This is a genomic window from Peribacillus sp. Hz7, assembly GCF_042136355.1.
GTDB lineage: Bacteria > Bacillota > Bacilli > Bacillales > DSM-1321 > Peribacillus > Peribacillus asahii_A.
Genome location: NZ_JBHHJV010000010.1, coordinates 1 through 57,671, shown reverse-complemented (window position 1 = coordinate 57,671; position 57,671 = coordinate 1). Strand labels below are relative to the sequence as shown.

At 38.0% G+C, this 57,671-nt stretch carries 56 protein-coding genes and 1 other annotated feature; of the genes, 47 read left to right on the top strand and 9 right to left on the bottom strand.

The features are described 5' to 3' along the window. Positions 1-44 precede the first annotated feature (44 nt). The 9 genes from hemW (at position 45) to deoC (ending at position 10,408) form a co-directional block, all read left to right on the top strand. The gene (gene hemW / locus ACE199_RS14450) at positions 45-1,196 is read left to right on the top strand and encodes a radical SAM family heme chaperone HemW (RefSeq protein WP_375350405.1); all 1,152 of its coding nucleotides are present in this window, start codon (positions 45-47) and stop codon (positions 1,194-1,196) included. A gap of 114 nt (positions 1,197-1,310) precedes the next feature. Next, entirely contained in the window at positions 1,311-2,342 is a 1,032-nt protein-coding gene (gene hrcA, locus ACE199_RS14445; RefSeq protein WP_252290872.1) for a heat-inducible transcriptional repressor HrcA, read from the top strand. Between the two features lie 95 nt (positions 2,343-2,437). Beyond that, positions 2,438-3,019: a nucleotide exchange factor GrpE gene (gene grpE, locus ACE199_RS14440; RefSeq protein WP_375350404.1), complete on the top strand. Its 582-nt coding sequence runs from the start codon at positions 2,438-2,440 to the stop codon at positions 3,017-3,019. A gap of 29 nt (positions 3,020-3,048) precedes the next feature. Then, entirely contained in the window at positions 3,049-4,881 is a 1,833-nt protein-coding gene (gene dnaK / locus ACE199_RS14435; protein WP_375350403.1) for a molecular chaperone DnaK, read from the top strand. A gap of 442 nt (positions 4,882-5,323) precedes the next feature. Beyond that, the gene (dnaJ, locus tag ACE199_RS14430; RefSeq protein ID WP_252286776.1) at positions 5,324-6,451 is read left to right on the top strand and encodes a molecular chaperone DnaJ; all 1,128 of its coding nucleotides are present in this window, start codon (positions 5,324-5,326) and stop codon (positions 6,449-6,451) included. 21 nt (positions 6,452-6,472) lie between these two features. Beyond that, positions 6,473-7,414, top strand: a complete 942-nt coding sequence (gene prmA / locus ACE199_RS14425; RefSeq protein ID WP_127761417.1) for a 50S ribosomal protein L11 methyltransferase — start codon at positions 6,473-6,475, stop codon at positions 7,412-7,414. A gap of 57 nt (positions 7,415-7,471) precedes the next feature. Beyond that, positions 7,472-8,224, top strand: coding sequence for a 16S rRNA (uracil(1498)-N(3))-methyltransferase (locus ACE199_RS14420; RefSeq protein ID WP_375350402.1), 753 nt, complete (start codon positions 7,472-7,474; stop codon positions 8,222-8,224). Positions 8,225-8,229: 5 nt separating this feature from the next. After that, the gene (gene mtaB / locus ACE199_RS14415; RefSeq protein WP_375350401.1) at positions 8,230-9,570 is read left to right on the top strand and encodes a tRNA (N(6)-L-threonylcarbamoyladenosine(37)-C(2))-methylthiotransferase MtaB; all 1,341 of its coding nucleotides are present in this window, start codon (positions 8,230-8,232) and stop codon (positions 9,568-9,570) included. Between the two features lie 166 nt (positions 9,571-9,736). Beyond that, on the top strand, positions 9,737-10,408 hold the full coding sequence (deoC, locus tag ACE199_RS14410) for a deoxyribose-phosphate aldolase (RefSeq protein ID WP_252286772.1): 672 nt from the start codon (positions 9,737-9,739) through the stop codon (positions 10,406-10,408). Between the two features lie 249 nt (positions 10,409-10,657). On the opposite strand, the gene ACE199_RS14405 is transcribed toward deoC, so the two are convergent. Next, a complete protein-coding gene (locus ACE199_RS14405) occupies positions 10,658-12,367 on the bottom strand; it encodes a choice-of-anchor I family protein (RefSeq protein WP_375350400.1) in 1,710 nt (569 codons plus the stop codon). Positions 12,368-12,681: 314 nt separating this feature from the next. Here ACE199_RS14405 and ACE199_RS14400 point away from each other — a divergent pair, with 314 nt between their 5' ends. Beyond that, positions 12,682-14,016 (top strand): RNA-guided endonuclease InsQ/TnpB family protein, encoded by a 1,335-nt coding sequence (locus ACE199_RS14400; protein WP_375350399.1) that lies wholly within the window; start codon positions 12,682-12,684, stop codon positions 14,014-14,016. 154 nt (positions 14,017-14,170) lie between these two features. Here the strand turns inward: ACE199_RS14400 and ACE199_RS14395 are convergent, their stop codons facing one another. Continuing rightward, on the bottom strand, positions 14,171-15,091 hold the full coding sequence (locus ACE199_RS14395) for a Na/Pi symporter (protein WP_252290859.1): 921 nt from the start codon (positions 15,089-15,091) through the stop codon (positions 14,171-14,173). Positions 15,092-15,318: 227 nt separating this feature from the next. Between ACE199_RS14395 and rpsU the strand changes: the two genes are divergently transcribed. The 26 genes from rpsU (at position 15,319) to ACE199_RS14265 (ending at position 39,335) form a co-directional block, all read left to right on the top strand. Beyond that, a complete protein-coding gene (gene rpsU, locus ACE199_RS14390; protein WP_119115575.1) occupies positions 15,319-15,492 on the top strand; it encodes a 30S ribosomal protein S21 in 174 nt (57 codons plus the stop codon). A 14-nt stretch (positions 15,493-15,506) separates the two neighbouring features. Then, positions 15,507-15,950, top strand: coding sequence for a GatB/YqeY domain-containing protein (locus ACE199_RS14385; RefSeq protein ID WP_127762627.1), 444 nt, complete (start codon positions 15,507-15,509; stop codon positions 15,948-15,950). Between the two features lie 206 nt (positions 15,951-16,156). Next, positions 16,157-17,464, top strand: coding sequence for an NfeD family protein (locus tag ACE199_RS14380; RefSeq protein ID WP_375350398.1), 1,308 nt, complete (start codon positions 16,157-16,159; stop codon positions 17,462-17,464). Between the two features lie 41 nt (positions 17,465-17,505). Continuing rightward, a complete protein-coding gene (floA, locus tag ACE199_RS14375) occupies positions 17,506-18,474 on the top strand; it encodes a flotillin-like protein FloA (protein WP_180319852.1) in 969 nt (322 codons plus the stop codon). 22 nt (positions 18,475-18,496) lie between these two features. Next, positions 18,497-18,997, top strand: coding sequence for a hypothetical protein (locus ACE199_RS14370; protein WP_127761411.1), 501 nt, complete (start codon positions 18,497-18,499; stop codon positions 18,995-18,997). Between the two features lie 136 nt (positions 18,998-19,133). Beyond that, positions 19,134-19,418 (top strand): sporulation protein YqfC, encoded by a 285-nt coding sequence (yqfC, locus tag ACE199_RS14365; protein ID WP_127761410.1) that lies wholly within the window; start codon positions 19,134-19,136, stop codon positions 19,416-19,418. A 16-nt stretch (positions 19,419-19,434) separates the two neighbouring features. Then, a complete protein-coding gene (gene yqfD, locus ACE199_RS14360) occupies positions 19,435-20,622 on the top strand; it encodes a sporulation protein YqfD (RefSeq protein ID WP_375350396.1) in 1,188 nt (395 codons plus the stop codon). Positions 20,623-20,625: 3 nt separating this feature from the next. Next, the gene (locus ACE199_RS14355) at positions 20,626-21,588 is read left to right on the top strand and encodes a PhoH family protein (protein WP_375350395.1); all 963 of its coding nucleotides are present in this window, start codon (positions 20,626-20,628) and stop codon (positions 21,586-21,588) included. 146 nt (positions 21,589-21,734) lie between these two features. Beyond that, positions 21,735-23,891, top strand: coding sequence for an HD family phosphohydrolase (locus tag ACE199_RS14350; protein ID WP_375350394.1), 2,157 nt, complete (start codon positions 21,735-21,737; stop codon positions 23,889-23,891). Continuing rightward, positions 23,888-24,364 (top strand): rRNA maturation RNase YbeY, encoded by a 477-nt coding sequence (ybeY, locus tag ACE199_RS14345; RefSeq protein WP_252290853.1) that lies wholly within the window; start codon positions 23,888-23,890, stop codon positions 24,362-24,364. Before ACE199_RS14350 ends, ybeY begins: the two co-directional genes overlap by 4 nt. Continuing rightward, positions 24,336-24,716 (top strand): diacylglycerol kinase family protein, encoded by a 381-nt coding sequence (locus ACE199_RS14340; protein ID WP_252290851.1) that lies wholly within the window; start codon positions 24,336-24,338, stop codon positions 24,714-24,716. The genes ybeY and ACE199_RS14340 overlap by 29 nt, the downstream gene beginning before the upstream one ends. Before the next feature lie 25 nt (positions 24,717-24,741). Then, entirely contained in the window at positions 24,742-25,140 is a 399-nt protein-coding gene (locus ACE199_RS14335; protein WP_119115566.1) for a cytidine deaminase, read from the top strand. Further along, positions 25,133-26,062 (top strand): GTPase Era, encoded by a 930-nt coding sequence (era, locus tag ACE199_RS14330; RefSeq protein WP_252290847.1) that lies wholly within the window; start codon positions 25,133-25,135, stop codon positions 26,060-26,062. The genes ACE199_RS14335 and era overlap by 8 nt, the downstream gene beginning before the upstream one ends. 100 nt (positions 26,063-26,162) lie before the next feature. Continuing rightward, positions 26,163-26,306: a YqzL family protein gene (locus ACE199_RS14325; protein WP_127762624.1), complete on the top strand. Its 144-nt coding sequence runs from the start codon at positions 26,163-26,165 to the stop codon at positions 26,304-26,306. 35 nt (positions 26,307-26,341) lie between these two features. Then, positions 26,342-27,094, top strand: coding sequence for a DNA repair protein RecO (gene recO / locus ACE199_RS14320; RefSeq protein ID WP_252282582.1), 753 nt, complete (start codon positions 26,342-26,344; stop codon positions 27,092-27,094). A gap of 48 nt (positions 27,095-27,142) precedes the next feature. After that, positions 27,143-27,321 (top strand) — a binding site (T-box leader). Between the two features lie 143 nt (positions 27,322-27,464). Beyond that, on the top strand, positions 27,465-28,361 hold the full coding sequence (gene glyQ / locus ACE199_RS14315; RefSeq protein ID WP_252290843.1) for a glycine--tRNA ligase subunit alpha: 897 nt from the start codon (positions 27,465-27,467) through the stop codon (positions 28,359-28,361). Further along, positions 28,348-30,417, top strand: coding sequence for a glycine--tRNA ligase subunit beta (glyS, locus tag ACE199_RS14310; RefSeq protein WP_375350393.1), 2,070 nt, complete (start codon positions 28,348-28,350; stop codon positions 30,415-30,417). Before glyQ ends, glyS begins: the two co-directional genes overlap by 14 nt. Before the next feature lie 282 nt (positions 30,418-30,699). Next, positions 30,700-31,344: a transcriptional regulator CcpN gene (ccpN, locus tag ACE199_RS14305; RefSeq protein WP_286676322.1), complete on the top strand. Its 645-nt coding sequence runs from the start codon at positions 30,700-30,702 to the stop codon at positions 31,342-31,344. Positions 31,345-31,370: 26 nt separating this feature from the next. After that, on the top strand, positions 31,371-32,183 hold the full coding sequence (locus tag ACE199_RS14300) for a pyruvate, water dikinase regulatory protein (protein ID WP_375350472.1): 813 nt from the start codon (positions 31,371-31,373) through the stop codon (positions 32,181-32,183). Between the two features lie 440 nt (positions 32,184-32,623). Next, positions 32,624-33,106, top strand: a complete 483-nt coding sequence (locus ACE199_RS14295) for a YaiI/YqxD family protein (protein ID WP_252282581.1) — start codon at positions 32,624-32,626, stop codon at positions 33,104-33,106. Positions 33,107-33,154: 48 nt separating this feature from the next. Beyond that, positions 33,155-34,963: a DNA primase gene (gene dnaG, locus ACE199_RS14290; RefSeq protein WP_375350392.1), complete on the top strand. Its 1,809-nt coding sequence runs from the start codon at positions 33,155-33,157 to the stop codon at positions 34,961-34,963. Between the two features lie 36 nt (positions 34,964-34,999). Beyond that, a complete protein-coding gene (gene rpoD / locus ACE199_RS14285; protein WP_119115558.1) occupies positions 35,000-36,130 on the top strand; it encodes an RNA polymerase sigma factor RpoD in 1,131 nt (376 codons plus the stop codon). Positions 36,131-36,250: 120 nt separating this feature from the next. Next, positions 36,251-36,787, top strand: a complete 537-nt coding sequence (locus ACE199_RS14280) for a hypothetical protein (RefSeq protein WP_375350390.1) — start codon at positions 36,251-36,253, stop codon at positions 36,785-36,787. Positions 36,788-37,007: 220 nt separating this feature from the next. Beyond that, positions 37,008-37,379 carry a cytochrome c550 gene (gene cccA, locus ACE199_RS14275; protein ID WP_375350389.1) on the top strand — a complete coding sequence of 124 codons (372 nt, stop codon included), beginning with the start codon at positions 37,008-37,010 and terminating at the stop codon, positions 37,377-37,379. Between the two features lie 133 nt (positions 37,380-37,512). Continuing rightward, positions 37,513-38,217: a tRNA (adenine(22)-N(1))-methyltransferase gene (locus tag ACE199_RS14270; protein ID WP_127761397.1), complete on the top strand. Its 705-nt coding sequence runs from the start codon at positions 37,513-37,515 to the stop codon at positions 38,215-38,217. Continuing rightward, a complete protein-coding gene (locus ACE199_RS14265) occupies positions 38,217-39,335 on the top strand; it encodes a Nif3-like dinuclear metal center hexameric protein (RefSeq protein ID WP_375350388.1) in 1,119 nt (372 codons plus the stop codon). The genes ACE199_RS14270 and ACE199_RS14265 overlap by 1 nt, the downstream gene beginning before the upstream one ends. A gap of 35 nt (positions 39,336-39,370) precedes the next feature. Here ACE199_RS14265 and ACE199_RS14260 read toward each other — a convergent pair whose 3' ends face one another. Then, positions 39,371-40,315, bottom strand: coding sequence for a 4-hydroxy-3-methylbut-2-enyl diphosphate reductase (locus ACE199_RS14260; RefSeq protein WP_375350387.1), 945 nt, complete (start codon positions 40,313-40,315; stop codon positions 39,371-39,373). 85 nt (positions 40,316-40,400) lie between these two features. Continuing rightward, the gene (gene vrrA / locus ACE199_RS14255) at positions 40,401-41,072 is read right to left on the bottom strand and encodes a VrrA/YqfQ family protein (RefSeq protein WP_375350386.1); all 672 of its coding nucleotides are present in this window, start codon (positions 41,070-41,072) and stop codon (positions 40,401-40,403) included. A gap of 268 nt (positions 41,073-41,340) precedes the next feature. Between vrrA and ACE199_RS14250 the strand changes: the two genes are divergently transcribed. Next, positions 41,341-42,657, top strand: coding sequence for a DEAD/DEAH box helicase (locus ACE199_RS14250; protein WP_375350385.1), 1,317 nt, complete (start codon positions 41,341-41,343; stop codon positions 42,655-42,657). A 38-nt stretch (positions 42,658-42,695) separates the two neighbouring features. After that, a complete protein-coding gene (locus ACE199_RS14245; protein WP_375350383.1) occupies positions 42,696-43,589 on the top strand; it encodes a deoxyribonuclease IV in 894 nt (297 codons plus the stop codon). A 188-nt stretch (positions 43,590-43,777) separates the two neighbouring features. Here the strand turns inward: ACE199_RS14245 and ACE199_RS14240 are convergent, their stop codons facing one another. Then, positions 43,778-44,038, bottom strand: coding sequence for a DUF2624 family protein (locus tag ACE199_RS14240; protein ID WP_164853278.1), 261 nt, complete (start codon positions 44,036-44,038; stop codon positions 43,778-43,780). 153 nt (positions 44,039-44,191) lie between these two features. On the opposite strand from ACE199_RS14240, the gene ACE199_RS14235 reads away from it, so the two are divergent. Genes ACE199_RS14235 through ACE199_RS14225 form a run of 3 tightly spaced genes read left to right on the top strand, consistent with a single transcriptional unit; the run spans position 44,192 to position 46,244 of the window. Further along, positions 44,192-44,953 (top strand): metal ABC transporter ATP-binding protein, encoded by a 762-nt coding sequence (locus tag ACE199_RS14235; RefSeq protein ID WP_127762621.1) that lies wholly within the window; start codon positions 44,192-44,194, stop codon positions 44,951-44,953. 21 nt (positions 44,954-44,974) lie between these two features. Continuing rightward, positions 44,975-45,808: a metal ABC transporter permease gene (locus ACE199_RS14230; RefSeq protein WP_375350382.1), complete on the top strand. Its 834-nt coding sequence runs from the start codon at positions 44,975-44,977 to the stop codon at positions 45,806-45,808. A 13-nt stretch (positions 45,809-45,821) separates the two neighbouring features. Next, on the top strand, positions 45,822-46,244 hold the full coding sequence (locus ACE199_RS14225) for a Fur family transcriptional regulator (RefSeq protein WP_127761390.1): 423 nt from the start codon (positions 45,822-45,824) through the stop codon (positions 46,242-46,244). Between the two features lie 66 nt (positions 46,245-46,310). Here the strand turns inward: ACE199_RS14225 and ACE199_RS14220 are convergent, their stop codons facing one another. Further along, positions 46,311-46,886: a 5' nucleotidase, NT5C type gene (locus ACE199_RS14220; RefSeq protein WP_375350381.1), complete on the bottom strand. Its 576-nt coding sequence runs from the start codon at positions 46,884-46,886 to the stop codon at positions 46,311-46,313. 318 nt (positions 46,887-47,204) lie between these two features. Between ACE199_RS14220 and ACE199_RS14215 the strand changes: the two genes are divergently transcribed. Further along, positions 47,205-47,660, top strand: a complete 456-nt coding sequence (locus ACE199_RS14215; RefSeq protein WP_375350380.1) for a hypothetical protein — start codon at positions 47,205-47,207, stop codon at positions 47,658-47,660. 88 nt (positions 47,661-47,748) lie between these two features. Here ACE199_RS14215 and ispG read toward each other — a convergent pair whose 3' ends face one another. Both ispG and ACE199_RS14205 read right to left on the bottom strand, forming a co-directional pair. Beyond that, positions 47,749-48,852, bottom strand: coding sequence for a flavodoxin-dependent (E)-4-hydroxy-3-methylbut-2-enyl-diphosphate synthase (gene ispG, locus ACE199_RS14210; protein ID WP_119115545.1), 1,104 nt, complete (start codon positions 48,850-48,852; stop codon positions 47,749-47,751). Positions 48,853-49,021: 169 nt separating this feature from the next. Beyond that, the gene (locus ACE199_RS14205; RefSeq protein ID WP_127761388.1) at positions 49,022-49,351 is read right to left on the bottom strand and encodes a LysM peptidoglycan-binding domain-containing protein; all 330 of its coding nucleotides are present in this window, start codon (positions 49,349-49,351) and stop codon (positions 49,022-49,024) included. 349 nt (positions 49,352-49,700) lie between these two features. Between ACE199_RS14205 and ACE199_RS14200 the strand changes: the two genes are divergently transcribed. After that, on the top strand, positions 49,701-51,407 hold the full coding sequence (locus ACE199_RS14200; protein ID WP_375350379.1) for a methyl-accepting chemotaxis protein: 1,707 nt from the start codon (positions 49,701-49,703) through the stop codon (positions 51,405-51,407). A gap of 364 nt (positions 51,408-51,771) precedes the next feature. Here ACE199_RS14200 and ACE199_RS14195 read toward each other — a convergent pair whose 3' ends face one another. Beyond that, positions 51,772-52,536 carry a DUF1189 domain-containing protein gene (locus ACE199_RS14195; RefSeq protein WP_375350378.1) on the bottom strand — a complete coding sequence of 255 codons (765 nt, stop codon included), beginning with the start codon at positions 52,534-52,536 and terminating at the stop codon, positions 51,772-51,774. A gap of 162 nt (positions 52,537-52,698) precedes the next feature. Here ACE199_RS14195 and ACE199_RS14190 point away from each other — a divergent pair, with 162 nt between their 5' ends. From ACE199_RS14190 to ACE199_RS14175, 4 genes are all read left to right on the top strand, one after another. Continuing rightward, positions 52,699-53,184, top strand: coding sequence for a DUF456 domain-containing protein (locus tag ACE199_RS14190; RefSeq protein WP_127761385.1), 486 nt, complete (start codon positions 52,699-52,701; stop codon positions 53,182-53,184). Positions 53,185-53,320: 136 nt separating this feature from the next. Beyond that, positions 53,321-53,929: a superoxide dismutase SodA gene (gene sodA, locus ACE199_RS14185; protein ID WP_252290816.1), complete on the top strand. Its 609-nt coding sequence runs from the start codon at positions 53,321-53,323 to the stop codon at positions 53,927-53,929. Between the two features lie 117 nt (positions 53,930-54,046). Next, positions 54,047-55,258, top strand: a complete 1,212-nt coding sequence (locus tag ACE199_RS14180) for an MFS transporter (protein ID WP_127761383.1) — start codon at positions 54,047-54,049, stop codon at positions 55,256-55,258. Positions 55,259-55,364: 106 nt separating this feature from the next. Then, positions 55,365-57,524, top strand: coding sequence for a peptidoglycan D,D-transpeptidase FtsI family protein (locus ACE199_RS14175; RefSeq protein ID WP_375350377.1), 2,160 nt, complete (start codon positions 55,365-55,367; stop codon positions 57,522-57,524). The last annotated feature ends 147 nt before the right edge of the window (positions 57,525-57,671 follow it).

Sequence of the window (57,671 nt, the reverse complement as noted above, 5' to 3'; positions counted from 1 at the left end):
TAGCCTCTTTTTTCTATCCGAACATGATAAAGGTAGTGAACATAATGATTAAGAGTGCTTATATTCATATTCCGTTTTGTGAGCATATATGCCACTACTGCGACTTTAATAAAGTGTTTTTACAAGGTCAGCCGGTAGATGAATATATACAGATGTTAAAGGAAGAAATGAGGTTTCAGCTTGCGGCATATCCTACAGATGAATTAAAGACGATTTTTGTTGGTGGAGGTACTCCGACTTCGCTTAACGAAAAACAACTAGCGATTCTTTGTGAAACGATTGATGAGATGCTGCCGCTAAACAAACAATTTGGAGAATATACATTTGAAGCAAACCCTGGAGATTTATCAAGAGAGAAGTTGGAGATTTTATATAACGCTGGAGTGAATCGTCTCAGTTTTGGGGTGCAAAGCTTCAATGATCAACTATTGCAGAAAATTGGTCGTACACATCGTGCTGCTGATGTGTATGAAACGATTGAACTTGCTCAAAAAGTGGGATTCTCGAATATTAGTATCGATTTAATTTATGGATTGCCGGGACAAATGATGGAAGATTTTCAAGATACGCTGGACCGAGCGTTAGCTCTTGATTTACCTCATTATTCTAGCTATTCCTTAATTGTTGAACCCAAGACGGTTTTCTATAATCTAATGCAAAAAGGGAGGTTAAATCTGCCTCCGCAGGAACTTGAGGCATCCATGTATGAGCGAGTGATGGAAGTGATGGAACGTCATGGATTGCATCAATATGAAATTAGCAATTTTGCTAAAACTGGTTTTGAAAGTCAGCATAATTTAACCTATTGGAACAATGCTGAATACTACGGGATTGGTGCGGGTGCACATGGATATACGCAAGGAAAAAGGATAGCCAATTACGGTCCATTGAAGAAGTATATAACACCCCTTCAAGCAGGTAAGCTTCCTGTTTTAGAGGAGCATCTGGTTTCATTAGGTGAACAAATGGAAGAGGAAATGTTTTTAGGATTAAGAAAAACAGAAGGTGTTGCACTTGAGAAATTTAAAGAGAAGTATTTTGTCGAAATGAAAGAGGTTTTCTCGCAACCCCTTAAACAGCAAGTGGAGAAAGGGCTGCTCACTATTGAGGATGGCTTCGTTCAGTTGACGAAACAAGGCAGGCTACTTGGGAATGAAGTATTCCAGGCTTTTTTAGGAATTGTTGAAAATTCCTAATCGAATTTATCTCGCACTAAACGGTTTTTTTTCGTTGACATCAATAGCTTCATTTGATAATTTATTAATATATTAGCACTCATTGATGTAGAGTGCTAACAGAGGTGATCATATATGCTAACTGATCGTCAATTATTAATTTTACAGGTAATTATCGAAGATTTTATCCAATCTGCGCAACCAGTTGGGTCGAGAAGTTTGTCGAAAAAAGAAGAAATTTCTTTTAGCTCAGCGACGATTCGTAATGAGATGTCCGACCTTGAGGAACTAGGGTTTATCGAAAAAACACATACGTCTTCAGGGCGTGTGCCATCTGAATTAGGGTACCGTTACTATGTGGATCATCTACTTTCACCTCAAGTGTTAAAGAAAAATGAGATGCAGCTGTTAAAGTCTGTTTACGCTGAACGTATTTATGAGCTGGAAAAGGTCGTTCAAAAAGCGGCGAAGATTCTTTCTGAATTGACGAATTATACGGCCATTGTTCTCGGTCCGAAAGTAAAGGATCATAGACTTAAAAAAATCGAAATTGTCCCTTTGAATTCAGAAACAGCTATTGCCATTATTATTACAGATACAGGGCATGTTGAAAATCAGCTAATTACTTTACCATCATCGATTGATATGAGTGAAATCGAGAAGATGGCTAATATTTTGAATGATCGTTTAACAGGTGCTTCTATGTCTGATTTAAAAGATAAGATTTATAAAGAAGTGGCTGTTTTGCTAAGTCAACATATTCGTAACTACGGAGCACTTGTATCTACCCTTGCGGAGTCTTTAACATCGACAAAGCCTGAAAAGCTATTTTTCGGCGGGAAAACGAATATGCTTCGACAGCCAGAATTTCATGATGTTCATAAAATTCATTCGTTGATGTCCATGATTGAGCAAGAACAAGGGTTTTACGAGTTGTTTAAACAAAATCCAGCAGGCATTAATGTTAAAATCGGACGTGAGAATCAAATATCGGCTCTTGAGGATTGTAGTTTAATTACAGCAACTTATTCCATTGGAGCGGATCAAGTAGGTACTTTGGCTATTTTAGGGCCGACACGAATGGAATATTCGAGGGTCATATCCTTGCTATCTACGTTTTCTACTGATTTAACTGCTTTGCTTACAAAGTTGTATCAAAAACCATAACAACGGCAATATTGATAGAGGGCAAGAGGGGATTTGTGCCCTCTATGATTGCGCGATTTGAAACATGTAAATACTCTTTTAGGGAGGTGAAATTTGTGACAGAAAACAAAAATAATGAGCAAACGATAGAAAAAGAAGCAGCTGAAGAAACAGTTGTTGAGGAGATTTTTGCTGAAGAGGCAGAACAAACTCCTGAGGAAACGGAAGTAGATGAACTTCAAGCTGCACAACAAAAAATCGCTGAACTAGAAGCTAAGATCGAAGAAATGGATAACCGTTATCTTCGTCTTCAAGCGGATTTTGATAATTCACGCCGTCGTGCCAAGTTAGATATGGAAGCGGCTCAAAAATATAGAGTTCAAAGTCTTGCTACAGATTTACTGCAAGCTCTTGATAACTTTGAAAGAGCGACAAAAATTGAAGCAGACAATGAACAAACAAAGTCTTTACTTCAAGGTGTAGAAATGATTTATAACGGAATTGTTGAAGCGTTGAAAAAAGAAGGCGTTGAGGCGATTGAAGCTGTCGGTCAAGAGTTTGATCCACACTTACACCAAGCTGTTATGCAAGTTCAGGATGAAAACTTTGGTTCTAATATTGTTGTAGAAGAGTTCCAAAAAGGATATAAACTGAAAGACCGCGTCATTCGTCCAGCGATGGTAAAAGTAAACGAATAAACGCTTACATATAGTAGGAGGTAATAAAAATGAGCAAGATTATTGGTATTGACTTAGGTACAACAAACTCATGTGTATCTGTACTCGAAGGTGGAGAACCGAAAGTAATTCCAAACCCGGAAGGTAACCGTACTACTCCATCTGTTGTTTCATTTAAAAATGGTGAAAGACAAGTTGGGGAAGTAGCGAAACGTCAAGCAATTACAAACCCAAATACGATTATCTCTATTAAACGTCATATGGGTACAAACCATAAAGTAACAATTGAAGGAAAAGAATACTCTCCGCAAGAAGTATCTGCAATCATCCTTCAATATTTAAAATCTTATGCAGAAGAGTATCTTGGTGAAAAAGTAACGAAAGCGGTTATTACAGTACCTGCATACTTTAACGATGCTGAGCGCCAAGCAACTAAAGATGCTGGTCAAATTGCTGGTCTTGAAGTAGAACGTATTATTAACGAGCCAACAGCTGCTGCTCTTGCATACGGTTTAGATAAAACGGATGAAGATCAAACGATTCTTGTATTTGACCTTGGTGGTGGTACGTTTGACGTATCTATCATGGAACTTGGCGATGGTGTATTTGAAGTTAAGTCAACTGCCGGTGATAACCGTCTAGGTGGGGATGACTTTGACCAAGTAATTATCGACTACTTAGTAGCTGAATTTAAAAAGGAAAATGGAATCGATCTTTCACAAGACAAAATGGCTGTTCAACGCTTGAAAGATGCAGCTGAAAAAGCGAAGAAAGATCTTTCTGGTGTAGCTTCTACACAAATTTCATTACCATTTATTACAGCAGGAGAAGCTGGTCCACTTCACTTAGAAGTAACGTTAACTAGAGCGAAATTCGATGAATTATCTGCTGGATTAGTAGAGCGTACAATGGGACCAACTCGTCAAGCATTAAAAGATGCTGGTCTTTCTGCATCTGAAATCGATAAAGTGATTCTTGTTGGTGGATCAACACGTATCCCTGCTGTACAAGAAGCCATCAAAAAAGAATTAGGTCAAGAGCCATCTAAGGGTGTAAACCCTGATGAAGTTGTTGCAATGGGGGCAGCGATTCAAGGTGGCGTGTTAACAGGAGATGTAAAAGATGTTGTTCTTCTTGATGTAACACCACTTTCTCTTGGTATTGAAACAATGGGCGGCGTATTTACAAAATTAATCGATCGTAATACAACAATCCCAACAAGTAAATCACAAGTATTCTCAACAGCTGCTGATAACCAAACAGCTGTAGATATTCATGTACTTCAAGGGGAACGTCCAATGGCAAACGACAACAAAACGCTTGGTCGTTTCCAATTAAGCGACATTCCACCAGCACCACGCGGTATTCCGCAAATTGAAGTATCATTTGATATCGATAAAAATGGTATCGTAAGTGTTCGTGCGAAAGATCTTGGTACAAACAAAGAGCAAACAATCACGATTAAATCATCTTCAGGTTTATCTGAGGAAGAAATCGAACGTATGGTACGTGAAGCAGAAGAAAATGCTGAAGCGGATCAACAACGTAAAGAAGAAGTAGAGCTTCGTAATGAAGCGGATCAACTTGTCTTCCAAACAGAAAAAACATTAAAAGACTTGGAAGGAAAAGTGGACGAAGCGGAAGTTGCAAAAGCAAATGAAGCAAAAGATGAATTGAAAGCTGCAATCGAGAAAAACGAGTTAGAAGAAATCCGTGCGAAAAAAGATGCACTTTCTGAAATCGTTCAAAACTTAACAATGAAGCTTTATGAAGAAGCAGCAAAAGCGCAACAAGCAGCTCAAGAAGGCGGAGCACAAGATTCTGCTGACGACAATGTGGTAGATGCTGAATTTACAGAAGTTAAAGATGACGATAAAAAATAATTAAGCTTTACTAAAGGCAATGTATCATTTGTCTAAGTGTACGAAAAAAGTCAAAGTCAGGTTTTCTTGACTTTGGCTTTTTTTGAATCGGAAAAGTGAATGAAGCGCCCTATGCTTTTCTTATTGTCTAGCTTCACCGGCCTAGCTCACTGTGAAAAAGATAAGAGCCACCAAAAGGCAAAGAACGCCTTTATGGGACTCTTCCTATTTTCTTCACGAGCTGTTCGAGCCACCTACGCTTTTCTTATTGTCTAGCTTCAGGCGCCATCGGCTCGAGGTCATAAGTCAATCAATCTGATGGGAAGAAGTTCACTTCCCATTCAGCTTGCTTGCCTTATGCTTGTCGCCGATAAACGGGCGCCTTACGCTTTTCTTATTGCTTTACAGCTTGAATCAGTGATAATATAAAATTTATGTGAAACGAATCGGGAGTGGATAAACTATGAGTAAACGCGATTACTACGAGGTGCTGGGTGTCTCTAAAAGTGCATCGAAAGACGAAATTAAAAAAGCGTATCGAAAACTCTCCAAACAATATCATCCTGATATTAATAAGGAACCAGATGCGGCGGATAAGTTTAAGGAAATTAAGGAAGCTTATGAAGTATTAAGCGATGAACAGAAAAAAGCGCATTATGACCAATTTGGTCATACGGATCCTAATCAAGGCTTTGGTGGGTTTGGAGGCCAAGATTTTGGTGGTTTTGGCGGGTTTGAAGATATTTTTAGCACGTTTTTTGGCGGTGGCGGCGGACGTCGACGTGACCCTAACGCTCCACGTCAAGGAGCCGATTTACAATATACGATGACGTTATCTTTCGAGGAAGCGGCTTTTGGTAAAGAAACGGAAATCGAAATTCCACGTGAAGAAAACTGCGGTACATGTAGCGGTACGGGGGCTAAACCAGGAACGAAAGTTGAGACATGTTCACAATGTCATGGCTCAGGTCAAATTAATGTAGAACAAAACACTGCTTTTGGTCGTGTTGTGAATCGTCGAACATGTAACGTGTGTAGAGGAACAGGTAAACATATTCCTAATAAATGTACGACGTGCAGCGGAACAGGTAAAATTAAAAAACGTAAAAAAATTCAAGTTAAAGTGCCAGCAGGGATTGACGATGGTCAACAACTTCGCGTATCAGGTCAAGGGGAGCCAGGTGTTAACGGCGGTCCAGCGGGTGATTTATATGTTGTCTTCCATGTTCGAGATCATGAATTTTTTGAGCGCGATGGGGACGATATTTACTGCGAAATGCCAATTACATTCGCACAAGCTGCATTAGGTGATGAAATAGAAGTACCGACTTTACATGGTAAGGTGAAATTGAAAGTTCCAGCAGGCACACAGACAGGAACTCGTTTCCGTTTAAAAGGAAAAGGTGTTTCAAATGTAAGAGGGTATGGGCAAGGCGATCAACATGTGGTCATCCTGGTCGTAACACCGAAAAAATTAACAGAAAAACAAAAGCAGCTTCTTCGTGAATTTTCCGAAATTAGCGGTGAATCACCAGATGAACAAGAAGATGGTTTCTTTTCAAAATTAAAAAGGGCCCTTAAAGGCGAGTAATAGAATTGGGAGTTGGTAGATATGAAGTGGTCGGAAATTGCAATCCATACAACAAATGAAGCGGTTGAACCTGTTTCGAATATTCTTCATGAGGCAGGTGCAAGCGGTGTTGTCATTGAAGATCCTCTAGAATTAATCAAAGAACGGGAAAATGTCTTTGGTGAAATCTACCAGCTGAATCCGGCTGATTATCCGGATGAAGGTGTGCTTGTAAAAGCATACTTGCCTGTCAATAGCTTTTTAGGTGAAACAGTTGAAGAGATTAAATTAGCGATTAATAACTTGCTTTTATTTGATATCGACCTTGGTCGAAATGCGGTTTCTATTAGTGAAGTAAATGAAGAAGAATGGGCAACGGCTTGGAAAAAGTACTATAATCCGGTTAAAATTTCAGAACGTTTTACGATTGTTCCAACGTGGGAAGAATATGAACCAGTCAGCAGTGATGAGCTCATTATCGAACTAGACCCTGGTATGGCTTTTGGTACAGGTACGCACCCAACAACGGTTATGTGTATTCAAGCGTTAGAGCGGACGGTGCAAAAAGGCGATTTAGTAGTTGATGTTGGAACAGGTTCAGGTGTATTGAGTATTGCCGCGGCATTATTAGAAGCTAAACAGGTTCAGGCACTTGATTTAGATGAGGTAGCGGTTCGCTCTGCGAATATTAATGTGAAATTGAATAAAGTGCAAGAGCGTGTACATGTTTCACAAGGCAATTTATTGGATGGAGTAGAGGAACAAGCGGATATTGTCGTTGCCAATATTTTAGCAGAAGTCATTATGCGTTTTACGGATGATGTAGCAAAAGTTGTAAAGCCGGGCGGTTATTTCGTTGCTTCTGGAATTATTCAGCCTAAGAAAGATGATGTGAAAGCGGCGATTGTAGCATCAGGTTTTACGATTGAAGAAACGATTCAAATGGAAGACTGGGTTGCAATTATTGCCAAAAGAAATGCATAATATGAGGAAGTGGCGCTGTAATAGCGCCATTTTCTTAAGAGTTAGAGGTGTTGGAGCGTGCAGCGATATTTCCTTGAAAATAAACAAGTTAATGAGCAGAACATTACGATCACAGGTGATGATTATCATCATATTACACGAGTTATGCGGATGGAGCCTGGTGCAGAAATTATCGTTGTGAATAAAGGTGGACAAACAGCTATTGCGAAAATTTCAGAAATTACCAATGATGCAGTAGTTGGAGCTGTTATAGAATGGAAGAATGAAGAAAAGGAATTACCAGTTCACGTAACCATCGCGAGCGGTCTGCCAAAAGGGGATAAGCTAGACTATATTGTTCAAAAAGGAACCGAATTAGGTGCCCTAGAGTTTATCCCTTTTATTGCGGCTCGTTCAGTGGTAAAATGGGACAGCAAAAAGGCTAGTAAAAAAATTGAACGCTTGCAAAAGATTGCGAAAGAAGCAGCAGAACAGTCACATCGCTCTGTATTGCCTGCTGTCAAAGAACAAATGACAGTTTCGCAATTGATTCAGTATGCGAAAAACTTTGATTACAAACTTATTGCTTTTGAAGAAGAAGCCAAACGTGGTGAAACAGCCAGGCTTGCGAAAGTATTAACGGAAGCAAAACGAGGACAGTCTATTCTTTTTGTTTTCGGTCCTGAAGGTGGACTGACTACAGAGGAAGTAGAGAAGCTAAGTGAGGCAGGATTTGCTGCTTGCGGTTTAGGTCCAAGAATTTTAAGAACAGAAACAGCACCATTGTATGCTCTTGCTGCTGTTTCTTATCATGTAGAATTATTGAGGTGATGAAAATGTCTTCGGTCGCTTTTCATACATTAGGATGTAAAGTAAACCATTATGAAACAGAAGCCATTTGGCAATTATTTAAATCAGCAGGTTATGAACGGGTTGAGTTTGAAAGCATGGCAGACGTATATGTTATTAACACATGTACGGTTACGAACACGGGGGATAAGAAAAGTCGCCAAGTAATTCGTCGCGCCGTTCGTAAAAATCCAGACGCAGTCATTGCTGTAACAGGCTGTTATGCGCAAACGTCTCCAGCTGAAATTATGGCCATTCCAGGTGTAGATATTGTAGTAGGTACTCAAGATCGTGTGAAGATGCTTGACTATATTGAACAATATAAAGAAGAACGTAAGCCGATTAATGCAGTCGGTAATATTATGAAAAATCGTGTGTACGAAGAATTGGACGTGCCGGCATTCACAGATCGTACACGTGCATCGTTGAAAATTCAAGAGGGCTGCAATAACTTCTGTACATTTTGTATTATTCCTTGGGCGCGCGGTTTAATGCGTTCACGCGATCCAAAAGAAGTTATTCATCAAGCGCAACAGCTTGTTGAGGCAGGGTATAAAGAAATCGTCTTAACAGGGATTCATACAGGCGGTTATGGTGAAGATATGAAAGACTATAACTTAGCCATGCTTTTACGTGAATTAGAAGAACAAGTAGAAGGGTTAAAACGTATTCGTATTTCTTCTATTGAAGCAAGTCAAATTACAGATGAAGTAATTGAAGTGTTAGCGAATTCGAAAAAAGTTGTAAACCATTTGCATATTCCGATTCAATCTGGTTCTGATACCGTATTGAAACGAATGAGACGCAAGTATACAATGGAATTCTTTGCAGACCGCTTAGTAAAACTGAAAAAAGCCTTACCTAATCTTGCGGTAACATCCGATGTCATTGTAGGCTTCCCAGGTGAAACAGAAGAAGAATTTATGGACACATATAACTTTATTAAAGAGCATAAATTTTCTGAGCTTCACGTTTTCCCATATTCAAAGCGAACAGGTACTCCAGCAGCAAGAATGGATAATCAAGTGAATGAAGAAATCAAAAATGAACGAGTACATCGTCTCATAGAGCTTTCGAATCAACTAGCTAAAGAATATGCATCGCAGTTTGAAGGAGAAGTGCTTGAAGTGATTCCTGAAGAACAGCTAGAAAACGGCTTGTTTGAAGGATATACAGACAACTATTTAAAAGTTCAATTTGAAGCAACAGAAGAAATGGTTGGACAAATTGTGAAAGTGAAAATTACGAAAGCCGGCTATCCATATAATGAAGGACAATTCGTAACAGTCATGAAAGATTTTCCAATTCAACAAGTAGTAAATGGGTAAGACAGCGATTTTTCGCTGTCTTTTTATTAGTAGAGTTTTCTCTGTTTTCATGATTAGCAGCCTCAAAAAAGTTATCTCAATTAAGTGTATATCTTCTAAATAACTGAAGTATGTTATGATAAAAGATAGTATAACAAAGTCTCTTTATTTGAAAGGAGAATCACCTATGACGGTTGAAATAGCCAGTCTTATTGATCATACACTATTAAAAGCGGATGCTACAAAAGAACAAATAGAAGTATTATGTAAAGAAGCAAAAGAATACAAGTTTGCTTCTGTTTGCGTGAACCCTGCTTGGGTAAAGTATTCAAGTGAACTGCTCCAAGGTTCAACTGTAAAGGTATGTACGGTAATTGGTTTTCCATTAGGTGCCAATACGCCGGAAGTAAAGGCTTTTGAAACAGTAAATGCTATTGAAAATGGTGCACAAGAAGTGGACATGGTCATTAATATTGGGGCGTTAAAAGATCAAAATGATGAATTAGTTGAACGTGATATTCGTGCTGTTGTAGATGCGGCGAAAGGCAAAGCGCTAACGAAAGCAATTATTGAAACATCGCTATTAACAAAAGAAGAAAAAGTACGCGCGTGTGAGCTTGCGGTAAAAGCAGGAATCGATTTTGTTAAAACATCGACAGGGTTTTCAACAGGTGGGGCAACTGTTGAGGATGTCGCTTTAATGAGAGCCACTGTAGGGCCTGATATTGGCGTTAAAGCATCAGGCGGTGTTCGGAATACAAAGGATGCCCAGGATGTCATTGCAGCAGGGGCAACGCGTATTGGCGCAAGTGCCGGTGTCGCTATTGTGAATGGATTAACAGCTGAAACGGATTACTAAGTGAGTGTGTTTTTTGAATGTCATATAAAAAAGGAGAAGAGAGTGTTAACGGTCTCTTCTCCTTTTTCTTTTTAACAGGAGATTGTGAAATCCTTGTAAATTGGGGTGAATGTCTCGACCAGAACGTAAGTGTCTAGTCTCCCGATGTCGCGATTTGCTCGGCCAGTGAAGTCAAGAAACAACTGCACCTTAGGGTTTGACCAAGGTGCTTCTTTGTTTTACTTGCTAGCCTTCATTACTTTGGATGGTTTATTCCTGCTTTGTTTGTTGCATATACTTTAACTTTGAAGAATTAAATGGTTTACTATTCAGCTCGTTAATTGAAACGGTTCCGCTTACTTCATATCCTGCTAAAATCAATGGTTTTAAAGTTGGGCTCATATGTGCGGGGATGAATTCAAGTCCCTCAGGTGAAACATCGCCTGCGATACTTTGGCTAAAATCTCTCGTATTTAAATAATTCACAAATACAGGATTAGTCGGATTAGAAATATCATAGGTCATGATTCCGCCAATTCGTTCAAGTCCAATAAATGCGAATAATTTACCATCGACTTTTCCAATCTTTATATCTTCCGGCTCTGGCCCCTTTTTAACGCTTCTTTTATCCATTATATTATCGTCATTCGACCAGTTAAAATAGTTTGGATATCGTTGAGCTGTAATGCTTTCGAAGTCACTGCCACTGTCAAAAACCAATTCCATTGTATCAGCTTTCCAGATAGAGAAGGAGCGTCCGCCATAAGTATAAACGGCATCATTTCCCATGTCTTGAATGACCTCTAATTTGTTATAAGCTGAATCATTTTTCATCATTTCTAGTTTATTTTCAGCTTCCTGTTTTGTCATGCCTTGAAATGTACCTTCTCTAATAGTGATTGTATCTTTTATGTCCTTAAATTCTGAGACATTTACGAATTCCTCCCATTCTGTAGCATCTCCTTCATTCGCTGTTATGAGATAGCTGATACCATTGATAGTTACTTCAGCAATAGAGTCTGGCATATAGGCCCCTAGTATAGGTAAAGTAGTAATATTGATTTTGTCATCTCTTGCTGCATCCAATGCATTCTGAGGTAAAGAATGATCTTTAAAACCTAAGGATTTCACAGATTGCACTTTTCCATTTTTTATATCAATAGTTGCAACTGCATTGTTTTCTTGAAGTGTGACATAGGCTTTTTTGTTATTAGCGGACAATGCGATATATTCTGGTTCTAAATCTTTAATAGCGTTTTGTTTCTCTGCCTTATTTCGTATATATACATCGTCAGCAATGACTTTAGTATCATTAAACTTAACTTGCTTTGTTTTTCCAGATGGATACTGAACAATAGTGACTGAACCTTCAGGATCTATTCCATTTACTAGGCCTTTTCTTGGTTCGCCTTCATCTGCGGTTAAAATATAGGAGCCATTTTTACTCATTTTAATCATGTCAGGCTGAACACCAGTATGAAAAGTTTTTAGAACCTTTCCTGTATAGTCCATCACAACAATCTTTCCGCTTTTTGTATAATCCTTTTCCTGAACAGCAGCAACAATCACTTTCTTTTTTGTATTAATATCAATGCTTGTTAGATCTCCATATGTGAAAGATTTTGTATTAACAGCTTTGGCGATATCGATTGATTTTTCTTTTACTAATGATTGACCTCCATTGGAAGTCAAGTTTTTTAAGCTAACGATATCAAGCGTTTGGGTTTTTCCATTAACGAGGTAAAATTTTTTATTATCGGGATTATACTTAATAATTTCAGCTACTCCACCTTCTTCGTCCATAGCCCCAGTACTGTAACCAGCAATTTTCGAAATTTCTAGTGTGTTATTGAAACTTGTTGGCTTTGTATGTATCGAACTGGATGCTTCTTGTGCTTGTACAATTGTACCAGGTATTAATAGAGAGATAGCTAGTGCATAGGGAAGTGTTTTCTTAAAGGGGTGTAATTTTTTGAGCATGTTATAAACTCCTTTTCCAATTAAAATGTATACGATGTTATCTGCATTTTAATTGGAAACTAAAAAAAGAAATACCGGAAATAAGTAAAGAAATCATAAAGAATTCATTAAAAATTTCCAGATGAACTTTTTACAGATTTTCCGAACAAGAAAGCCCACTTCTTTAGAGGTGGGATGGTAGAGAGGTCGAACCAGGCGTGTCTCGTGACACGTTAATGGTTCGATTTTTTTAGTGATGTGGGCGTATTTCTTGTGGTAGGAACTGGTGTTCTTGTGAAATGGTTTTATAGAAAACAAGAGAGGAGGAAAAAAACATGTTTGTCACACATTCATTTCGTATTCCCTATGAGGAATATCTATATGAAGAATTAAGAATGATGCAGAGAGAAGCAGCTTCTGTATGGAATGATATCGTTCGAGAAGCGACTTCTTATTATGTTTCTCGTAAAAAGTGGTTAAGTAAAACAGAGATTCAATCTGTTCGAAAACAAACGTATCAGCTCCATTCTCAGACCGTTCAAGCCATTGCGGATAAGTATGAAGCGAATCGAGAAACGATTCGACAGCTTCGAAAAACGGATAAAAAAGCGAAGTATCCGTGGAGAAGAAAATACTATTATTGCATCCCATTAAAAAAAGCATCGATGGATATAACCCAAGATACCATTTCGATAAAAAAGGCATCCTACGGATTTTCACTTTCTGAATTGTTGACTAAAAAGAAAAAGAAGAATTGGAACGAAAAATTCCCAAAGAAAAATGAAGTCATTCTTCTTCCTAATCTTTCGGAGGAACCGTTAGATGAATGTAACCACGCAGAAATTGTATGGAGAGACGGTGCCTATTGGTTTTGTTATACTGTGCAAGTCCCTGAAAGGGATCTATCATCGTTTGATAAAAAGGTGGCTGGTGCTGATTTAGGAGAAATTCATGCCGTGGCAGTCGCGACAGAAAACAAGGCTCTTCTTGTTTCAGGACGAGCCATGCGTAGTATCTCTCAATTCCGAGCGAAAGTATTGGCGGAGTTAAGTAAAAAGATGTCTCGCTGTAAAAAAGGATCTAATCAATGGAAAAAGTATAAACAAGCCAAATATCGCATTCGTCAAACTAGTAAAAATCAACTCAAAGAGTTGGAACATAAAACCACAAAAGAAGTCGTTTCTTTTTTAGTCGAGGAACAAGTTACACATTTCGTGATAGGCCATGCATCAGGCATTGAAAAATGGACAAAGAAGAACGAGAAAAAGAAACAAAAAACTAGTAAAGTCAGAAGGCAACAACTGTCGTTGTGGAACCAAGGGAAAATTAAACAAAAACTCACCTATAAAGCTGCATTGATGGGGATAAAAGTAGAGAAAACAGAAGAAAGTTACACCTCTCAAGATTGTCCGTTTTGTAACGGACGACATCAAGCGAAAGGAAGACACTTTATTTGTTCTGTTCATAAAACAGAAATCCATCGTGATGTAAACGGAGCACAAAATATTGCCCGTAAAAAACATACGATGGCAGTCCAATCTCTTTATTCGGTCCTATTCAAACAACCGATTTGGTATAAACGCTTTTTGTCTGAAGAAATCAGACAAAAAACGAAACATCCGAAGGATAAACCGAAGAAAGAACTAAGTATCGCCAGTCGAATGGCGTAGTGGCACCGACCTTGCCCTTTTGAAAGACTGTTTTTCTCTCAAAAGTTGCTCGCCCAAGTTTCACCCCTGCACCTTCCTGTGAAAGTTTGTAAGTGGAATGTTTGCGAGAAAGAACCCCACTGGCTCCAGCCGTGGAAGTGGTCAGAATAAATTGTTAACGGTGATGTAAAAATAAAATAAATTTTGCAAAATGTTTAGCAAAAGGAAGCACAATCACAGAGGTTATAACATTAAATAGGACGCTAGCATGGGCAAGCTGTGTTGCTGGATTTGTTGTAAAATAGGCAGCAAGTTGTTCTAATTGATTAACCAATGGAAGAAAGGCAAAAACACCTAAGACATTTAGCCATATATGAGCATAGGCGGTGAAGGTTGCTTCTTTACCTGAACCGATGCTGGCCATGTAGCCTGTAATACATGTGCCGATATTCGAGCCGAGCATAATAATAATGGCTGAGGAAACGGATAGCTCCCCGCTTGCTAAAAAGCTCATTGCCATGCCGATAACGGCTGAACTAGAATGAATGCAAGCTGTTAACACAATCCCCACTAATAAGCCGATAATCCAATGCTCCTTCATCTCTATTATGAGAGTTTGAACAATTGGATAGCTTGCAATCGGTGAGGATAAATATTTAAAGCCGCTCATGGCCGCAAATATGGCACTTAGGCCGATGAAGGCAATTCCGCTGCTTCGTAGGACAAGATGAGGAATACACGTTAAACAGGCTCCACAAATAAGGCCAGGAATGATGAGGGAATCTAGAGAGAATGTTAAAAACTCCGTAATGAAGGTTGAACCAATGTTTGTCCCAAGGATAATGCCGATTGTTTGTGGGAACGTTAAGCTTCCAGCGGATACGAAGCCGACTGTCATCACCATTACAGCGGAACTGCTTTGTAACAATCCGGTAAAGCCAATCCCAGTAAGAAATCCTTTCCATGGTTTATTTGTTAGTTTTAATAAGAGAGCTTGCAAGGCTTCTCCGGATAAGTGGAATAAACCCATCCGAAGTACAGCCATTCCAGCTAAGAAGATTCCAATAAATAAAAGAAATAAAAATAAATTGTACATGCCTCCACCTCCTTATCATGTTATGGCTAAGTAAATGAGGAAATAACTTCTAAATAGGAAAAATTTCAAAAGATGCATAGCTGTCTATTTAAGTTCCGTTTGCGCTTTTGAAATAAGTTTTGTTTTATTGGTTGACCTGTTAAAAATGATATATTATAATTGTTTAGTACATGTATAACATGTTGCGAATATAAGTTAGTGTGTTGTTTTCGGAGGGAGGGAAAGAGATGTCTAAAACCGTTGTTCGTAAAAACGAATCGCTTGAAGATGCTCTTCGTCGTTTCAAACGTACTGTATCTAAATCAGGATCGCTTCAGGAAGCTAGAAAGCGTGAATTTTATGAAAAGCCAAGCGTAAAACGTAAGAAAAAGTCTGAAGCTGCAAGAAAACGTAAATTCTAAGAGAGGGTGGAATGATGAGTCTTCTCGAGCGTTTAAATAATGATATGAAACAAGCGATGAAGAACAAAGAAAAGGACAAACTCTCTGTTATTCGCATGTTAAAAGCTTCGCTTCAAAATGAAGCGTTAAAGCTAAGACAAGAATTAACAGAAGAAGAAGAATTGACAGTGCTCTCTCGCGAATTAAAACAACGCAAAGACTCCCTCAATGAGTTTGCAAATGCAGATCGTACCGATCTCGTGGATAAAATCCGTATCGAAATAGGTTACGTTGAGGCATATATGCCGGAGCAACTTTCAGCAGAAGAAATATCTTCAATTGTTAAACAAACAATTGAAGAAGTAAATGCCACATCTAAAGCAGATATGGGGAGAGTTATGAGTGCTTTAATGCCTAAAGTAAAAGGCAAAGCAGATGGTTCTCTGGTTAATAAATTAGTACAACAACATCTATCTTAAACTCAAAACCTAAGCCGCAGGCGTATGCCTGTGGTTTTTTGCTGTATATAGGCTAAACTTGAGGAACGCTTCTTTAAAGAAATTCTTCTGATTTGTTTGGTAATCTCGAAAAAACTTTATATTTTGAAACTTTATCTGAAACTTTTTTAAAAGTGAATCGTACTGTTAAGTATAGAAATTTAAAAAACGGGAAAGGAGGAGTCTCGTTGAGAAGTTGGCGTGTTGTTTTTCTTTTTTGTCTTATGATATTTTTACTAGTGCCCTTTGCGTCTGCAAAAGATAAGGTCGTGTATGTTGTGCCAGTGGAAGCAACCGTTGAGAAAGGCTTGGCTGCTTTTTTAGAGAGAGCTTTAGATACAGCGGAGTCAGCTCAGGCGGATCTTGTTATTTTTGAAGTGAATACGCCAGGTGGTGCGGTCGATGCTGCTGGGGAAATTGCAAAATTATTAACAGATACATCAGTCAAGACGGTTGCTTATGTGAATAATCGTGCTTTATCTGCTGGGGCGTATATCTCGCTAAGTGCGGATGAAATTTATATGGTGCCAAGTGCGACAATGGGGTCAGCTGCTGTGATTGATTCAGCTGGAAATGCAGCGGACAAGAAAGCGCAATCATATTGGTTAGCGGCTATGGCTACAGCTGCTGAACAAAATGGACGTGACCCCATCTATGCAAAAGCGATGGCGGACGAAAATATTGATTTGCCGGAGTATGGAGCCGAGAAGGGAAAACTGTTAACCTTCACAGCTAAACAAGCAAAAAAGGCTGGATATAGTGAGGGTACGGTCTCAGGGAAAGCGGAACTGTATAGTATACTAGGAATAGAGGGTGCAGATATTCGTTCACTTGAAGAAAGTTTTCCTGAAAAGCTTGCTCGTTTTTTAACGAATCCGTATGTTATCCCTCTTTTATTAACGCTTGCGGGTATAGGGATTGTGATTGAGATATTTTCTCCAGGATTAATTTTTCCTGGGCTTATAGGTGTGCTTTCATTAGTCTTGTTCTTTTATGGACATCTTGTTGCCGGGCTAACAGGTTATGAAACGCTTGTGCTGTTTATACTTGGTATAGTTCTAGTTATATTAGAATTCTTTATTCCAGGAGGGATTGCAGGTTTATTAGGCCTTACTGCGGTTGTTGGAAGCTTATTTTTGGCAGCGAGTGATCCAGTCCATATAACAATTTCGTTGTTAATTGCGCTGACAGTGTCTATTTGTTTATCCATTCTATTAGTAAAGGTGTTTGGGAAAAAGATGAAATTTTTTAGAAAAATGATATTAACTGATTCAACGAACACGGAACAAGGGTATGTAAGTAATCCGAATCGAACAGAATTGATTGGGATGCAAGGGAAAGCGGTAACTGATTTAAGGCCTGCTGGTACGGCAATTATCAATGAAGAAAGACTAGATGTCGTGTCTGAGGGAAGTTTTATTTTAAAAGGTTCTAGTGTTAAAGTGGTGAAAGTAGAAGGGTCTCGAATTGTCGTTCGAGAAGTTCCAGAAAATTAAAGAATGCAGAGGAGGATGAAATAGTGTTAGGAGCAGATACAATCTTTTTAATCGTGGCTGTTATTGCAATTATTGTGGTATTGGCTGTATTTTTTACATTTGTACCAGTGATGCTTTGGATTTCAGCTTTAGCAGCTGGTGTTAAAGTGAGTATTTTTACATTGATTGGGATGAGGTTGCGTCGCGTTATTCCAAGCCGTGTTGTGAATCCGTTAATTAAAGCACACAAGGCAGGTCTTGGAGTAAAGACGAATCAATTAGAAAGTCATTATTTAGCTGGTGGGAATGTAGACCGAGTTGTGAATGCGTTAATTGCTGCTGAACGTGCAAATATCGTATTGCCTTTTGAACGAGGTGCAGCCATTGATCTTGCAGGGCGTGATGTATTAGAAGCTGTGCAAATGAGCGTTAATCCAAAAGTAATTGAAACGCCATTTATTTCTGGTGTTGCGATGGATGGAATTGAGGTAAAAGCAAAAGCAAGAATTACTGTTCGAGCGAATATTGAGCGCTTAGTCGGTGGTGCTGGTGAAGAAACGATTATTGCCCGTGTTGGTGAAGGGATTGTTTCAACAATCGGTTCGTCTGACAATCATAAAAAAGTGTTGGAAAACCCGGATTTAATTTCGAGAACGGTTTTAACTAAAGGGTTAGATGCCGGTACAGCGTTTGAAATCTTATCGATTGATATCGCGGATGTAGATATCGGAAAAAATATCGGGGCGATTCTTCAAACAGACCAAGCGGAAGCGGATAAAAAAATCGCTCAAGCGAAGGCCGAAGAACGTCGTGCGATGGCTGTGGCCTTAGAACAAGAAATGGTTGCTAGGGTTCAGGAAATGAGAGCGAAGGTAGTAGAATCTGAAGCGGAAGTACCGCTTGCGATGGCAGAAGCGTTAAAAACAGGAAATCTTGGTGTGATGGATTATATGAACATCCAAAATATCACAGCTGATACGAGCATGCGCGATTCAATTAGCAATATTTCTAAAGATCAAAAAGAAACATAATAGGGGAAATGGAGGAGTGTAAATGTTCGAGTTTTTATTCGAGAATCCATTTCTACTGATTATTTTAATTGGTATCCTCTCTTCGATGTTTAAGAAAAAGAAAGAGCCGAATCGAACTTCACCGCGTCAACCTGAAGCACCGAAGAAGAAATGGCAAGAAGTGATTCAAGAGATACAGGAAGAGTGGGAAGAGAAGACGACTGCAAAGCCTATTCAAGAAGCAAAGCCAGTTCAGTCTGCTGAAGCTGTAGAAGTACAGGAAGAGGATGAAAGAAGAATTGCTGAATTAAAGCGTCTTCAACAGGCATATGAGGAACAACAGAAGCGAGAAAGGGAATCTGAAACGGCTGTTTCTACACCGTCTATTGCTTCTGCTGCTGCGAAGGTCATTTCAGATGATCAAAGTCCTGTGTATCATAAGGAGCTTTCATTTGGGAAACAAGAATTAATCAATGGTATTATTATGTCTGAGGTCCTTGGGCCCCCAAGAGCGAAGCGAAGCTTGCGGCAATCTCGTCGTTAGTACCGTGTTATCTTAGGCTCTGGTACTATGAAATTGTGGATGTTAAATAATAATTATTTAACATCCACAATCTAAAAAAGAGTGCTAGAACCCCTTTTCATTTCATACATTTGAGATGAAAGGGGGTTCTTTTTTTATGGCGCGTAAATGGGGGCAACAATTAAAACAGCTCATTGTCAAAAAAGCAGACCTTCCAGAAGATGTCATAATGGACCTTCCACGAATCACGATGATTGGACAATTGCATATTTATATTGAAAACCATCGGGGATTGTTAGCCTTTACTGATCGTGAAGTAAGGCTGATGCTTAAACATGGTCAACTGTTAATAAAAGGCTCAGCCTTTGTTATAAAAACGATTTTACCTGAAGAGATTATGCTCGAAGGTCAGATTGAACAAGTTCTTTTTATTAATGAATGAGTCCTGGGAGGTACCGATGAAAAACCAATGGACAAACTATTATACAGGCTATGTAAAAGTAAAAGCATTCGGGAGAGGGACAGAACGTTTGATTAATAGCTTAACAAGAAGAGGGCTTCATGTGTGGGATGTCAAGCGCATAGGCACTGAGGCCCTTGTTTTTTATATGGAGATAAGCGATATTCCAAAGCTACGTCAAATCGTTCGCAAAAGTGATTGCAAGGTTACCTTTTTACATGGAAAGGGCGTTCCGTTCTTATGGAAGCGAGTTTTAAAGAATAGCGGTTTTTTAGTAGGCTTATTTGCTTTTTTGTTTTCTATTTTTATTCTCTCTAATATGGTCTGGGGGATTGAAGTCCACAATGCTAAGCCTGAAACGGAGCATGCGATTCGTAAAGAGTTAGAGAGGATGGGCGTGAAAGTAGGAAAGCTGCAGTTCTACCTTGATGATGTGGATACGATTCAGCGTAAACTATCAGATGAAATCGAGGAGTTAACATGGGTTGGTGTGGAATTAAAAGGGACGACCTTTCATTTTCAAGTCGTTGAGAAACAACAACCGAAAAAGGTGGAAGCGACATCGCCGCAGCATCTTGTTTCCAAGAAAAAGGCAATCATTACTGAGATGTTTGTTGAAAAAGGAAAATCGATTGTTAAAGTGAATGATTATGTCGGAAAGGGACAACTGCTTGTTTCAGGTATTATCGGTACAGAAGAGAAACCAGAAATTGTGCCAGCAAAAGGCGTTATTAAAGGACAAACATGGTATAAAGCGAAGGTGGAAGTGCCACTTGAAACGAAATTCTCAGTCTATAATGGTGATGAAAAAACAAAACATTATTTAAAATTTTGGAATGTATCTATCCCGATTTGGGGATTTGTAAAACCAGACTATTCAGATTATGAAGAGGAAGTAACAATCCGGCCGCTGTACTTTTTACAGTGGAAATTACCGGTGAGTTATAAAGAGAAGACATGGAGAAGTAAAGAGGAAATAAAGCGAGTCTATACCAAGAAGGAAGCTGTTGCAGAAGGCAAGAAAATGGCAAGGAGTAATCTTGAAAAACGAGTAGAAGAGGATGTGGAAATCATTGGCGAAAAAATTTTGCATCAATCGATAGAGAATGGTAAAGTTAAATTATCGATACATTACCAAGTTATAGAAGATATAGCGACAGGACAATCAATCATTCAAGGAGACTAACGAATGTCAGAAGATGTAAAAGTATTAAACTTAGAACTTGAATCAACGAATGAAGCTTATGCTCTATTAGGGAATGCTGATTCGAATGTAAAAGTACTCGAAGAAGAGCTGCACGTTTCTGTTATCACACGTGGTGAAGCAATTTGTGTGGCAGGGAGCCTTGAAGAAGCTGAAATGGCTCAGGATATTTTAAAGGCGCTGTTATCTGTTGTACGTAAAGGAATCAACATTAGCTCTCGTGATGTTGTATATGCGATTGAACTGGCTAAAAAAGGAACATTAGAGTATTTTCGTGATTTATATGAAGAAGAAATAGCGAAGACAGCAAGAGGAAAATCAATCCGTGTTAAAACCATTGGTCAAAGACATTATATCCAGGCGATTAAAAGACAAGATTTAGTGTTTGGCATCGGTCCTGCGGGAACGGGAAAAACGTATCTTGCTGTTGTGATGGCTATCAATGCATTAAAAGATGGACGAGTTAAGCGAATTATTTTAACAAGGCCAGCTGTTGAAGCGGGGGAAAGTTTAGGCTTCTTACCAGGCGATTTAAAGGAGAAAGTGGATCCATATTTACGTCCATTATATGATGCTCTGCATGACTTATTAGGAGTGGAGCAAACGCAAAGAATGATTGAACGAGGTACAATTGAAATTGCGCCGCTTGCCTATATGCGTGGACGTACATTAGATGATGCATTTGTCATCTTGGACGAAGCGCAAAATACAACAGAAGCGCAAATGAAAATGTTTTTAACTCGTCTTGGCTTTGGTTCTAAAATGATTATTACAGGTGATCGAAGTCAAATTGATTTACCAAAAGGTGTAAAATCCGGTTTGATTCGGGTAGAAGAGATTTTAAAAAATGTTAAAGGTTTAACTTTTATATATTTAGAGCAAAGTGATGTAGTGAGGCACCCGCTTGTTGCACGAATTATTACCGCATACGAGCAGGCGAATGAATAGACCAAAGCAATCCGCCATGTGAAACTGGCGGATTTTTTAAACGAAGGTGAAACTTTGATGAAAAACTGTTATCATTTTACATAACTTATTACTTCATTTGAATCCGCACATCAAAAGTATGTTTTTTCTTGAAAGGAGAGTCTTCTTTGAGTCAGATTCAGAAGTTTTTTGCAAAATTAAAAGAGCTAATGGTCCATCGGCTGTTTCAAGTGTTATTATTTATTGTGGTTAGTACGTTTGCTTATGCCTTGATGTATTCTAATGTGAAACCTGAGAAGATTCATATCGAGCTTTTTAAACCAGCTGAACAAACAATTCGTGCGACTAAAACGGTTGAAGATACATATAAAACAGAACAAGAAAAAGAAGAAGTTTTAAAGCAAGTGGCTGATGTATATACGCTTAAAAAAGAGTATGCCAAGAATAAGGTTGACTTAATTGCTTCGATTTTTGACTCGGCGATTGAAGTGTATGAGGAAACGAGCGAAGAGGCATTAAAGGAAGACGAGAAAGCTATTGCTAAGACAGATGCACAGAAGGTTTCCATTTTAAAAGAAAAGCTGACAGATGAAGTGAATAAAGACATTGAAGAATCTGTTTTTTTAGCATTAGTTCGAGCAGATGAGGACGAATTAAACATTACAAAAGATTTAACGATTACAGCTGTTAATAATGTGATGAGTTCAAGAATTGCAGCGGGCGATGTGGAGAATGCCAAAAAACGAGCTGAAGAGGAATTGCGCTATACAAGTATTAGCAATGATATGAAGAAGGCTGCTATTTCGTTAGCTCGTTCGGCTATTATTCAAAATGTATTTTTTGATAACGAAAAAACGGAAGAACAGCGAACAAAAGCGGTTGAAAATGTGGAGCCGGTGCGTATTCTTCAAGGGCAAGTTATTGTAAAGGAAGAACAGCTTGTTGATCGCGAAATTTATCGTCAACTTGAATTAGCTGGGTTTTTAAATACGGAAAAAACAATATATCCATATCTGGGCTTATTATTATTTATTGTGTTAACTTTGATAGCCTTTTATTATTTCTTTTATTCTTCCGCTTCAAAGAAGGAACAGCAGCATAATCAGCTGTTAATTTTTAGTCTCGTCTTTGTCATCGCTTTATCGATGATGAAAATCTTTAGTATACTTGCTGATTTTCAACATGCCGATTTAGTGTATTTCTTTCCAGGAGCAATGGCAGCGATGATTAGTAAAATGCTCTTGAATGATCGTTTTTCTGTAGCAATGACGCTTTTACTAAGTTCATATGGAACGATTATTTTTAATGGAGAAACTCCGAGTAATTTAGATTATTCGATGGGATTATACATTATGTTTAGCGGTTTCGCCGCGATTATTATTTTATCTCGTGATAATTTTAAAACAAAGGTGTTATCAGCAGGTAGCCTATTGTCGTTAGTGAATGTGGCGTTTTTATTCTCATTGTTATTTATTATGGATGGGCATTATTTAAAAATGGAGTATGTATATTATAGTATTGCAGCCATTGTATCCGGCCTTAGTTCAGCTGTTTTAACGATGGGGCTGTTACCATTTTTTGAAGCCGGCTTCGGTGTATTATCGACAATTAAGTTATTAGAGCTGTCTAATCCTAATCATCCATTGTTTCGAAAGATTTTGACGGAATCACCGGGCACCTACCATCATAGCGTTATGGTAGCTAATTTGGCGGAGTCTGCTTGTGAAGCAATTGGGGCGAACGGTTTACTTGCCCGGGTAGGTTGTTACTATCACGATATTGGTAAAACAAAACGACCTCAGTTCTTTATTGAAAATCAAATCACTGGAAGCAATCCACATGATCAGTTGCCGCCGAGAACAAGCAGGGATATTATTATTGCGCATGCAAGTGATGGCGGTGAGTTGTTGCGAAAGCATAAGTTTCCTAAGGAAATTATCGATATTGCCGAACAGCATCATGGCACAACTTTATTAAAGTTCTTTTATTATAAAGCGTTAAAACAAGATGAGACCGTACAGGAATCAGAGTATCGTTATCCCGGCCCGAAAGCGCAAACGAAGGAAGTCGCCGTGATTGGCATTGCCGACAGTGTGGAGGCTGCCGTAAGGTCGATGCAACAGCCGACTCCAGAAAAGATTGAAGAGCTCGTGATTCAAATTATTAATGACCGTATTCAAGATCACCAATTTGATGAATGTGATATTACGATGAAGGAGTTAAGTATTGTAAAATCTTCACTCTGTGAATCGTTAAATGGGATTTTTCATTCGCGCATTGAGTATCCTGAGTTTAATAAATTAGAACAGAAGGTGGAAGCATGAGATTAGAGCTTGATTTTATCGATGAAACAAATGAAATTTCCGAAGAAGTGCAAAAGCTGGTAGAAAGTGTTTTGCAGTTTGCCGCTGAAAGGGAAGATATTGAGGAAGGGACAGAGCTTTCCGTTACGTTTGTCGATAATGCTAGAATCCAGGAGATTAATAAAGAGTACCGTAATAAAGATGCAGCAACGGATGTCATTTCTTTTGCACTTGAAGAAATGGGAGAAGAAGAGATTGAAATTATTGGTGCGGATATGCCTAGGGTTCTTGGAGATATTATTATCTCTATTGAGCGTACGAAAGAGCAGGCGGAGGAGTACGGGCATTCCTTTGATCGCGAACTAGGCTTTTTGGCTTTGCATGGCTTTTTACATTTGCTCGGCTATGATCATATGACCGAAAGTGATGAGCGGGTCATGTTTACAAAACAAAAGGATATTCTAGATGAGTACGGGCTATCGAGAGAAGCGTAAATATCCTTTCGTCAAGAGCTTTTATTTTGCTCTAAGAGGGATTTGGGAAGGTGTTAAAACAGAGCGAAACATTCGAATTCATAGTATGATGACAGTAGTGGTGATTTTATTAGGAGCGTATGTTTCACTTAATTGGATAGAATGGCTCTTTGTTCTGATTGCCGTTACGGGGACGATTGCGCTTGAACTAGTCAATTCGGCGCTTGAACGAGTAGTCGATTTAGTGACAGAAGAGTATCATCCGCTAGCACGTCAAGCAAAGGATATGGCAGCAGCGGCTGTCTTATTATATGCTGTATTCTCTGTGATTGTTGGAATTGTCATCTTTTTGCCGAAGCTGATCAGTACGTAAATATTTATTGGAAGGATGATGTTAGATGAATCAGCAGCAATTAATAGAAGAAGCAAAATTAGCAAGAGAGAAGGCCTATGTGCCATACTCCAAATTCAAGGTAGGTGCGGCTGTTTTAACGAAAGATGGAAAAGTTTATCATGGGTGTAATATTGAAAATGCAGCTTATAGCATGTGCAATTGTGGGGAAAGAACGGCTTTATTTAGTGCGTATGGTCATGGAGACCGCGAGTTTCAAATGCTTGCGGTTGTAGCGGATACGGATGGACCTGTGTCTCCTTGTGGAGCATGCAGACAAGTTATTGCGGAACTTTGTGATAAAGATATGAAAGTACTATTAACGAATTTAAAAGGCGATGTGAAGGAAATAACGGTTGAAGCCCTACTTCCAGGCGCTTTTTCAGCGGAGGATTTACATGAATAAATTATTTGATGATAGACAAGTGCAAGGTCATAAATCGGGATTTATCTCGATTATTGGTCGACCGAATGTAGGGAAGAGTACGTTTTTGAATCGTGTTATTGGGCAAAAAATTGCCATTATGAGTGATAAGCCCCAAACAACGAGAAACAAAGTACAAGGTGTATTAACATTGAATGATTCCCAAATGATTTTTATAGATACGCCAGGTATTCATAAGCCGAAGCATAAGCTTGGCGATTTTATGATGAAAGTTGCGACTAACACACTGAAGGAAGTCGATTTGATCTTATTTATGATTAATGCGACAGAAGGATATGGTCGCGGTGATGAGTTCATTATTGAAAAATTAAAAAATGTAAACACACCTGTTTTTTTAGTTGTAAATAAAATTGATGCGGTTCATCCTGATGAACTGCTGCCGCTTATTGAGCGCTATCAGCGTTTATATCCTTTTGCATCTGTTGTACCGATTTCAGCTCTAGAAGGAAATAATGTGGAGACGTTGCTCGCGCAAATTAAAGATCATCTACCAGAAGGACCGCAGTTTTATCCAGCAGATCAAGTGACTGATCATCCGGAGCGGTTTATTATTTCCGAGTTAATTCGTGAAAAAGTGCTTCACTTAACACGTGAGGAAATCCCTCATTCTGTTGCTGTTGTAATCGATTCGATTAAAAAAATGGACAATAGTGAAACGATTAATGTCATGGCAACCATTGTAGTCGAACGAGACTCACAAAAGGGAATTGTCATCGGCAAACAAGGAAAGATGTTGAAAGAAGTCGGAAGTCGTGCTCGAATTGACATTGAAAATTTATTAGGCTCAAAAGTGTTTTTGGAGCTATGGGTCAAAGTGCAAAAGGATTGGCGCAATAAAGCAGGCCAGCTCCGTGATTATGGGTTTAATGAGGACGAGTATTAATTAGCAAATTTTACGCTTCATGAAAGTAGAAAATTAGGTCAAGCTATTCGTAAGGTTGGAAATGAACATATGCTAGTTAACATGAAAGGTGGGCCTTATGATGTTGGATTTTACCTGGAAAGTGTTTAGTGAAACAGGTAATGTGGACACTTATCTTCTTTTTAAAGAGATAGAAGTCGAAAAACAGGAAAGAGCCGAGCAGTCAACTGAGGAGCTAGCAAATATTGATTTTCCTGTTTCCTAACGTTTAGTTAGGCGAGAATTGGTGGTGTCTTTATTATGTTTCAAAAATGTGAAGGCATAGTCATTAGGCGATCCGATTATGGAGAGAACAATAAAGTCATCACGATTTATACACGTGAATTTGGAAAAATAGGTGTTATGGCAAGAGGAGCAAGCAAGCCTAATAGCAGGCTTGCTTCTGTTACGCAATTATTTTGTTATGGTTATTTTCTTGTAACGCCTTCAACAGGTCTTGGGAGTCTACAGCAAGGTGAAATGGTAGATTCTATGCGTTTTATACGCGAGGACTTATTTGCGACAGCTTATGCCTCTTATATTATTGAATTATTGGATCGAAGCGTCGATGATAAAAAGGCGAATCCATACTTATTTGAGCTTTTATATCAAACGTTACATTACATAAATGAAGAATATGACCCAGAGGTGTTAAAGTTTATTTTTGAAATGAAAATGCTTCCGGTTAATGGGATTCATCCTGTATTAAATCAATGTGCAGTCTGCGGAGAAACAGAAGGTGTGTTTGCTTTTTCACTTCGGGAGGCAGGGTTTATTTGTCATCGCTGTTTTGATAAAGATTCCTATCATTTAAAACTATCGCCGGCTGCGGTTAAGTTGTTACGTCTGTTTTATTATTTTGATTTATCACGCCTTGGCAATATTTCCATCAAGCCGGAAACGAAGAAAGAGCTGCAAACGATTATTGATGCCTATTATGAAGAATATTCCGGACTTCACTTGAAATCAAAAAGATTTTTAAAGCAGTTGGATTCGATGAAAGATTTGCTTTAAGGTTGACTTTTTTTACTTTGTTGGATAGAATACAATCATCTAAAATATGAAGTTGCGTTGATGGAAAGGAGTACCTGTCTTTCTCCATAAAAGCGAGCCTGGGATAGTGGGAGCCAGGATATGGACATTCAGGGAAGGGCGTTCCGGAGCATGATATTTAACAAAAGAGGTCATTTCCTTAGAAATGACAATTAGGGTGGAACCGCGGGTAAACTCTCGTCCCTATGCTTACATTTTGGCATAGGGACGGGAGTTTTTTGTGTTACGTAGGATATGGCAGGTAGTCTCTTAAAATTGGCAAGTAAATAGCCAAATCCAGCAGGGAAGGCGACAAATTTCATTTTCGCTTTAAAAATTTGGAGGTGCAGGAATGAATATTCAAGATATGATTTTAACGTTACAGAAACATTGGTCTGAACAAGGCTGTATTTTAATGAATGCTTATGATGTGGAGAAAGGTGCAGGCACAATGAGCCCTTATACATTTTTACGAGCGATTGGACCAGAGCCGTGGAATGTAGCATATGTGGAGCCATCACGTCGCCCTGCGGATGGACGCTATGGTGAAAACCCAAACCGTCTGTATCAGCATCATCAATTCCAAGTGATTATGAAGCCATCGCCAGACAATATTCAAGAGTTATATTTAGATTCTTTAAAAGCTCTTGGAATTGACCCGCTTCAGCATGATATTCGTTTCGTTGAAGATAACTGGGAAAACCCTTCATTAGGTTGTGCAGGCCTTGGTTGGGAAGTATGGTTAGATGGAATGGAAATTACACAATTTACGTATTTCCAACAAGTTGGTGGACTTGAATGTAAGCCTGTTTCGGTTGAAATTACATATGGAATTGAGCGTCTGGCTTCTTACATTCAACAGAAAGAAAATGTATTCGAGTTAGAGTGGACAGATGGTTTTACTGTACGCGATATTTTTGGTCAGCCTGAATATGAGCATTCTAAATATACGTTTGAAACGTCGAATCTAGATATGTTATTCCAACTATTTACGATGTATGAAGCAGAAGCACAGCGTCAAATGGAAGAAGGACTTGTTCACCCAGCTTATGATTATGTGTTGAAATGTTCTCATACATTTAATTTGTTAGACGCAAAAGGAGCCATTTCGGTTACAGAAAGAACGGGATATATCGCTCGCTGCCGAAATTTAGCGCGTAAGGTTGCCAAAACCTTCTACGAAGAGCGGGAAAAATTAGGCTTCCCGATTTTAAAAGTGAAAGGGGAGAATGCAAATGAGCAAGCGTAATTTATTGTTGGAAATTGGTTTAGAAGAATTACCAGCACGTTTTGTGACATCATCAATGAACCAATTAGCGGATAAGGTTCAAAAATGGTTCACAGAAAAAGCAATCGAATTTGGTGATGTTCAAGCTTTTTCAACACCTAGACGTTTATCGCTTCTTGTTACGGATGTGGCAGAAGCACAAAAGGATATTGAAGAAGAAGTAAAAGGACCAGCTAAAAAAATTGCCATGGATGCGGAAGGCAATTGGTCAAAAGCAGCAATTGGTTTTACAAAAGGTCAAGGACTGACAACAGACGACATTTATTTCAAAGAAATTAAAGGCGTTGAATATGTTCATTTAAATAAATTTATTAAAGGACAACCGACGAAAGAGTTACTAGTGGAGCTGCAGAATCTTATTACAAGCATGACATTTGGTAAAAATATGCGCTGGGCAAACCAAGAGCTTCGTTTTGTTCGTCCAATTAAATGGTTAATTGCATTATTTGGTCAGGAAATTGTACCTTTTACCATTGCCGATGTAGATACAAACCGTACAACAAAAGGCCATCGCTTCTTAGGGGAAACAATCACAATTGAAGATCCTGCTGAATATGAAGCACGTTTAACTGAGCAATTTGTTATTGCGAATCCGGATACACGTCGCAATATGATTTTGGCACAAATTAAAGAGCTAGAAGCCAAAAATAATTGGGTAATTCCAGTTGATGCAGAATTGCTTGAGGAAGTCAATAACTTAGTTGAATATCCAACGGTTTTATTTGGTCGTTTTGAAGAAGAATTTTTGGAGCTGCCAAGTGACGTATTAATCACATCTATGAAAGAACATCAACGTTATTTCCCTGTAAAAGATCAAGCTGGCAACTTGCTTTCTTTCTTTGTTACTGTTCGAAATGGGGATGATCGTCATTTAGAAACGGTATCGAAAGGAAATGAGAAAGTATTGCGTGCACGTCTTTCCGATGCTGCGTTCTTCTACAAAGAAGATCAGAAGAAAGATATTGCAGATGCTTTGAAAAAGCTTGAAACAATTGTTTATCATGAAGAAATTGGTACGCTAGCTGAAAAAACAGAGCGTGTTACAGCTATTACAGGAGCGTTAGTCGATGCACTTGAAGTATCTGTCGATAAAGAGTTGGCCCTTCGAGCAGCACGCATTGCTAAATTTGATTTAGTCAGTCATATGGTGTACGAGTTCCCGGAATTACAAGGCTACATGGGAGAAAGATATGCTCTTTTAAAAGGAGAAGCGAAGGAAGTAGCGGCGGCAATTCATGAACATTATATGCCAAAGTCTGCTGACGATAGCGTACCGCCTTCAACGATTGGCGCCATCTTAAGTGTTGCTGAAAAAATGGATACTATCGCATCATTTTTTGCAATTGGGATTATTCCTACCGGCTCTCAAGATCCGTATGCATTAAGAAGACAAGCGAGCGGAATTGTCCAAATTTTAGCGGAGAAGAATTGGAATATTTCTTTAGAAGCAATCGTCGCTTTAGCATTGCACGAAGTAGAAGCGAAAAATATTGTGAAACGTGAGCTTGCCGATGTGCAGGAAGATATGCTTACTTTCTTTAAAGCCCGAATTAAGCATATGCTACAGGAACAGCATATTCGCTATGATTTAATTGATGCGGTTTTATTAGGTGAAATTGGCTATATCTCATCCCTTGTAGAGCGTGCTGGCGTGTTGGAAGCGAAGAAGAACGAAGCAGGCTTTAAAGAAGAGCTAGAAGCACTAAGCCGTGTTATGAATATTGCTGGTAAATGTGAACATCAAGTATCTGTGGATGCTGCTAAATTTGAAAATACTCAGGAAACAGCACTTTATGAGAACTATCAACGTGTGTCTGTTGCTTATCAACAAGCAGATAATGAAACAGAGCGTTATGAATTATTAGCCTCTCTTCAAACAGATATTGAACAGTATTTCGAGCATACAATGGTTATGGCAGACGATGCATCTATCCGTAATAACCGTTTATCACTCATGAAAGAGATTAGTGATTTAGTGGCTACTTATGCAGCGATGAATAAAATTATTGTATCGTAATAATGATACAAAAGAACGGATACTGCTTCAGACGATGTTTGTATAGTAGTATCCGATTTTCTTTTTCGCTATGTTAAACAACATGATTAGTTGAAATGAACAGTATGATCTAATAGGAGTCTTTTAGTAGGATGCAGTTTTGATAAAGGATGATGTGAGTAGATGGAAGTTTCCTGAAAATATATAAACAAGCAGGAGATAAGAATTTTATGTCTATTTACGATATAATAATGGAATATACTAATCATTATAAAAACAGATATCCTTTTTCTCTCTTAACGCATTAGGGTGGTGATTAAAATCGAATTGAATAAGCGTCAAGAACAGATACTACAAATTGTGAAAGAAAATGGACCAATCACAGGTGAAAATATTGCTGATCGATTGAATCTGACGAGAGCAACACTTCGACCAGATTTAGCAATCTTAACGATGGCAGGCTTTCTTGATGCGAGACCTCGTGTCGGGTATTTTTATTCTGGCAGATCGGGGACTCAACTTTTGACGGATAGTTTAAATCATATTTTTGTAAAGGATTATCAATCGATACCGGTCGTTGTTAACGAGAGTATTTCCGTATATGATGCAATAGTCATGATGTTTTTAGAGGATGTAGGTACGTTATTTGTTGTTGATAAGCAATCCGTATTAGTAGGAGTTCTTTCACGGAAAGACTTATTACGAGCAAGTATCGGGAAGCAGGAATTATCATCCATTCCTGTTAATATTATTATGACGAGAATGCCGAATATTACGATGTGTACAAAAGAAGATTTAATGATTGATGTAGCGAAAAAGCTGATTGATAAGCAAATTGATTCGTTGCCGGTCGTGAAGGAGACGGAAAAGGGCTACGAAGTGATTGGGCGAATTACAAAAACGAATATAACAAAAGCTTTCGTAGCTTTAGCAGACGAAAAGTTTTAGGGGGGCTCGCAAAAAGCATGACAGGAATGAACGGTTCAATCATATATGTTGTATCGGACTCAGTAGGAGAAACAGCGGAATTAGTAACAAAAGCAGCGGCGAGCCAGTTTATGGGGGCCTCTTTTGCAATCAAGCGAATACCATACATAGAAGATGAACAAAACGTTGATGAAGTCATTTCGCTTGCTAAATTAAATGATGCGGTTATTGTGTATACGCTCGTAAAGCCAGACATTCGAGCATATATGGAACAGCAAATTAAAAAGGAGAATCTACCTGCTCATGATATTTTAGGTCCGCTTATGAACTTGCTTCAACAACGAGCGACGTTTAAGCCTTTAAATGAGCCAGGTTTAGTACGCAAGCTTGATGATGATTATTTCAAGCGTGTAGAGGCGATTGAATTTGCTGTGAAATATGATGACGGACGTGATCCACGAGGGATTTTACGATCGGATATTGTGTTAGTTGGTGTGTCTCGAACATCTAAAACGCCGCTTTCGCAATATTTAGCTCATAAGCGTTATAAAGTAGCGAATGTGCCGCTCGTTCCGGAAGTAAAGCCTCCAGAAGAATTATTTTTAGTGTCGCCGGAAAAGATTATTGGTCTGAAAATTAGCCCAGAAAAACTCAACCATATTCGGAAAGAACGTTTGAAATCACTTGGACTAAATGACCATGCTATCTATGCAAATATGGAAAGAATTAAAGAGGAACTAACCTATTTTGACTCTATTGTTTCGCGTCTTAAATGTCCAATCATTGATGTAACAAATAAAGCTGTTGAAGAAACAGCTAATTTAATTATTAATATTCTTCAAAATCGAAGCGTGAAATAACCATTTTTATGATAAGTTCATACATGATGATGGACGATAAGCTAACATATAATGTATAGCTTATTGCTCCATCCGCTTTTTTGTGTACAGGGCTATAAAAAAGTGGATGTAGAAACAGATTTTTTAGATTGAAATGATGGCAACTTTTGAAAAAATAGATTATAATAAAAAATTGCGAGAAATTGTATTATAAAGGTTTAGAGTTCCTTAATAAGGAATAAACTAGTGATTAACGAGAAGTCAAGGTTTACGTTATACATTCATTCACCTATTCATGAACGAGAGAAAGTAAAATGTCCATTTACAGAAGAGGTAGCTGAGACATAATCAAGTCTGTACAGGTAGTTGTTCTCTTCTCTTTTTATCACTTTCTCTCGATTTCTAAGTAGGTGTTTATTGCCTGTTAATTTGCGATAAAGATTCAATGGAGAAAAAGGATTATGGAGAAAGATGTAGAATTTAATGTTATGGACGATAAACCATCAATCTACGTTGATGCAGATGCATGCCCTGTGAAAAAAGAAATTTTGGATGCTGCTTCATTATTTAAGGTGAACGTTACATTCGTTGCTTCCTACAAAAATATGATGAGTAATCCGGAAGGAAAATGGGTATATGTTGATGCAGATAAGGAAGCGGCGGACTTATATATCGTTAACGCAGTAAAAAAGGGTGATATTGTTATAACAAATGATATTGGATTGGCTGGAACATTACTCCCTAAAGCTGTATATGTTCTTTCTTCAAAGGGAAAAGAATATACCGAAGAGAATATTTCGATGCTTTTAGATATGCGTTACCTTTCCGCTAAAATGCGCAGAGCTGGTAAACATACAAAAGGGCCAAAAGCATTCTCGAAGGAAGATCGCATTAAATTTGCACAGGTACTTGCAAAAATTTTGTCGAACCTTGAAGGAATTTAGCCGTACATATCGAATAATAAACAATCACCTAAATTATAAGGTGAGAATATGACAAATGCCCGAATAGAAGATGAAAAGATTAATGAAATTCGCGAATCGGTCGATATCGTCGAGTTAATTGGCGAATATGTTCAATTGAAAAAACAAGGTCGAAACTATTTTGGTCTATGTCCTTTTCATGGTGAAAATAGTCCTTCGTTTTCCGTTTCTGCTGAAAAGCAAATTTTCCATTGCTTTGGTTGCGGAGCAGGTGGTAATGTTTTTACCTTTTTAATGGATATAGAAGGATATAGCTTTGTTGAAGCTGCTAAGGTTTTAGCGGAAAAAGGAAATGTTCCTTTAGATGTTGAAATCAATAAAGGACAATCACGCTCCAATTTGCCGGCTGGTTCAGAGCAAATGCTTGAAGCACATGATTTATTACGAAAATTTTATCACCATCTTCTGGTCCATACAAATGAAGGTCAAGAAGCGTTAGAGTATTTATTAAATCGTGGGTTTACTGAGGAGACAATTGAACAATTTCAAATCGGTTATGCTCTAGATTCATGGGATTTTGCGGCTAAGTTTTTGAAGAAAAGAGGATTTTCTTCAGAATTAATGGAGCAAGCAGGCCTCATTATTTTTAGAGAGAAAGGTGAATCTTATTTTGACCGTTTTCGTAATCGGGTAATGTTTCCGATTATGGATCATCAAGGAAATACGATTGCGTTCTCGGGGAGAGCGTTAGGTGAGGATCAGCCTAAATATTTGAATAGCCCTGAAACGCCAATCTTTAATAAAAGCAAAACTTTATATAATCTTCATCAAGCAAGGCCGCATATTCGAAAAAAAGCGCAGGCGGTTATTTTTGAAGGCTTTGCTGACTGTATTTCAGCTGTTCGTGCGGGCGTTGAACATTCGATTGCTACAATGGGAACAGCTTTGACAGAACAGCATTTGCAACTTTTGAAACGGAATACAGATCAAATTATTATTTGTTATGATTCTGATTCGGCTGGGTTACACGCAGCGAATCGTGCCGCTAATATGCTTCATGAAAACGGTTTTGGGATAAAAGTGGCGCTTATGCCAGACCACCTTGACCCCGATGACTACATAAAGAAATTTGGTGAAAAAAGCTTTGTTTCTGAAGTAATAGGGGCTAGTCAGACCTATATGGCTTTTAAGCTTTACTATTTACGTTTAGGAAAAAATCTAAATAGTGAAGGAGATAGGATTCAATATATTGAAGAAGTGTTAAAGGAAATTTCGCGCTTACCAAATGCTGTTGAGCGAGATTATTATCTGCGCCAGCTATCAAGCGAATTTTCACTTTCTTTAGATGCCCTAGAGAAACAGCAACGGCAAATTTTTTTCAATGAACGAAAGAAAGGAACATTGCCACAACCTTCTTTGCAAAAAACAGTAACTTTGCAATATGAGCATAAGCTAAGGCCAGCGCATCAGAATGCTGAAAGATATTTAATTGCTCATATGTTAAAAAGTAAAGAAGCTGCTTATAAAATTCAACAAATGTTGGGAAACAATCGTTTTCATTTGGATGAACATCAAGCAATCATTACGTATTTATACGCTTATTATGAAGATGATCATGAGCCGGATACCAGTTTTTTTCTAACATATTTATCTGATCAAAACTTGAGAAGAATTGTTTCTGAAATAGAAATGATGTCAGTGAGTGAGGAAGTATCTGATAAAGAACTGACAGATTATATAAATCAAGTGTTGAAATATGAAAAAATGTTAAAGATAAAAGAAAAACAAGAAGAAGAGAAGGAAGCGGTGAGACGTAACGATACACAAGCGGCCGCCCGGATTGCGATGGAGATTATTCAATTGAGAAAAATGTTGTAAGAATGGTAAGTGTAAGTTTTGGAAGGAGGGGAACTAATGGCTGAGAAACCAGCACGTTCCAAAGAGGTTGATAATGAATTAAGTCTTGATCAAGTAAAAGAGCAGTTACTAGAGTTAGGGAAAAAACGAGGCTCATTAACGTTAGAAAAAATTGCTGCTAAAATTGGCGGCTTTGAATTAGACTCTGATCAAATGGATGAGTTCTATGAATATTTAGGTGAACATGGCATTGAAATTCTCACAGATGGTGAAGAAGAAGATGAAGATGACCCGAATGGGAAAGAACTAGAAAAAGAAGAAGAGTTTGATTTAAATGATTTAAGTGTTCCTCCAGGTGTAAAAATTAATGATCCTGTCCGTATGTATTTAAAGGAAATTGGACGAGTAGATTTATTATCTGCTGAAGAGGAAATTTCTTTAGCAACACGTATTGAAGAGGGAGACGAAGAAGCAAAGCGCCGATTAGCTGAAGCAAACTTACGACTTGTTGTTAGTATTGCGAAGCGCTATGTAGGGCGAGGTATGCTATTTTTGGACTTAATTCAAGAAGGAAATATGGGACTGATTAAAGCTGTTGAGAAGTTCGATTATCGTAAAGGCTTTAAATTCAGTACATATGCAACTTGGTGGATTCGTCAGGCTATTACTCGTGCTATTGCTGACCAAGCAAGAACAATTCGAATTCCAGTTCATATGGTAGAGACGATTAATAAATTAATACGCGTGCAAAGACAGCTATTGCAAGATTTAGGACGTGAACCGACTCCAGAGGAGATTGCGGAAGATATGGATTTAACTCCAGAAAAAGTTCGGGAAATCCTGAAAATTGCTCAAGAGCCTGTTTCTCTTGAAACGCCTATTGGGGAAGAAGATGATTCACATTTAGGTGACTTTATTGAAGACCAAGATGCAACATCTCCTTCAGAGCATGCAGCGTACGAACTTTTGAAAGAACAGCTTGAAGATGTACTAGATACGTTAACAGATCGTGAAGAAAACGTTCTACGTCTTCGATTTGGGTTAGACGATGGTCGTACTCGAACATTGGAAGAAGTAGGGAAAGTGTTTGGTGTTACTCGTGAACGTATCCGACAAATAGAAGCAAAAGCATTGCGTAAGCTGAGACATCCAAGTCGAAGCAAACGTTTAAAAGACTTTTTAGAATAGAAAAAACACTCCGAGAGCCGGCTTGATTCATATCAAGTGCGGCTCTTTCTTTCTTCTCAATAGTTCCTTCTTTTTGCCGATATAGTAGGTAAGAAGGAATTTGGAATTGAGGGTGGGAATATGAATGAAACACGTAAAAAAATTATTTTACAGGAAATCAAGTATTGGAAGCAAACGAATCTTTTGCCTGAGCAATATTGCGATTATTTATTGACTTTATATAGTCGCGGTGAAGAACAAATTACACCGCCGCCAAAAGAGAGTAGCAGGTCACTAGCCATTCCATTATGGATATTTACGTCCCTTTTTTTTCTAACCTTATTTGTCAATTATTTTACTGAAATTAACAAGGGATTGCAAATCGCAATTACAGCATTTTTCATTATTATGTTTGGTTCCTTTATTTATCGGTATATTAAAAGTGCATGGTTATTGCAGTTAGCCTTAGTTGGTTTAGCATTACTCGTTCTTATGGAATCGGTTCATATTGTTGACCTAGTATTTCCGAATAGTACTGGTGCTCTCTATATGGTCCTGCTAGTTCAATGTGTTATTTGGTTTCTAGTAGGTCGCCGATTAAAATTATTGTATTTTTCTATCTCTGGAGTGATTGGAGCTTTCATTATTGTCTATTTTTTAGCAAGATTATTTTTTTAATGCTTTTTTATGGAAAAAAATTGGCAAATGATATACTATATAATGGTAGTGGTAGTTGTGACAAACCTTGAGAAAGCGCATAAATATTTGTTAAATTTAACAAAATAGAATATATCTGTTTATTTTTACTCTTTTCCTTAACCATGTTTAAGTAAATTAATAGTTGTTTGGACAGAATACTCTGATTCAAACAGTCTAGGTTCTATGGGAGGTTAATTCTATGAAGCGTAATCCAGTTGTACCATTTATTGTGATTATGGTGTTTGGAATTGGACTTATGTTTATGCTTTCTTTCAAAGGTTTAAGTGATTCTAAACAAATGGCTAAGGAGCAAGAAAACGGGGGTAAAACGGAAGAACCTACTGAGAATGCAGCGGCAACTCCTGAAGATATTTATAAACAAAACTGTATTAGCTGCCATGGTGATGCGTATCAAGGCGGTGTCGGTCCTGCTTTAAAAGGTGTAGGTGACCGATTATCTGCAGATGAAATTAAAAATACTTTAACGAATGGGAAAGGCGCTATGCCTTCTGGGTTAGTACAAGAAGATCAGCTGGATGGAATGACTGAATTTTTACAAGGGTTAAAATAATGAAAAACCACTGAGTTGTTCATATAGGACAATTCAGTTCTTTTTTTGTATAGATAAATTTCGCTGAACAAGTGAAGTTTTGTTATAATCTTAAAGAAAATGATTTGAAATACATATAAGAGAGTTGATTTAGATGAATCATGAAAAACTATCGATGCGTTTGCAGCGTGTCGCCTCATATATTCCAAAAGGAAGTGTTCTAGCGGATATTGGTTCGGATCATGCTTACCTTCCTTGTTATGCGATCAACAATCAGTTGTGTGCGAAAGCGATCGCTGGGGAAGTCGTAGAGGGGCCTTATCAATCGGCGTTAAAGCAAGTACTAGAAACCGGTTTACAGGATGAGATTGCTGTCCGTAAAGGGAATGGGCTAGATGTTCTCGAAATTGGCGAAGCAACGGCTGTAACGATTGCTGGCATGGGCGGTACATTGATTGCAAGCATTTTGGAAAGAGGTAAAGAGAAATTAACAAAAGTAGAGCGTCTTATTCTTCAACCGAATGTAGGTTCTAGAAACGTTCGAACATGGTTAATAGAGAATGGATGGGAATTGAAAGCGGAAGAAATTCTTGAAGAAGACGGGAAAATCTATGAAATTTTGCTGGCTGAAGCAGGGGAGCCGCTTAAGCCTTATCAAAATAAGCATGAAACAGGTCTTCAGTTTGGTCCGTTTTTGCAAGCGCAGCGCAGCCCTGTTTTTATAAAAAAATGGATGCAAGAAAAGGCTCATTTATTAAATGTAATTGCGCAAATGGATGCAAGTGGAAACACTAATTTAGAAGAAAAGCGAAATGAATTATTGAAGCAAATTAGGGTTATTGAGGAGGTGCTGGCATAATGAAAACAGCGAATGGACATCAAATTATTGAATTGTTTGAGCAGTTTTCTCCGAAGCATTACGCAATGGAGGGAGATCCAATTGGTCTTCATATTGGCTCTTTAAATAAGCCTGTTTCAAAAGTAATGATTGCTTTAGATGTACTGGAGGAAGTAGTAGATGAAGCGATTGAAAACGGCGTGGAGCTCATTATTGCCCATCACCCGCTTATTTATCGTCCGCTCAAAAAAATTGATACAACGAGTACAGCTGGTAGAATTGTTGAGAAATTGATTAAGCATGATATTGCTGTGTATGCCGCTCATACGAATTTAGATGTTGCAAAGGGCGGTGTGAATGATTTACTAGCGGAAGCCCTGCAATTACAGCAAACGGAAGTATTAGCTCCAACACATGAGATCACTTTGAAAAAGCTCGTTGTGTTCGTTCCTGTTGAGGCTGAGGATCAAGTAAGAGAAGCGCTTGGAAAAGCTGGAGCTGGTGCAATTGGAAATTATAGCAATTGCTCATTTTCTGCTGAAGGAACCGGACGATTTTTACCGGGAGAAGGTAGTGAACCAGCAATTGGTACGCAAGGCACATTAGAATCGGTATCAGAAGTGCGAATTGAAACGATTTTTCCAGAAAATATCGAGAAAAAAGTGCTGTCAGCTATGATTAAAGCACACCCATATGAAGAGGTCGCTTATGATTTGTATCGCTTAGATAACAAAGGAGAAGTGTTAGGCCTCGGAAAAATTGGTTCCCTTGCTTATGAAATGACACTTGAACAGTTTGCCGAGCATGTGAAGCGTACATTGGACGTGGATCGAGTGCGTGTTGTAGGGGATTTGAATACAACAGTTAAAAAAGTAGCCGTACTCGGTGGAGATGGTAATAAATATTTTACAACTGCTAAATTTAAAGGGGCAGATGTCTATGTGACGGGTGATATGTATTACCACACTGCACATGATGCGATGATGATTGGTTTAAATATTGTAGACCCAGGACATAATGTGGAAAAGGTAATGAAACAAGGTGTGGCAACGGTGTTATCGAATATGTGTCAAGAACGAAAGCTAGATGTGACCTTTATTCCGTCTAAATTGAATACAGACCCGTTTACATTTGTTTAATAATAGAAAAAGTCGTCCAAGGACGACTTTTTCTATTATTTAGGTACTTTAATTTTCGGTAAAATTTTATTTAATGGTGTTTTCTTTTCTGTATTCCATGTTGATTCGTCATTTGGATTATATTTTTCTAAAAAGGTAATGACCTCTTTGGTAATCGGTGTTGGCGTTGAGGCACCTGATGTCACTGCTACGGTTTCAACATCTTTTAGCCAATCAAGATTTAACTCAGAAATATCCGCAATTCGGTATGCTTTCGTCCCAGCAATTTCCTCTGAAACTTGAGCTAAACGATTCGAGTTATTACTTTTTGGATCACCGACAACAATGAGAACGTCCGCTTCGCCAGCTTGCTGTGCAACGGCTTCTTGACGAACTTGAGTTGCCAGGCAAATTTCTTTGTGTACTTCAGCATGCGGATACTTTTCTTTTACTTTTTCCATAATATCTAAAACATCCCATTGGCTCATTGTTGTTTGATTTGTAACGATAATTTTATCGCTTTCAATGGTTAATGCTTCTACATCTTCAGCATGTTGGACAAGGTGAACGATATTTGGCGCAACACCAATCGCTCCTTCTGGCTCTGGATGTCCTTTCTTACCGATATAAATGACTTGATAGCCTTCTTTTTGTTTGGCACGAATTAAGTCATGAGTCGCTGTTACATCCGGACATGTGGCATCAAGCGTCACGAGCCCTTTTTCCTCTGCAATTTTACGAATTTCTGGTGAGACACCGTGAGCAGTAAAAATCACGGTTCCTGAATCGACCTGCTCAATAATTTCTTTTCGATTTTTGCCATCAAGTGTGATGATACCATCTTCTTCAAATGCATCTGTTACGTGCTTGTTATGCACAATCATGCCTAAAATATAAATGGGGCGAGGCAATGTTTTATCTAAAGCCGCATTTCTGGCGATAACCATGGCATCGACAACACCATAGCAATAGCCGCGCGGTGATATTTTGATTACTTTCATCTATATGTCCTCCTTATAAAAGCAAAAAAACAATTAATTTTATTATATAGGAGGAATGAGCATAATACAAAACATCAAATAGTTATTAAATGTATAGTTTCGGCCCGGATGTCTTTTTCTTTTTTTGTTTTGGTTTTTTGGCCATTTTTTGTTGTGCGGTTTGTTCAGTGGTCGATTTAGGAGATTCTTCTGTAGGAATCTCGGTGACTGTTTCTTTTGATATGTTTTCTTCTTGTTTGGGTTCTTCTTTTTTATCGTTGTCGTTAGAACTAAAGGCCCGAATAATATTCCACATGGACGGTAAGTTTTTAATCATTGGACCATATTGTTGAACGATTGGGGTAAATTGTTCTGCTGCTTGAAGTACTTTTTGCGTATTGTTAAGCATGTTTGTAATACCTTCAGGATTTCTAAGTGTTTCCATGATACCGCCGCCGCTATTATTGCTCCGTGTTTCTTGTTTTCCTTGTGAGGGTGGTGCGAATAAGTTTTGGGGAGCAGCCTTTTGTTTAGACTTACCGAGTAACCTTCCAATCAGACCTTCCTTTTTAGGTCGTTGTTGCATCATGTCTTGTTGATGGAAAGGTGCATTTGCCCTTGGTTGACGCATACGAGGTTGTTGCGGCATTTGCTGGAAAAAGGAGTTTGATCCTGAAGGTACAGGCATTCCTCTTTGAAAGTTTGATGGCGGATACATATTTCGTCGATTGGATGGCGGAAAGTTTGGCCCTGAACCAGGGTGTCTTCCTTGAATCATATTGTTTCCCTCCTTATCAGGGGAAAATTATTTTTTCTATATTAGTATGCAAAATAAGAAAAAAGGTTTGAACAATGGCAAAACTAGAACGATTTGTTGTGAAGTTGGTGGAAAGAGGGTAAGATGGTAACGATAGTTTGTTTGTAAGCAGTCCATGATGCTTATATCAATACTTAATAAAACCAAGTGCCTTGCGCTTTTCTTCATAATTATTTTATAATCATAGGATATGTGAACGATTTGACCCATAGGATAAAGGAGTTTTTTGATGAAACAAAATCAATTTGAACGTTTTAATTTGCAGAGCCATATAGTTGATGCGGTTCAGAATTTAGGGTTTAAAAAGCCGACGGAAATTCAAGAACGTGTGATTCCTGCGATTTTAAACGATCATAGTTTAATTGGCCAATCGCAAACAGGAACGGGAAAAACCCATTCATACTTGTTACCGATTATGGAAAAACTGAATCCAGCTAAACAAGAAGTTCAAGCGATTATTTCTGCGCCAACTAGAGAATTAGCTACTCAAATTTATAAAGAAGCTCTAAAAATTGCCGATTATTTTCCGGAAGAGGCTCCTGTTCAAGTCCGCTGCTTTATTGGCGGAACGGACAAGCAGCGGACGATTGAAAAGTTAAAAACACAGCCGCAACTTGTAATTGGGACTCCAGGTAGAATTAAAGATCTTGTGGAAGAACAAGCTTTGCAAGTATATGGAGCAACGATGCTTGTTGTGGATGAAGCTGATTTGATGCTAGATATGGGCTTTATTGAAGATGTTGATAAATTTGCTGCAAGAATGGCTGAAAAAATCCAAATGCTTGTCTTCTCAGCAACGATTCCAGAGAAATTAAAACCATTTTTGAAAAAGTATATGGAAAATCCAAAATATGTTCAAGTGAATCCGAAGCAAGCAACAGCAGCGAAGATTGAACATGTACTGATTCCAGTTCGTCACCGCAACAAAATTCAACTATTACATGATATCGCTGTTCGCTATAATCCATATTTAGCGATTATTTTTACGAATACGAAAAAAATGGCTGACACTGTTGCGGATGAGTTAATAGCCAAAGGATTGACGGTTGGACGTATTCATGGTGACCTTTCACCGCGTGATCGTAAACGAATGATGAAGCAGATTAATAATTTAGATTATCAATTTATTGTGGCGACAGATCTGGCTGCGCGTGGAATTGATATCGAAGGTGTTAGCCATATCATTAACTATGAGCTGCCATCAGATTTAGACTTCTATATTCATCGTACAGGCCGAACAGCACGTGCAGGTCAATCGGGTATTGCGGCAACGATTTATGATACATCGGATGAAGATGCATTAATTCGTCTTGAGAAAATGGGTGTCACTTTCCACGATGTGGATATTCAAAATGGTGATTGGATTGAAATCGATGAACGAAATAAACGAAAACATCGTAAAAAGCAAACTTCTGAAATTGATGTAAAAGCAAAAACAATGGTTAGAAAATCGACTAAAGTCAAACCAGGCTATAAAAAGAAACATCAACGTGAAACGGAAGAGTTTAAGAAACGACAACGTCGCATGGCTAAAAAACAAAGATAAGCTGTGTTGAATGTGTTTGAAGAGAGGAGGACATTAGAGTGTTGAAAATTGGATCTCATGTATCGATGAGCGGGAAAACGATGCTGCTCGGTGCAAGTGAGGAAGCTGCTTCTTATGGAGCAAATACCTTTATGATTTATACAGGGGCTCCGCAAAATACGCGCCGTAAAAAGCTAGAAGAGTTAAATATTGAAGCGGGAACGAAACATATGGCTGAGCACGGAATGACAGATATTATTGTTCATGCTCCGTATATTATTAATATTGGAAATACGACAAAGCCAGAAACATTTGAACTTGGTGTCAATTTTTTAAGAAGCGAAATTGATCGTACAGAAGCGATTGGTGCGCGTCAAATTGTTCTTCATCCAGGAGCGCATGTTGGGGCTGGTAGTGAAGCGGGAATTAAGAAGATTATCGAAGGATTGAATGAAGTGCTAACAGCTGAGGATCAAGTGCAAATTGCTCTTGAAACGATGGCAGGGAAAGGAACCGAATGCGGCCGCTCGTTTGAAGAGCTAGCGATGATTATCGATGGTGTTACACATAATAAACAACTGTCTGTTTGTATGGATACTTGTCATATTCATGATGCTGGATATAATATCGTTGAAGATTTTGATGGCGTGCTAAATGAGTTTGACAAAATTGTCGGCATTGACCGTATTAAAGTGCTTCATATTAACGATAGTAAAAATGTACGTGGAGCGCGTAAAGACCGTCATGAAAACATTGGGTTTGGTCACATTGGGTTTGATGCTTTAAACTATATTGTCCATCATCCACAGCTTTTATCCGTTCCTAAAATTTTAGAAACACCATTTGTTGGTGAAGATAAAAACGATAAAAAAGCACCGTATCAATTCGAAATTGAGATGCTAAGAAACAAGAAGTTTGATGATAATGTGCTAGAGGAAATTAAAAATAGCTAACTGTAAAAAGGGACATCTCATCCAATTGGATGAAACGTCCCTTTTGGGTTTACCATTCATAACGATGTATAACTAAGCTTTTTTGATTTTTTACAGTTTTGGCGTCTAGCTGCACCTGCTATGAAAAAGATGAGAGTCCTCAACATTCTATTTTCTACATATACATAAACGAGCCATTTCCCCTGTTCTTAATAAGAACCAGTTAGTTGATAGAAGATATTTTCGATTTGCTTTGCTTTATTCATACCAGTGATGCCGGCAATTCGACCAATGACCGTTTGTCTTTGACGAGAATCAAAAATGTTAATGTTTTGTCCTGCAAGCAGTCTTGTAATACCTACCGCTTCTTGCTGGGTTAAAGATACTTGATACTGTGCCGCTAGAGCGAGCAACTCATCCGGTTTAATTTGATTAATCTTATGATTGACCATCATTTCAAATAATTTCATAGTCGTTTTCCCTCCTTTTTTAAAACATATGAAGAGGGGATGAAGATGTGAACGAAAACTGCAAGCGCGGTTCTTTACTTCTTCTTCTTTTTTCGATATACTTCTCTTTATCAAATCGTAATGATTCTTAAAAAAAGGTGATGTAATTTGGAAATACAGGATAATCATCCAATTATTAAAGTGAAAAATCTTTCTTATAAATACACAAAAGATAAAGTGTTAGAAGATGTGTCTTTTGAAGTGCCGCGTGGAGCTTTTTTAGCTATCGTAGGTCCAAATGGATCAGGTAAGTCGACTTTATTAAAGTTAATTCTTGGGTTGCTAAGAACGCAAGAAGGTACAATTAAACTGTTTGATGAAAATATTCGTTCATTTAAAGAGTGGCAACAGATTGGTTTTGTTTCACAAAAAGCGAATTCATTCAATTCAGGGTTTCCGGCAACGGTGTTTGAAGTCGTTCAAAGTGGATTAACGAAGAAATTAGGTTTATTTAAATTTCCTAAAAAAGCGGATAAGCAAAAAGTAAAAAAAGCTCTAGAGGCTGTCGATATGTTATCCTTTCAACATCGGAATATTGGTGAATTATCAGGCGGGCAACAACAACGGGTGTTTATTGCACGGTCGCTTGTAAGTGAACCACAATTACTGATTTTAGATGAGCCGACCGTTGGAGTGGATTCTAAACATGTGCATCAGTTTTATGAAATGCTTGAAATGCTGAATAAACAATTAGGCATTACACTTATTTTAGTTACACATGATGTCGGTACAGTAACGGATAAAGTGACACATGTAGCCTGCTTGAATAAAAAGCTGCATTTTCATGGAGATGCATGTGAATATAATCAATTAAATGAAGAAGAGCTGTCGTCTTTTTATGGACATGACGTCAAGCTTTTAAGTCATAATCATTAAGATGTTTTGGAGGATAGCCGAATGATATCGGGGTTATTGCAATATGAGTTTTTGCAAAACGCATTTATTACAGGAATTATTATTGGAGTATTGGCGCCGCTCTTGGGCGTTTTTATTGTGGTTAGACGGATGTCTATGATTGCAGATGCCTTAAGTCATGTAGCACTTGCAGGGATTGCGTTTAGTTTACTGTTGCAAAAGAGTTTTGTTTCGCTAGGCGGATTAAATCCACTTTATATGGGAATGGCATTTTCTGTTGGTGGTTCTTTATTTATTGAGAAGTTAAGAACCATTTATAAGCATTATCAGGAGCTGGCAATCCCGATTATTTTATCAGGCGGAATCGGACTTAGTGTTATTTTTATTTCCGTTGCAGATGGGTTCAATGCGGATTTATATAGTTATCTATTTGGAAGTGTAAGTGCAGTTAGCCGCTCTGATTTATATGTCATTATCGGAGTAGGCATAGCGGTTATTGTAACGTTAATATTGTTGTTTAAGGAACTGTTTTTGCTTTCATTTGATGAAGAACATGCGAAGGCTTCTGGTATTCCTTCTAAAGTGATTCATTTTATTTTTATTGTACTTGTCGCTCTTGTGATTGCAGCATCTATGAGAGTGGTTGGAATTTTGCTTGTCTCATCTTTAATGACGCTGCCGGTTGCTGCGAGTTTACGATTTGCACAAGGATTTAAACAAATGATTGGTTATTCAGTTGTTTTTGGTGAAATATCCGTCATAGGTGGTTTATTTTTATCTTATGAGCTAGATCTTGCTCCAGGTGGAACGATTGTAATGCTAGCTGTACTCATTCTTGTTTTAGCAATTATTATTGATAAGTGGAAAAATAGGTAAATGAGGTGTTTTTTTGAATGTAACAACAGCGATTCAATTACTGAAGGATAAAGGGTATAAACAAACGGGAAAAAGAGAAGATATGCTTCAGCTTTTTTCTTCTAGTAATAAATATTTAACAGCAAAAGATGTATTAGAGAATATGAAGTCGAGCTATCCAGGATTAAGCTTCGATACGATTTACCGCAACCTTTCTTTATTTGTACAATTAGGTATTTTTGAAATGACAGAACTTGAAGGAGAGAAACGTTTCCGATTTACTTGTAGTCACTCTGAACATCATCATCATTTTATTTGTTTAGATTGTGGAAAGACGAAAGAAATTGCAGCGTGTCCGATGGAAAGTCTAGAAGATAATTTACAGGATTATGATGTGTCTGGTCATAAGTTTGAAATTTATGGCCGTTGTCCTGACTGTTGTGTACAGTCACAGTAAAAAGCGTGAAGACCATTTAGGTTTTCACGCTTTTTTTTTAGCTATATCCAGAACTCATATGACAATTTATACTTGCTGCACCTGCAGCCATTTACGAACCCAAGTTTGTGCTTCGTGCCAGGATTGAACGCGAATGACACTGTTTGGAACAGGATCTTGATTATAGGGTGTATTAAAGAGTAAGACAGGGATATTACATTCTTCAGCGATTGCAACTGCATTATCATGTTTATCTTCTAGAAATAGGTCGACCGCTAATTTTTTGGCTGTAGCTACTTTGTTGTGCGATCCAATTAATTCTAGATGATGATAGCTCAGTCGATGTTTGGCAAACCACTTTTCTGTGACATCAAGAAGATGCGGAGTACGTGCGCTAATATAATATAAATCAGCCGAAGCTGTCCATGCATTTAATACTTCTTTTGCCCCATCAGCAGGTAAAGATTCTTTATAAAAGATTGGTTCATTTGTTAAGAACCAGTGGTTAAAATCTTCTTTTGACACGTTCACATATGGATAAAAATCATATTGGGTAATGTCTTCATATGTTAAATTTAATTGAAAAGCGTCATTTAAAAATGGAACAAAGGTGTCTGGTCGTGTGACGGTTCCATCTATATCTATTCCAAATCGTTTCTTCATCGTTGATGTGCCCTCTCCTTATTTTTCATACATATAGTGTAACATAAATTAGTGAAAGCGTTCTTTTAGTAAATGGCAACAATATTGTTTAACAAATCCATTATAAAAAGGGCACGGTAATTATCCAGGGCTAAAAAGCATTGCAGTTCTTAGGAGCTGCGGTTTAGATTAGGGTAGTTTTTTCGTATAGTTTTATTTATACAATCTGTTCAGACAGATGTAGTTTATCCCAATAGATGAAAGATTTTTAACGTAGTTTTTCATTTGTCTTACACACACTATAAATGCTCCTACTTAACGAAAGTGAGGAATGCATGTATGGAAGAGAATCGTTACACAAGTGTTGACGATGAAGTGCGTTTGACTCCAAAGCCAATGGATTCCACTTCGACCTCGACTTCGACTTCACAGGTTCATCAAACAGTCGATGAAGATCGAAATAAATACGAATCCGGTGAAGCGGTAAAAAATCATTATCTAGAAGAAACATCTGCTGAAATTGCGGCACCGATAAGTAATCGTGGACAAGCAACGAATTCAGAAAGATATGATGATCCTGCATATGGTATTGGTTTCGGTGGTACATTAGTTGGGACCCTTGCGTTAATTGCATCCATCCTTTCCTTATTTATGATGCCAATTTTACTTGGTATTGTCGGCATTGTGGCTGGGTTTATTGCCCGTAGTAAAGGAGCAAAAAGTCTTGGAGCATGGGCAATCGGGATTGGTGCTGTCTCAATTATTGTTGGCATCTTTATCTTGCCGTTTTTTTAACAAGACGAAAAAAGCTTGGATTCGACGACGAATCCAAGCTTTTCTTAGGAAAACAGTATAGAATTTGTCTAGCTTAATTACTTTATTTTTATTTCAACGCTTCAGCTTTTTGTTTAGCGTAATATTCCTCGGCAATTAAGTCGATTTCTTTCTTTAATTCTTCTACCATTGTTTCTTCAGGTACTTTACGAACAATTTGCCCTTTTCTAAATAGAAGTCCTTCTCCTCGGGCTCCAGCGATGCCGATATCAGCTTCTCGAGCTTCACCAGGTCCATTTACCGCACAGCCGAGAACAGACACTTTAATCGGTGCCTTAATCGTTTGGATATACTCTTCTACTTCGTTTGCAATAGCAATTAAGTCGATTTCAATACGACCGCATGTTGGGCAAGAAATCAGTGTAGCCATATTAGAGGCAAGACCAAATGACTTTAATAATTCTCGTGCTACTTTTACTTCTTCAACAGGATCAGCACTCAAAGAAATTCGTAATGTATTACCGATACCTTTGCTTAGGATAGCTCCTAAACCAGCAGCGCTTTTTACTGTACCAGAGAATAAAGTTCCTGATTCTGTAATGCCGAGATGTAATGGATAGTCAAAGGCTTGTGCGGCTTTTTCGTATGCTTCAATGGCTAAGTTAACATCAGATGCCTTCATGGAAACGATAATATCATGAAAATCTAAGTCTTCTAAAATTTTGATATGATGCAAAGCACTCTCTACCATACCGTCGGCTGTTGGGTATCCGTATTTTTCGATAATGCGTTTTTCTAATGAACCAGCATTTACACCGATTCGAATTGGTACACCCTTTTCTTTCGCTGCCTTTACAACCGCTTCGACTTTCTCGCGACGGCCAATATTTCCTGGGTTAATCCGAATCTTATCGGCTCCCCCCTCAATCGCTTTTAAAGCAAGTCGATAATCAAAGTGAATATCAACAACAAGTGGAATGTTGATGCGTTTTTTTATTTCTGGAATGGCATCGGCTGCTCGTTCATCTGGACATGCAACGCGGACAATTTGGCAGCCCGCCTCTTCAAGGCGCAGAATTTCAGCTACAGTCGCTTCGACATCATGGGTTTTTGTCGTTGTCATACTTTGAATAATTACTTCATTATTACCGCCAATGGTTAGATTACCAACCTTAATAGGGCGGGTTTTAGTACGATGTATAATTTCACTCAAGTGGGATTCGCTCCTTTTGGAAGAAATCATGTTTGATTTTCCCTATTGTTCACAAAATATTGTATCAATGTTAGGCACTAGTTGACAAGGAAATGGATGTATTATCTTTTTTAATAGACTGTGTTAAACATCGAGAAAATTCTATCTTATCCTTGTTTTATATCGCTGTCTATTTATAGCTCGGAATTTTATAGGTTTTTCCGATTTGCATTTGTTCGGGTTTTAGCCCTTCATTTAGCTCTTGAAAATCACTCACAATCGATTCAATTGGCTGTTTTAGTGTCCCTTCTTCTTGCTCAATAATTGACAATAAGGTGTCACCCGGCTTCATGGTTTTTTTTACATATTGCAGTTTGTGTTTATTCGCTGTTTGATGAACAGGTTGTGAAGGTTCTTTTGCAGGAGAAGAAGATGACTTTGGTAAAGTTCCTGTTGTGACATCAAAGTAAACGATAAACAGAATAAAACATACGCATAGAAAACCGATTAGCCGTTTCATTTGTAACCCCCATTACTTGTCTTTACTTTATATATATTTAGGAGCCATTTTTTTATGCCTAAAATTAAGCACTATTCTTTTGTTTCTATGATTCGATGAATCCATTGTGAATGGAGTGAAGTAAAGCTGCTATGTTCCTTCTTGTTAAAAAATACTTCAATTATTTAATATAGTAGATTTAATGGTCTAGATGTTCCTAATAGAGGGGTTGTGTAAAAATATTACTTTTATAAAGGTGTAAACCTTTAGATTTGTTGGTATATAGGAAATTTATCTTATTTTTTACAGGTTATTTACAGAACATTAATAATTTCATCGGATAATGAAAGTGATTCAAAAGGAGGGTTTTATGAAAAAAAAGTTTATTCATTACATATTTCACTCGAATTTAGTAGTTAATTGCACTCTAAAAACAAGGTTACTTATCTTGCTTATTAGTTCTTTAGTCTTAACATCATCAGGGATAAGTTATATTGCCTATGTACAATCGAAGGCTTCCACAATCAATGCTGTGGAACAGAGGCTAGAGCGAGAGTCCGTATTGTTTTATCAAATGGTGCAAAATTTAATGTATCTCTATGTTGGAGATGAGGAGAAGTTTTCACAGAAAGTAGAATCTGTCGTGAAAAGTCAAAGTTTTCAAATGGCTCAGGATGGTCTGCGAAGTGATTATTTTCTTTTAAAAGATGAAAAGCTAACTCCGTTTTTAGATAGTAAACAATCGAAAGTACATCTTTCTGATTCGCTTCAACGGAAAATCGTTGAGCAACAAAATGGAATTGTGACGACGTCGATTGAAGGCAAGAAATATACGTTAGCTTTCCGTTATATTCAAGAGTTAAAGGGGCAATATATTATTGTTTTGCCACAAGAGAAATATTTAGGAGAAATTCAGCAAATGGCTTGGTCAATTAGCGGGGTAGCTTTCATCTGTTTAATTCTATCTGCGTTATTAGCGGCTTTCATGATTAACAAGCTAACGAAGCCACTAGAGCAAATTCGTGAAATGATGAGAAAAGCGAGAGAAGGGAATCTTGATATTTCGTTTGAAGGGATTCAACAAACAACTCCAGAAGTAAAATCTTTGATTAAAAGTTTTGGAACCTTGATTAGTTCACTGCAGGGATTGCTGCAAAATATTGGAGCGACGGCAGGGCGTCTCCATCATACAGGACAGCAGCTGCAGCAATCTTCTAATCATGTATTAGTCACTAATCAAGGACTCTTGGCAGGTATTGAGCTGGTCAAAAAAGCGGCTGAAGAAACGGCAAGCAGTTCAGACATACATATAGAAACTTTTCATAAAATGAAAAAGGATGTTCATTTAATTTTTGAAAAAATGGATCAATTATTTCATATTGCTAGAAATATGGATGAATCCGCTCAAGAAGGTACAGACCAAATGAATCTCTTATTAAGAAGAATGGATGTATTTCAACAAGAATCACAACATATTACGAAAACTGTTCATATGATGAGCACGCATTCTCAATCGGTTAACTCGATTGTTGCGCTTATTCAATCTATTGCAGAACAAACGAAATTATTAGCCTTGAATGCTACGATTGAGGCTGCGCGTGCGGGAGAGTATGGAAAGGGATTTTCTGTTGTGGCGACAGAGGTGAGAAAACTAGCAAATCAAACATCTGAAGCGGCGAAAGATATCTCTACAAATATGAGTCAAATGTTAGAGATAACGTCGAGAACGCAACTTGAGTTTGAACATCTCAATCTGCATCTTAATGAAAATGTAGAAGCTGTAATGGAAAGTAAACAATCGATTGATATTTGGAATGTAAAGGTGCAGCAAGTGAAAGAAACACTTCATTCTATACACGATTATTTAGGTCATTTACAGAAATCTTTGCCTCTAGTAGAAGAATCGACAGAGCGGTACGCCGCTTTATCTCAGCAAACATCTGCAAGTTCCGAAGAAATGTTAAACAGTTCTTACGCGCAGCAAAATCAATTAAAAGAAAGCTATGAAATTGGCACGGTGTTAAATGAATTATCAAGTGCCCTTAATCAACAAACCAAACAATTTCGCTCATCATAAGAAAAGGGAGAACAAAACCTACCTTTTAAAAAGGTTCTATTAAATAACGCTGTGGATTTTCAACTCATTTAACTTTCAGCAGAGCTGAAAGGTGTCCGAAACCGCGGTTTCATATGAATGAGCCAAAAATCGTATACATCAACAATTAATATAGTCTTTAAAAAAGCGCAAGGACCTTTACTAGTTAGGTCCTTGCGCTTGACGTTTACGTTTGTCCCACACTTAACGGGCAGTAAGACCCCCACCTCAAGCTTATGAGGAGTCAAAGAAGATAGGTGGGGGACAACTGCCCGTAAAGGTCCGATTGGTTCAACTAACCATCAGTGGGGGATGAAGGAAAACCCCCACTGATGGAAGTTTCACTTTATTGTTCTTGCTCGTGAGGTATTTCTTTTAATGTTAGGAAAAGAAGGATGAAGATAATGAACCAGTTCAAAGACATACTGAATGGAACGGTTGCCTGAAAGAGGTCCATAATTGTAAAGAAAATCGTCGGTAATGTTACGCAATAAGCAGTGATTGTCCATATTTGCTTGTAACGGAGCGGTTTCTGAAAAGCATTTTTGAGCACCAATCCGAAAATAGAAAAAATCGTTATTTTAATAAATAAGATTACTGCGGCTATTATGTAAAAAATAAAAATCATAATAGATAAGAACATCCATAATAAACTGTCCGCTTTATCAAGCCATGAGGAAATGGTTTCATTATTCCCTTCGATAAACGTATAAGGAGAAGACTGGGCACTTCCGGCAGATACAACGACAAATTCGGATTGTAGAAAGGCGAGGCCGTTCGTCGTTTGATTGGCAACTTTACTAGGTGTTAGTACACCAGAGTCATCCATAAAAATAGTAAAGCCTTCTTTGTGGATAATAATAGGTTCGTCGCTTTCTGTCGTTAACTTGCCATCTTTAATCTCAAATGCGGGTATTTCTGTTGAAACAGTTTGTTTAACCGCATAAATACTATCCTTTATCATCATGCTAAAATAATAACTAGCAGGGAGAATGGATAGGAGGGAGAGCACGAATACAAAAAAAATCGTTTTGCCTAATCCTTGATAACGAAAGGTCGCTATATCCTTAGGCGAGTACAAACTAACATATAGTTGTTTAAAGACATTCATATAAAACAGCACCTTTTTTCTATTCTATCTTGTTCATTGTATCTATCAGTTTGTGATAATACAACATAAACGATACAAATTCACTCTTTTAAAAATAAAGGCAAATGAAGGCGTGCTGTCGAAGTTCATACTAAGTAAAATTATTTTTGAAAGGAGATACATATGGATATTCTTTATTGGACGGTTGTCATCACCATGTTTATTATCGGTTTTATCGGCTTGATTTATCCAATTATTCCAAGCGTGCTCTTTATTTTCGCCGGCTTTATTCTATACGGATTTTTTTATTCATTCGAACCATTCCATTGGCTGTTTTGGACCATACAAATTTTATTTGTTTTGCTTTTATTTATGGCGGATTATGTAGCGAATATGATCGGCGTTAAAAAATATGGTGGTTCCAAAGCGGGGATATGGGGCAGTACTATCGGCCTTCTAGTGGGACCGTTCGTCATTCCTGCTTTCGGTATTATCATTGGTCCATTTGTTGGGGCAATTTTAGCAGAACTGCTTGTTCATAAGCGAGACTTATGGACCGCTTCGAAGATTGGGTTTGGCTCTGTTATTGGCTTTATTAGCAGTGTGTTGACAAAAAGCATCATTCAAATCGTAATGGTTGGATATTTTTTCTTTGTTATATATAAATAGTCTGAATAAAAAAACTAAAAAAGTGAAGCATAACGTTTGAAAGGCTAGTAAAATTTTGATAATCTATGCTTACGGGCTTTAGGAAACTTTGAAAACTAAAGCTAAATTATAGGTATACATAGGGAGGATTTTAATCATGGCATTTGAATTACCACAATTACCATACGCAGTTGATGCATTAGAACCACACATTGACAAAGAAACAATGAACATTCATCACACAAAACATCACAACACATATGTAACAAACTTAAACGCTGCAATTGAAGGAAACGAAGAGCTTCAAAGCAAAAGCATTGAAGAACTAGTTGCTAACCTAGATGCAGTTCCAGAAGCTATTCGTACAGCTGTACGCAACAATGGTGGCGGACATGCTAACCACTCTTTATTCTGGACAATTTTAACTCCAAATGGTAGCGGTGCACCAGCTGGTGAACTAGCGGACGCAATTGCTGCTAAATTTGGTAGCTTTGATGCGTTTAAAGAAGAATTCGCTAAAGCAGCAGCAACTCGCTTCGGTTCTGGTTGGGCTTGGTTAGTTGTAAATAACGGCGAATTAGAAGTAACAAGCACACCAAACCAAGATTCTCCATTATCAGAAGGGAAAACACCTATTCTTGGATTAGACGTTTGGGAGCATGCTTACTACTTAAACTACCAAAACCGTCGTCCTGATTACATCGGTGCTTTCTGGAATGTTGTAAATTGGGATGAAGTTACAAAACGTTACGCAGCTGCAAAATAATAAAGTAATGAACACGGGAATCCTCGAATAAGAGGGTTCTCGTTTTTTATTGTCTTTTTTCACATAAATGCTCCTCTTTTTTCAAACACTAAAATGAACAAAAAGGAGCGTTTGCATATGGGGATTTTACAAAAAGTAATCGGAGAAGGAGCAGTGCAAAAAGAATTGAATCTGCTGCTCATAATCGGTGGTTTATATAGTTTAAGCATCGCTTTATCTAATACATTTGTGAATATTTATTTATGGAAGCAATCAGGGGATTTTTTAGATATTGGCATTTATAATTTAATCGTTGTTATTGTTCAACCATTAATCTTTATTTTAGCAGGCCGGATGGCGAAGAAAGTCGATCGAATCATCGTGTTACGGCTTGGTGTTATTTTTTTAGCTCTTTTTTATTTAACGGTGCTCTTAGTAGGGGGAAATGCGACGAATTTTCTTTGGTTACTTGGAGCGTTGCTTGGAATGGGATATGGATTTTATTGGCTTGCTTTTAATGTATTAACATTTGAAATTACTGAGCCGGAAACACGTGACTTTTTTAATGGGTTTATGGGAGTTTTAAACTCTAGTGCTGGGATGATTGGTCCAATTAGCGCTGGATTCATTATTTCGCGGCTAAATCAATTTTCAGGATATACATTTGTCTTCGGTTTATCGTTGTTGTTGTTTGCAGTTGCCGTTTTATTAAGTTTCTTTTTAAAAAGACGACCTGCACATGGAAAGTATTGTTTTGTACGTGTTTTACAAGAGCGAAAAAATGATCGTAATTGGAGTTTGATTACGTGGGCCAACTTTTGTCAGGGGTTACGAGAAGGTACATTTATGTTTGTTATTTCTATTTTTGTATTTATTCAAACAGGAAGTGAATTGGCACTTGGGAGCTATGGGTTACTTCATTCAGCCGTTGCTTTTGTTGCTTATTATTTTGCTTCTCGCCTTATTAAGTCTGACATGCGCAATAAAGCGATTCTCTTTGGAGGAGTATTGCTTTATGCGGCAGTAATTTTCATTGCTGTGGATGTTACATATGCCAGACTTTTAATATATGCGGCAATGATTGCCGTTGGATACCCGCTTTTACTCGTACCGTATGTTTCCCTTACATATGATGTGATTGGGCGTGCATGGCATGCGGCGGAGATGCGAATTGAATATATAGTCGTTCGAGAGCTATTTATTCATCTTGGTCGTATTGTTTCTATTCTAGGTTTTCTCTTTGCTGTTTATTATTTCGATCCTAAGCAAAGTTTGCCGATTTTTTTATTAATTGCTGGTTTAGGTCATACGGTAATTTATTTCTTTGTCCGTCAAATCAAGCTAACCTAGATAGACATTGGATAAAATTAATAGTATTTCAAGGTAGAAAAAAACAACAATGTTCTATAGAATAAGGTAGTTAGCAAGACAATGGATAAAGGAAGTGTGGCATATAGTGAATAAAAAGAAAAAAACGCATGTGCCGTTCAGATTAAGTATTCTTTTCTTTTTAGTTTTTGTACTATTCTCTGCGTTAATCTTACGTTTAGGATTTATTCAAATTGCATATGGCGATGAATATAGTCGTGAAGTAGAAAGAACAGAAGAAGTGACGGTCAATAATGCTGTTCCACGTGGTAAAATGTATGATCGCAATTTAAACATTATGGTGGATAATCAGCCTTTAGATGCGATTACATATACAAGAAAACAAGGAACAAAATCAGCGGAAATGTTGGAAACAGCTGAGAAGCTAGCTAAGTTAATTGATAAAGAAACGGATAAAATAACAGAGCGGGATAAGAAAGATTTTTGGATTATGTTACATCCGGAACTAGCTGATCAAAAAATCACTGCCCAAGATAAAAAGAAAGTGACAGAAGGAGAGCTTACAGAAGCGGATTTATATAAGCTTCAACTTGAGCGGATTACGAAGGAAGAGTACGATACCTTTTCTAAGGAAGAGCTTGAGGTACTAGCTATTTACCGCGAGTTTACGAGCGGTTATGCATTAACGCCACAAATTGTAAAAAACAAAAATGTAACAAAAAAAGAGTTTGCACGAGTGAGTGAACATTTAGGTTCTTTGCCTGGTGTAGGGATTACAACAGACTGGGATCGTTCTTACGCATACGATAAAACGTTGAAGTCGGTATTAGGAAAAGTTTCTTCATCAGAGGAAGGGTTACCGAGTGAAAGTCTTGATTATTATTTAGCACGTAATTACAGTCGAAATGACCGTGTCGGGAAAAGCTATATCGAAGCACAATATGAAGAGGTTCTACAAGGTCAAAAGACAAAGATTCGTAATATTACCGATAAATCTGGAGATGTGGTTGATTCACAAGTGATTACCCCTGGACAACGTGGTAAAGATCTTGTCTTGACGATTGATATTGATTTACAACAGGCTACAGAAAAAATTATTGAAAAATATTTACTTGCTAATAAAAGAATGGGAAATACGAAGTTTTTAGATCGAGCTTTTGTTGTTATGATGGACCCAAATACGGGTGAAGTATTAACAATGGCAGGGAAAAGGTATGTGCGGGATTCAGAAACGGGGAAAGCTTCTATCGAGGATTTTGCATTAGGGAATATTACCACTTCTTATGCGATGGGTTCTGCCGTTAAAGGGGCGACCGTACTAACAGGTTACCAACAGGGCGCAATTCAACCGGGATCTGTCTTTTATGATACGAAGTTAAAAATTAAAGGAACACCAGCGAAAGGTTCTTATAAAGACTTTGGCAACATTAATGATTTGACTGCTTTAAAAGTATCTTCAAACGTATATATGTTCCGAACAGCTATTAATATTGGTGGAGGTACGTATATACCAAATCATTCTTTGAGCATTAACCCGAAGGCCTTTACAACAATGAGAAATTCTTATGCACAGTTTGGATTAGGAGTACGTACAGGTATCGATTTACCAAATGAAATGGTTGGGTTTAAGGGGACTGAAACTTCTCCAGGTAAGCTGCTTGACTTGTCTATCGGTCAGTATGATACGTATACACCGATGCAACTTGCACAATATGTATCCACTATTGCAAATGGTGGTTATCGAATGAAGCCGCATATTGTTAAGGAAATTCGTGAACCTGTAGAAGATAATGAGGAGTTAGGTTCCGTGGCTGAAGAAATTACGCCAACTGTTCTCAATCGTCTGCCTATGAAAGATTCCTGGATTCAACATGTTCAAGCGGGGTTTGAAAAGGTAACGATGGAATCAGGTGGAACGGCCTACCAATTTTTTGGTGGGAAACCTTATACAGTAGCGGGAAAAACAGGAACAGCCGAAGCGTTTTATGATGGCCCTGATCGTGAGAAATACAGCGAGCCGCAAGAAACGATGAACTTGACTATTGTTGGTTATTCACCAGCGGATAAGCCAGAAGTCGCTTTTGCAGTTGTCGTGCCATGGGCGTATCAAAGACATACGACAGATCATCATATGAATAAATTAATCGCTAGTGAAATTATGGATGAGTACTATAAGCTGAAAAAAGAACGTGCGAAGCAAGCAAAGGCAGAAGCAACGACTAAAGTAAAGGTTAATCATAACAAAGATAAGAAAACAGATGAGAGTGAAAGCTCAACAAATGAATAATAAATGAAAAACACGCTTTTGATTTGAAGTGACCCCTAAAAATTAGACACGGTTATTTCATTAGGCAGCTTGATGGGCATGAATTCGGTATTGTACCGGACTCATGCCTTTCTTACCTCTAGTCAAGTATTTTTAGATAATTTTATT

Excerpts from the sequence above, each read along its gene's own strand:
- hemW (WP_375350405.1), top strand. The coding sequence starts at position 45 with ATGATTAAGAGTGCTTATATTCATATTCCGTTTTGTGAGCATATATGC.
- hrcA (WP_252290872.1), top strand. The coding sequence starts at position 1,311 with ATGCTAACTGATCGTCAATTATTAATTTTACAGGTAATTATCGAAGAT.
- dnaK (WP_375350403.1), top strand. The coding sequence starts at position 3,049 with ATGAGCAAGATTATTGGTATTGACTTAGGTACAACAAACTCATGTGTA.
- dnaJ (WP_252286776.1), top strand. The coding sequence starts at position 5,324 with ATGAGTAAACGCGATTACTACGAGGTGCTGGGTGTCTCTAAAAGTGCA.
- prmA (WP_127761417.1), top strand. The coding sequence starts at position 6,473 with ATGAAGTGGTCGGAAATTGCAATCCATACAACAAATGAAGCGGTTGAA.
- mtaB (WP_375350401.1), top strand. The coding sequence starts at position 8,230 with ATGTCTTCGGTCGCTTTTCATACATTAGGATGTAAAGTAAACCATTAT.
- deoC (WP_252286772.1), top strand. The coding sequence starts at position 9,737 with ATGACGGTTGAAATAGCCAGTCTTATTGATCATACACTATTAAAAGCG.
- ACE199_RS14405 (WP_375350400.1), bottom strand. The coding sequence starts at position 12,367 with ATGCTCAAAAAATTACACCCCTTTAAGAAAACACTTCCCTATGCACTA.
- ACE199_RS14400 (WP_375350399.1), top strand. The coding sequence starts at position 12,682 with ATGTTTGTCACACATTCATTTCGTATTCCCTATGAGGAATATCTATAT.
- ACE199_RS14395 (WP_252290859.1), bottom strand. The coding sequence starts at position 15,091 with ATGTACAATTTATTTTTATTTCTTTTATTTATTGGAATCTTCTTAGCT.
- rpsU (WP_119115575.1), top strand. The coding sequence starts at position 15,319 with ATGTCTAAAACCGTTGTTCGTAAAAACGAATCGCTTGAAGATGCTCTT.
- ACE199_RS14385 (WP_127762627.1), top strand. The coding sequence starts at position 15,507 with ATGAGTCTTCTCGAGCGTTTAAATAATGATATGAAACAAGCGATGAAG.
- ACE199_RS14370 (WP_127761411.1), top strand. The coding sequence starts at position 18,497 with ATGTTCGAGTTTTTATTCGAGAATCCATTTCTACTGATTATTTTAATT.
- yqfC (WP_127761410.1), top strand. The coding sequence starts at position 19,134 with ATGGCGCGTAAATGGGGGCAACAATTAAAACAGCTCATTGTCAAAAAA.
- yqfD (WP_375350396.1), top strand. The coding sequence starts at position 19,435 with ATGAAAAACCAATGGACAAACTATTATACAGGCTATGTAAAAGTAAAA.
- ACE199_RS14355 (WP_375350395.1), top strand. The coding sequence starts at position 20,626 with ATGTCAGAAGATGTAAAAGTATTAAACTTAGAACTTGAATCAACGAAT.
- ybeY (WP_252290853.1), top strand. The coding sequence starts at position 23,888 with ATGAGATTAGAGCTTGATTTTATCGATGAAACAAATGAAATTTCCGAA.
- ACE199_RS14340 (WP_252290851.1), top strand. The coding sequence starts at position 24,336 with ATGAGTACGGGCTATCGAGAGAAGCGTAAATATCCTTTCGTCAAGAGC.
- ACE199_RS14335 (WP_119115566.1), top strand. The coding sequence starts at position 24,742 with ATGAATCAGCAGCAATTAATAGAAGAAGCAAAATTAGCAAGAGAGAAG.
- era (WP_252290847.1), top strand. The coding sequence starts at position 25,133 with ATGAATAAATTATTTGATGATAGACAAGTGCAAGGTCATAAATCGGGA.
- ACE199_RS14325 (WP_127762624.1), top strand. The coding sequence starts at position 26,163 with ATGTTGGATTTTACCTGGAAAGTGTTTAGTGAAACAGGTAATGTGGAC.
- recO (WP_252282582.1), top strand. The coding sequence starts at position 26,342 with ATGTTTCAAAAATGTGAAGGCATAGTCATTAGGCGATCCGATTATGGA.
- glyQ (WP_252290843.1), top strand. The coding sequence starts at position 27,465 with ATGAATATTCAAGATATGATTTTAACGTTACAGAAACATTGGTCTGAA.
- glyS (WP_375350393.1), top strand. The coding sequence starts at position 28,348 with ATGAGCAAGCGTAATTTATTGTTGGAAATTGGTTTAGAAGAATTACCA.
- ACE199_RS14300 (WP_375350472.1), top strand. The coding sequence starts at position 31,371 with ATGAACGGTTCAATCATATATGTTGTATCGGACTCAGTAGGAGAAACA.
- ACE199_RS14295 (WP_252282581.1), top strand. The coding sequence starts at position 32,624 with ATGGAGAAAGATGTAGAATTTAATGTTATGGACGATAAACCATCAATC.
- dnaG (WP_375350392.1), top strand. The coding sequence starts at position 33,155 with ATGACAAATGCCCGAATAGAAGATGAAAAGATTAATGAAATTCGCGAA.
- rpoD (WP_119115558.1), top strand. The coding sequence starts at position 35,000 with ATGGCTGAGAAACCAGCACGTTCCAAAGAGGTTGATAATGAATTAAGT.
- ACE199_RS14280 (WP_375350390.1), top strand. The coding sequence starts at position 36,251 with ATGAATGAAACACGTAAAAAAATTATTTTACAGGAAATCAAGTATTGG.
- cccA (WP_375350389.1), top strand. The coding sequence starts at position 37,008 with ATGAAGCGTAATCCAGTTGTACCATTTATTGTGATTATGGTGTTTGGA.
- ACE199_RS14270 (WP_127761397.1), top strand. The coding sequence starts at position 37,513 with ATGAATCATGAAAAACTATCGATGCGTTTGCAGCGTGTCGCCTCATAT.
- ACE199_RS14265 (WP_375350388.1), top strand. The coding sequence starts at position 38,217 with ATGAAAACAGCGAATGGACATCAAATTATTGAATTGTTTGAGCAGTTT.
- ACE199_RS14260 (WP_375350387.1), bottom strand. The coding sequence starts at position 40,315 with ATGAAAGTAATCAAAATATCACCGCGCGGCTATTGCTATGGTGTTGTC.
- vrrA (WP_375350386.1), bottom strand. The coding sequence starts at position 41,072 with ATGATTCAAGGAAGACACCCTGGTTCAGGGCCAAACTTTCCGCCATCC.
- ACE199_RS14250 (WP_375350385.1), top strand. The coding sequence starts at position 41,341 with ATGAAACAAAATCAATTTGAACGTTTTAATTTGCAGAGCCATATAGTT.
- ACE199_RS14240 (WP_164853278.1), bottom strand. The coding sequence starts at position 44,038 with ATGAAATTATTTGAAATGATGGTCAATCATAAGATTAATCAAATTAAA.
- ACE199_RS14230 (WP_375350382.1), top strand. The coding sequence starts at position 44,975 with ATGATATCGGGGTTATTGCAATATGAGTTTTTGCAAAACGCATTTATT.
- ACE199_RS14220 (WP_375350381.1), bottom strand. The coding sequence starts at position 46,886 with ATGAAGAAACGATTTGGAATAGATATAGATGGAACCGTCACACGACCA.
- ACE199_RS14215 (WP_375350380.1), top strand. The coding sequence starts at position 47,205 with ATGGAAGAGAATCGTTACACAAGTGTTGACGATGAAGTGCGTTTGACT.
- ACE199_RS14205 (WP_127761388.1), bottom strand. The coding sequence starts at position 49,351 with ATGAAACGGCTAATCGGTTTTCTATGCGTATGTTTTATTCTGTTTATC.
- ACE199_RS14200 (WP_375350379.1), top strand. The coding sequence starts at position 49,701 with ATGAAAAAAAAGTTTATTCATTACATATTTCACTCGAATTTAGTAGTT.
- ACE199_RS14195 (WP_375350378.1), bottom strand. The coding sequence starts at position 52,536 with ATGAATGTCTTTAAACAACTATATGTTAGTTTGTACTCGCCTAAGGAT.
- ACE199_RS14190 (WP_127761385.1), top strand. The coding sequence starts at position 52,699 with ATGGATATTCTTTATTGGACGGTTGTCATCACCATGTTTATTATCGGT.
- sodA (WP_252290816.1), top strand. The coding sequence starts at position 53,321 with ATGGCATTTGAATTACCACAATTACCATACGCAGTTGATGCATTAGAA.
- ACE199_RS14180 (WP_127761383.1), top strand. The coding sequence starts at position 54,047 with ATGGGGATTTTACAAAAAGTAATCGGAGAAGGAGCAGTGCAAAAAGAA.